Consider the following 57,671-nt stretch of genomic DNA (forward strand, 5'->3'; position numbering starts at 1 on the left):
AAGGAGTACAGGTGGAACGAGTGGTAACCGACCGGCAACAGAATGAATCAACCTGAACCGAAGTTGAGCACACATTGAAGGATCTTACTCACCGATGTCATCGCCAACCTACAAGACCGCTCCCGTCGCTTCGAAAAAAATGCCAACCGGCATCCCTTATATTGTCGGTAACGAAGCCGCTGAACGCTTCAGTTATTACGGAATGCGGGGGATTCTCGTAGTCTTCATGACGCAGTACATGCTGAATTCAGCAGGTATGGACGATCACATGAGCGACCAGCAGGCAGCGACTTATTTCCACCTGTTCGTGGCCGCCTGTTATTTCTTTCCGCTGCTGGGCTCCATTATTTCTGATATCTTCTGGGGGAAATATCGCACGATCCTGGTTCTGTCCGTGGTGTACTGCTTCGGGCACCTGGCTCTGGCCATCGATGAAACGCGCTCGGGACTGCTGATCGGTTTAACATTGATCGCCGTGGGGGCCGGGGGCATCAAACCCTGTGTCTCGGCGCATGTGGGTGACCAGTTTGGCAGCCAGAACCAGAATCTGCTTAGTCGGGTATTCGGCTGGTTTTACCTGTCCATCAACATGGGGGCGTTTATTTCCTCCCTGCTGATTCCGGTCATTCTCGAGAAGTATGGACCGCATTATGCATTCGGCCTGCCTGGAGTGTTGATGCTGATCGCCACGATCCTGTTCTGGCTGGGACGCAATGAATTCGTACACATTCCTGCCTCCGGCTGGGAAAAATTCCGCACTGAAACATTCAGCAGAGAAGGCTTACAGGCACTGCTCAATCTCTGTGTTCTATTTTACGTCTTTCTGCCCGTCTTCTGGTCACTCTTCGATCAGACCGGTTCCTCCTGGGTGCTGCAGGGGCAAAAGATGAATCTGAAGCTCGGAAATTATGAACTGAGCCCGGCACAAATACAGGCACTCAATCCCCTGTTTATTCTGTTGCTGGTGCCGACGTTTACCTACGTGGTTTACCCTTTGATCGACAAGGTCTTCCCGCTGACACCCCTGCGTAAAATCTCGATTGGCTTCTTTGTGGCGTCCGCTTCATTTGCGATCAGTGCCCTGCTCGAGTCGTGGATTATTCGTGCTCCGGGGAACCCACCGCACATTCTCTGGCAGGCCGTTCCTTACCTGGTTTTAACGGCTGCGGAAGTCATGGTCTCTATCACCTGTCTGGAGTTCTCGTACACACAGGCACCGAAATCAATGAAATCCTTCATCATGTCTTTATTCTGGCTGGCAGTGACAGTCGGGAACCTGCTGACCGCGGGAGTAAATAAGGTCATTATGATTGATGAGAATCACTCGTATCTGGAAGGGGCGAATTATTTCTGGTTTTTCTCCGGCCTGATGCTGGTTGCAGCGGTGGTCTTTGTCTTTGTTGCTCAAGGGTATAAAGGCAAAACTTATATTCAGGATGATGCGGTAGATGAAGCCCAGGCAGGCGAAGAAGGGATCCAGGTTCAATAATCTCTGATCGAAATTTCATTGGTTTACTTTTTTTTAGTGATGATTCTGCATATGATTTGCATATGTAATTAAAACGGTGGTTTCAAGTCGCTGTCAACAATCTTTGTTTCATACAATTCGGAAGGATTAAAAATGCGTACTAATCAATTATTAGCTGTTGTCTGTTGCAGCGGAGCCCTGGCTCTCTTCACAGGCTGCGCCGGGCAGGAAGAAACCCGCACATTCGATGAGAAAGACTCGCACGCCTCTGCGGAAGCCGAGCATGCTCATGGGCACGATCACGGTCATGAACATGGACCCAATGGGGGGCATCTGCTTGAAGTCGGTGAAGAGCAGTATCATGTGGAAGTCGTGTTTGATAACGACAAGCGAATGCTGACAGCGTTCATTCTGGGACCTGACGCAAAGACGGCCTACCCGATTGCCGGCGATTCCATCGACTTCGACATGGAAATCGGCGACAAAGAACATGAAATCCCGCTGGCAGCCAAACCGCTGGAAGGGGAAAAGGATGGTAAATCATCACGCTTTGTGGCTGAGGGGAAAGCCATCCCCGAATCAGTTAAAGCCGAGTCTGATCTGAATGGTCATTTTCATCTCGATATTGGTGATAATCACTTTCATGTCGATCTAAGTCATGGCGATCACGCAGGACACGATCATTCAGAACACGACCATGATCATGAAAAGGCAGAATCCAAAAAGCCGGAAGCTGATAAAGCTGCTCCTGCAAAGGAAGAAGCCAAACCTAAAGCAGATGAAAAATAATTCCGCTGTGAAAAACTATTAAAAAAACTCCCCTGTTTCGAAAAGCAGGGGAGTTTTTTATTTCATTTGAGTCGATCGGTCGATTTTATTTAAAACCAGAAGTAACGACGACAGGTTTCGACCACGTCTCCAAACAGGACATAGAACAGACTGCGTTCGCCACAATCGATCTTGGCACTCACTTCCGCACCAATTCGCAGCAGCGGCAATTCTTCTTTATCAAAGGTCGCATAGGTTTCGACGATAGGGCCGCTCTCTTCAGATGGGTTTACCCGCGAGGAAATCTCGGTGACTTCACCTTCGTAGGTCAGTTCATTCGAAGTTGCCAGTATGAATTCAACAGGCAGATTCAGATCTCCCTTTTTCTCAGCGGCACGGAGAATGTGTCCCATCCGTTTTTCTTCCACATCCAGTTCCAACTGCCAGGGACCATTAGGATCCATGATTTCCAGTAGAAGTTCCCCGCGCTGGACAGGTCGATTGATCAGCAGTTGTTCGATCTGGAATGTGGTGACAACGCCATCAATCGGGGCTTTGACATTTAATTTATCCAGACGGTCTTTCAATATCTCCAGATGTTTGATCACGCCGTTAATCTGAGTTTCAGTCTCATTCAACTGGCCACGCAGTTTCGTGTTTTCATCAGCGGGGCGATTATTCGTTTTTCCGGACTGCAGCTGTGCATTCAACGTTAAACGCATCAACCGGAGTTCATTCAGCTTGTTTTCTGCTTCCAGTGCCTGAGCTTTGAGATCTTCGTTTCGAATTTCAACCAGAAGATCTCCCTTTTTCACACGTTGACCACTCTCAACATGGATCTCGACCACTTCACCTTCCCAGTTGGTAAAGACTTCGCGCTGGATCGTAGGCATCAGCCGACCATCACAATTCACGCGATAATCGTAAGGGACCAGTGCCAGTGTGACACCCGCGGCGACGAGTAAAGCAATAATGACCAGTGTTTTCACCAGGGTTTTACCGCGCAAGGCAGCAAAGCAGCGACCAATGAACCTCCAGAGAGGCATCAGGAAGATACTTTCGTAGTTACGCGAGTTCGCAATTCCACTGGCAATATGGCCCGATAGCAGCTCTGCCCGGCTTTCGAGGTGAGGGCGGGGCTGGCTGTCGGTGATCTGCTCTACGATCAGACCCCCGATCAGTTTTCTGGGAGTATCTTTCATACGTCCCAGTGCTTCTTCGTCTGGCCTGATGATCTGGTCCGGCTCGAAGAGAGGCACAATCAGAATCATGCGTGCTCCGCTTTCCTGCAGGTAATCAGCCAGTGGCTCCTCAATCTGAGGGGGAATGGATTCATTCGAACCGCTATACAGGAACGTTTCCCGCATGGCCAGTGTTTTGTTTGCCAGTTTGCAAAGGAGACGAACTGTATTGGCACGTTTGTTGACTTTATCCTGACCATTGATGGCTTCAATGGCGGTTTTCTTCCCGTATTGCATCGCCAGGCTGACTCGATCTGCATTCAAAAGTTGCCGACCATCATTGACAACCGTCGCGCCAACTTCTGTCAGATCCAGGCTGCGATGTATCTGTTGCACAAACTGGTCGACTTCCTCCCAGACTTCCAGCGAGGCGTCTGTCTGACTGGCTTTCTCACGCTCTGCCAGGTAATGCGAAGCGTAACCAGACATTTGCTCAACAAACTGCAGATAGCCAGGATGAGCCTGTTTGGGAGCATTGGATCGTTGAAAGATTTCAATGACACCAACCGGTTTTTTACGGATGGTGAGAGCCGCGACAATAATCAGATTGTCCGTAGGCAGGTGGACGTCGCTTTCCGCATCAGCTGAGAAGATGCGTGCCTCTGCCGTTGATAACACGTCAGATAACAGTCGCTGGTTTTTGAGAATGGCTTCAGGTTCTTCATAGAATCCGGTGTCAGCCAGATTCAATTCACTTTTTACAGCCAGTCGACCGCTTTCGTCAATCAGCCAGGCGGCTCCTGCAGTTGCTCCTAGCCCAGCAACAACACGTCGCAGAAATTCTCGAAAAAAGGTCTCTGCTGCCACATTGGAATGTGCGAACTCTTCGATCTCCCGCGCGATACGAATGACACGTTCACGAGTCTGGCCTGGAGTCGGTGATTGAGTGCTAGTCATGGAGATACATTACCTGTTATGTCGTTCGAGTAATTCCGGTACCGGCTTGCTGGAAGCAGCGTCGCTTCCACAAATTATACGGTATGTTTGTGATATACACTGGTTTTTTTACTGTAAGTCCAATTCAGGTTCATCAGCTGGACAGTCTTACATTTTGATGATTTTATGGGAGCAACAGGGGGATTGCAAAATTCCATTTTGCAGTAAACGTAATTTTTTACTCATGTTGCGTAAAAGAAACGGAAGATTTACCTAACCCATCCAGCAGCAAATAATCCTATAAACGGTCTTCATAGTAACAGACGCTCAAATATTCAAAGTATAACATACGTATCAGGTATACCCGGTTTAATTTGAAATCTGGCAGTAACTTACAGTAAGTGAGTTTTATGGAAAATCACTCTCGAGGATGTCTTAATTGTTAAAATGGGTTGGTCGGGGTGAGTGTGCGGAATTTGCGGCTGTGTTTCCTGAATTCAGCGCATCGTTATGGTCCGTTCTGTCCTGTAAAATAAACGTATGTTGTCATAGAAAGCGCTTGTCAGAGGGGGGAACGAGGCGTTAGATATTAAGCTCAGAAGTGTCTATATTTATATGTCCGGGTATTTGGGCTGTCTCAAGCATTTCAGAATACTATTTTCTCTCAACAAAAACCGCGAATCTGATTTGGAACAAAGTCATGAATTTAACTTTGAAGAATATGTTGATCTCCTCGATGCTGATATTCGCAGTCTGCCTGGTAGTGGGCGAAGACCGTATCAGTGCTGACGAAAAGCCTGAAACCTCTAATTCCGAGTCATCGATCACAGTCAATAACTGCCGCATTAAACTGATCGACCGCGTCATTCTGGGGAGTGATCGACCGGGGGTGCTTGAATACGTTGAGCCCAATGAAGGTGAACTGGTCAAGAAAGGGCAGGTAATCGCCGCTTTAAAGAGTGATGCATTACAGGCAGCAAAAGCTACTGCGAAGAAAAAAGCGACAAATGATATCGAGATTCGTTATTCCCAAAAGGCTCGGGATACTGCTTATGTCGAACTGGAAATGAACCTGGATATCAATAAGCGGGTACCTAATACCATTTCAAAGTTGGATATCAAACGCCTGACACTGAATGCAGAGAAGAGTGATCTACAGATCGAGCAGGCAGAGCTGGAATTCGAAATGAATAAATTACAGCTCGATGAAATTGATGCACAAATTGAAGAAACGAAAATAATTGCTCCCTTTGATGGTATTGTCACTAAAAAATTCCGCTCAACGGGGGAAGTGGTTCGCCACGGAGACGAAGTTCTGGAACTGGTCAGTACGAAACGGGTTAAAGTCGAATCTTATGTTAATATTGAAGATACCTGGAAGTTTCAGGTTGGAACCCCTGTTGAGGTTCAACTGGATATTCCCGGTGTCCGATTGCCGATCGAAGAGAAGAAGTATGCTGGCAAGATTATCTTTCTTGATGTTGAAGTAGAACCAATTCACGGAAAATCAATTCGTGTCTGGGCTGAAGTCGAGAATATGGATAACGATCTGAAGGCCGGTTATATGGCAACCATGAAGATTCTGACAGATAAGTCAGACAGCAAGGTCGCCCAGAAGACGGAAGTCAAATAGCTTCCGTATCAATAAATTCGACAGTTATCTAAAACACATTCCTGATTGAATCCAGAACGGGCTTATGAGTACTTTAAGTGAATCCATGACATCCTCAACGGAACGACCGATTCCGTTGAGTGTGCGCGATGATTTAATCAGTAAGTGGATTCATTATAAAGGACTCGGGTACTGGGTCATCAAAGATCCTGTTTCACTGAAATATACCCGACTGCATCCGGAACAGTATTACATCCTGAATCTCTTGAACGGGGCGCGATGTCCAGAAGAAATTAAGGATGAAGTACATCGTCAGTATCCAACGCTGCTGCTTTCTATTTCGGAAATTCAGCAATTGATTTCCGATTTGTACCGAAAAGGACTTTTGACCAGTGGACGACCCGGTCAGGGAGTTACGCTGATCAAGCAGCGTCGGGAAGAACATAAAAAGAAATTAACGACTACACTTAAGAACGCACTCTATCTCAGGCTTCCGGGCTGGGATCCGGAAACAACTCTGCAGAGATTATATCCCTACGTCAAATGGATGTGGCAGCCCTGGGCGACGCTGATGATTGCTCTGCTGATTGTCTCATCCTGGGTTTTAATCGGAGTACAGTTTGACGCCTTTCGCAGTCGGCTCCCGGAATTTCAACAGTTCTTTGGCTGGCCTAACCTGATTTATATGTGGTTCGTTCTGGGCGCTGCCAAGGTCGTCCACGAATTCGGTCACGGGTTATCGTGTAAGCATTATGGTGGTGAATGTCACGGCATGGGGATCATGTTCCTCGTGTTCAGCCCCTGTCTTTACTGTGACGTTTCTGACTCCTGGATGCTCAGAAATAAATGGCAGCGGATTATTATCGGCGGCGCCGGGATGTATATTGAAGTGATTATGTCTGCCGTCGCAGTCTGGGTCTGGTGGTTTACCAAACCTGGTCTGCTGAACCATCTGGCTTTGAACCTGTTCTTCGTTTCTACGGTGACGACGGTGATCTTCAATGCCAACCCGTTGATGCGGTTCGACGGTTACTACATGATGAGCGATTTGCTGGAAATTCCCAATCTCCGACAGAAAGCTGATAAACATCTGCGTGATACTTTTGCGTGGTATTGTCTGGGCATCGAATCGCAACGCGATCCCTTTATGCCGGAAACAGGAAAATTCTGGTTTATCTTATATGCTGTTTCTGCTGCACTCTATCGCTGGTTCATTATGTTCGGGATTACATTGTTCCTGTATACCGTACTGAAGCCTTATGACCTGCAGAGTATCGGGATCACACTGGCCGTGATATCAATCGCCTCATTTTTGGGCGGAATTGTCTTTAACATTTACAAAATTATTGCTGCTCCGAGGACCGAACCCATGAATTACTTCAAAGTCTCAGCGACGCTGACAGTCACCGCCGCCGTGATTCTTGGAATTCTTCTGATTCCCGTTCCCATGCATTTTGAGGCCCCCTTTATTGTTGAAGGTTATGGCGTGAAGCACGTTTATACCACAGGCAGCGGGCGCCTCGAAAAAGTCTATGTCGAACCGGGTCAGCACGTCGTTAAAGGTCAGAAACTTGCAAATATTGTCAATATCGAAAAACAGGATGAACTGCGTCAGTTAAGCACGGATCGTGATATACAGATAGATGAGATCGCGAAATACCGGGCACTGGATGATCTGGCAGGTCTCAAAGTATCAGAAGAAAAACTATCAAATATTCAGGAACGTATTGAGGAACTCAAGGAACAACTCAAGAATTTGGAAGTCGTGGCACCAATCAGTGGAGTGGTCGTAGCTCCTGCGAGTCAGCCGGAACCAAAGTTGTCGGATTCCAAAAAACAGCTTTCGCGCTGGTTCGGAACACCACTCGATGCCAAAAATGAAAATTGCTACCTGGAAGAGCGGACTCACATGTTGAGTATTGCGCCCGAATCCCGTTATCAGGCGGTGCTGTTTATCGATCAGGAATATCGCAACGACTTTAATGAAGGACAGACGGTCGAGTTGAAGTTGGAACACCTTCCTGACAAGACTTACGGATCAAAAATAGAACGAGTTGCACATGGGCATCTGGATTATGTTCCCCCCACGTTATCTAATAAAATGGGAGGAGAGCTTCCAACCGTCACCGACAAAGATGGTCGAGAAAAACTGACCAGCACGGCATATCAGGCGATTGTTCCGATAGATGAAGACGTATTCCTGTTCCGGTCAAATATGCGAGGGAAGGCACGTTTTCTGGTCAGTGAGCTAACGACAGGACAATGGATCTGGCGCTACTTCCGAAAAACATTTCATTTCCGACTCTGAGATAAAGATAGCAGTGACCTTTGAAAGCATTGAAATCGAAGAGTGGAAATCAATATGAGTAATGTCATCACCGAAGCGGTCAAGTTGTTGCAGGCCAACCAGGCAATCAAGGCTGAGGCTCTGATGAGGCCTTACTATCCAGCCAACGTCAATAATACTCAGTTTCTCCATTTCTATGCTCTGGCGAATGCTCATACTGGCGAACTCTTACTGGGAATCGATCTTTTGAAAAAAGCGATTTCCCTCAATCCGAATATCGCTGAATTTCATCATAATCTTGCTGCCATTTATCGCCAGACTGGCGATTTCAAACTCTCGGAAGAGCATTATTTAACCGCTCTGAGATTAAAGCCCGATTATGCTGAAGCATACTTTAATTATTCAGCGACTCGAAAATTTAATGCAGATGAACCCATATTGGCTGAACTGGAACGGCAGTCAGCCAGGACCGATTTGTCTGATGAGGATCGCTGTTTTCTGGGGTTTGCTGCCGGTAAAATCTTTAATGATGTCAAAGAGTATGACAAGGCATTCTCATTCTATGAGATGGGCAATCGCTTTAAAAATGCAACTTTCGATATCAATCGCTTTCGAAATGATGTTGACCGGCTCATTTCCGTCTTTACAGCCGAACGGATCAGGGAACTGGCTGTTCTGGGACATCAGAGCAGCGTACCGGTATTTATCGTTGGTATGCCCCGTACCGGTACCACTCTGGTCGAACAAATCCTGTCGAGTCATCCCGATATCCATGGGGCTGGTGAACTCCCTGATATTTCCAGTATTTCTGGAACGATGCAGCAACATTCTTCACCAAAGACAGAATACCCGGAATGTATTTCCTGCGTACCTCAAAAGGTCTTTACCGGGTTTGCTGATGCATATTTGCGTCGCCTGCGAACTTTCAATCAGTCGGCTGCCCGTGTCATTGATAAGATGCCGGGAAATTTTATTCACCTTGGACTGCTGGCAATCATGTTTCCGCAGGCGAAAGTAATTCACTGCCGCAGGCATCCGCTTGACACATGTCTCTCCTGTTACTTTCAACGCTTTCGTCGTGGTCACGAGTATTCGTTTGATCTAACTCATCTGGGACTCTACTTTCAGGAGTATGAACGACTGATGCAGCACTGGCTGGAAGTATTACCAGTCACTCCTTTTGATCTTCATTATGCTGATCTGGTGAATGATCAGGAAGATGTCTCACGCAAGCTTGTTGACTGGACAGGCATGCCTTGGGATGACAAGTGCCTGTCGTTTCATGACAATACACGCCCGGTTACAACTGCAAGTAACTGGCAGGTCCGCAGGCCGATGAATAAATCTGGCCTGGATCGCTGGAAAAAATATGATCAGCATCTTAATCCGCTGCGAGAAGCCCTGGCGGGGACAACTCAAAGTCTGAATTGAGTTGACCATCGTTCGCTTACTGAACGACGGGTACCAGTCCTGTCTTATTTTGCGTGGAAGACCACCAGAGTTGCCAGAGTCGTTGATTGTACCCAAAATTCTGTTGAGTGATCTCTTGCAAGGCAGACAGGACAGCCTCGTTTTGATGGCTGTGTTTGACTGAGATTGTCCGCATGGGAACTCTGGTTTGCTGTGAAGGCAGTACAATCACTCCATTGGGATACCGGCCAGCCAGCAGTCCCGCTTCAATATCAGGCGGCAGGACCACGCCTGTGTTTCCAAACGTTCCGTTGGTGCCGAAACTGTATGTCGTTGTTGTATCGGGAACCCTGACCCGATAGGTGTGTGTGGTGATCAGGGCAGCGATCAGTTCCGGAACGACAGATTCATCTCCAATGACTTTCAGTCCCTCTCCCGCCCGCTGAACAATCATGTTTGATCTGTTTTTTAGTGCCTCAATAAAATAGACGATCGCCTGCGAAACATCGCGTCTGGAAAGTGCCTGCAGAGCAGACTCTCGAATTGCCTGTAAAGGGTCGGATAGAGCGAGTTCTGCCAGCGGTCTGAGAGGCTTGTCGCCAGTGATCTGTGATAGTGTGGAGACGAGAAGAGATCGGATGAGATAGTTTTCATGTTTACCCATCTGTCGGGCCAGGGCGGCTACTGCGAACGGATCATTGATAGCCTGAATATTTTTCAAGCCCTCCTGTTGAAGTTGGACATTATTGCTATTCATGAAAGTCAGCCAGAGCTTGATTTTTTTAGCCCATTTTCGTTCTTCGGCCAGCTCCGCTTCATTTTTTTCGAGTAATTCCAACTCCGCCGTGGAGACATATCGTCCTTTATATCTGATGTAGCCATTTTTTCGCATCAATTCATCACGGGTCATCCATTCTCCGTCTCGTTTCGTATATCCCAGCGCGGCACGGGTTTTTGCATGATCCGGTTCCAGTAACAGTACTTTCTCCAGTTCTGCATGTCGTTGAGAGGTAAGATGGTTTTCAGAACACCAGTCTGCCAGTTCCAGATGCGCTTCCACGGTATTAGATAATGATTTGGAGCGGGACTCATATTCTTCGACAGACAAGGGACGGTTCGTAATAAACTCAATCTGTTGAGAGTCGACAGCGATTTTACCGCCAGTCAATGTCTCGATAATTCGAACCTCTCCGGATCCGGAAGCCAGTTTCTGCAGTTTTCCTCTGATTTCACCACCATGCTTCAGCTTGATCAGATCACAATATCCTGGATTCTGCAGACTCAGGATGAGCGTAAAGAGCAAGGGGGCAGAAAGAGCGAGTTTTGAAGCCTGGAAAAAATGCTCTGGAAACATTGTACCTGTTTTCATACTCGTGGAAGTTTTGAGCTACAAGTGTGTGAGAGATGCATTGCGTCGATCGCTTTGCAGTTAGATTTTACCATTTTCAGACATGGTGGGACAGCATCTTTTTTCTAAAGCACTTTGATTATGAAATTCGTATTTGCGGATAACACAAAATAGAGAAATGGATTTGTCGCTATCGCAAATTGCTGGCTGGTACACCTGGAAACCGGTGATTATAGCGGGATGTACAGTTTTTCTAGTGGAAATTCTTCAAATGATATCAGAACAAAGCTGGATTCCCCTTTGGTTGACTGGGTAGAATGGGATGTGTGAGTCAGGGCGAAGCACTTTGAATACTGCTTTGCAAACGCTTTTTAAAGACAGTTTTCGGTCAAAGTCAGTCTGTATTGTAGACTTGAGTAGAGCTACTTTCGTTTGCAGTTAGCGATGCAGGCCGTTTTAGCTGTTCTGAGAATGCCAGTCTTTAAAATCATCTTGAAAAAGTTGGTCCTATGTCTTTGTGTAAAAAAGTGACAGTTAGTTTTTTGATGTTATTAGTAACAATCACCGGAAGTGATTCCCTGATGGCTCAACGTTTGAATGAGTCTTCAGTTGGTATCACGATTCCTACACAACGGCAGTTGGGACAATATGATCTCGAACGAGTCTGGTGGGGGCAGGCTACTGTTGATCCGCATCGGGACCGGATTGTGCATTTATCGATTGACGAAATCAATTTGTATGCATTATCGACGGCCGGCATCATCACCGCGTTTAACAATGAAACCGGCAAAAAACTGTGGGCGACTCAATTAGGGAGAGGCAATAATATCGGTTATGCGCCTGTCTCCAATTCTAAATATGTCTATATCACCGTGGGGACCAAGTTATATGCTATCGACAGGTTGAATGGTGAGATTGACTGGGAGTTAGCCTTACCAGGTTCTGCGTCAACGAGTCCCACAGTCGATGAAGATGCGATCTATGTAGGCACGCTGAGCGGCCGGATGTATGCATGGGATCTTAAAAAACTGAACGAATTAAGTAATGAGTCTAAACTCCCGGCATGGCGTGAAAGTGCAATCCGCTGGACCTTTCAGACAGGAGATACGATCAACACTCCACCACTTGTCACAAACAGGACTTTATTGTTCGCCAGCCAGGATGGTTCGCTCTATTCGGTAACACTTCAGGACCGGCAACTGGCATTTCAGTTTGAAACAGATGCTCCCATTTCTGCCAGTCTTGCTGAAGAAGGGAAGAGTCTTTTCCTCGCTTCCGAGGATCAGAATCTCTATTGTCTGAATATCTTGAATGGAATAGTACGCTGGCGAATTCGAACCTCGTTTCCATTACGCTATCCTGTTTCCGTCCTGGACAACGAAGTTTATCTTTCTTCGAAGAAAAATGGTCTGTTTCAACTCTCAGCTCAAAGCGGACTGGAGCAGTGGTGGCAGCCACTGGGTTCTCGTTTTATTTCGCTGTCACCGACGCGTGTTTATGCGACAGATGAGCTTGGGAATTTACTGGTACTTTCCCGCACGGATGGTGCAGTTCTTTCTGCAGTGCCCCTTCGTAAATATCAGGTCAAGCTGATGAACGAACAGACGGATCGAATTTTCTGTTCTTCAGAATCGGGTATTATTCTATGTCTGAAGCAGAAGGACCTTCCATTTCCGATCCGCTTCAAAAATCAGGATAAGTATCCGATTCTTCCTGAGATTTCGCCAGAACCAGCAGCAAAAGAAGATCAGTCAGAAACTTCAGCTGACGGTGAAAATACCGATAATTAGGTCGGTTTTAGCAGCAGCTTTCTTTCCTCAGGCCTCATTTGTTTTCTGATCACATACTGGCTAAACTGAGTCCGTGTTGTGCATGGAACGGCTGCGATGGTGATCTGCCACTGGAAGTCTGTTTATATCAGGCACAGGGAAATTCTTTCAACGACAGGCGGGCATTGTCCCTTCTGTATTCTCAGGTGATTGTCTAAGAAACAAATGAGTAATTCACATCCACGTCGCGCATTAGTTAGTGTCAGTGATAAAACAGGTCTTGGTGAATTTATAAATGGCCTGGCCGAACTGGGCTTTGAATTTATCTCGACCGGTGGTACTCGTCGCTATCTGGAAGAGCAGGGCGTGAAGGTCATCGATATTTCTGAATATACGGGCTTCCCTGAGATCATGGATGGTCGTGTCAAGACACTGCATCCCAAGGTGCATGGAGCGATTCTGGGACGTCCCGATCTGGCCAGTGATGCTGCTTCGATTGAAGAATTTGGGATCGTTCCATTTGAACTGGTTGTCTGCAACCTATACCCGTTTGAAGCAACGATTGCCAAACCCGATGTAACTCTGGCAGAAGCGATTGAACAAATCGATATAGGTGGCCCCAGTATGGTCAGGTCAGCCGCCAAGAACCATGCTTATGTCGGTATTGTCACCGGCCAGACGCAATATGGTCAGGTGCTGGAAGCACTGAAATCGGGGCCGCTGACTCCAGAGTTTCGTCTGAAACTTTCTGCTGCTGCATTTGAGATGACAGCACGTTACGATCGCGCCGTTGCGAACTACATGGCTTCAGTTCTGCCGTCTGAGGAAAGCACACAGAGTCGATTTTCCGAACAGGTGAGTATCAATCTGGTGAAACGGGATCAACTGCGTTACGGCGAAAATCCGCACCAGGGAGCTGCATTTTATGTGGAGCAGAATCCTCCCGCAGCCAGCGTTGCCCAGGCAGAGCAGTTAAACGGTAAAGAGCTCTCATACAATAACTTTCTGGATCTGGATGCGGCTCTACAGATTGCCAGTGATTTTGACAAACCCGCTGCCGTGGTGATCAAGCATACTAACCCTTGTGGGTGTGCAACAGCAGACACGCTGGTAGAAGCATTCGAGAAAGCGTATGCCGGCGACCCTGTCAGTGCGTTTGGATCCATTTTGAGTTTCAATCAGCCCGTCGATCAGGCAACGGCTGAAAAACTGTGTGAACCGAATCGGTTTATTGAAGCAATTATTGCACCGGATTATGAACCGGCTGCATTCGAATTGCTGACCACAAAGCCAAAGTGGAAAAAGAACGTGCGTCTCATGAAATGTCCCATGATGCAACAACCGGCAGAACCCAGCCTCGACTACCGACGGGTTTCTGGTGGTCTGCTCGTGCAGGAGAAAGATGAACTGCGAGATGACAAGGCTGATTGGAAAGTTGTGACAGAACGTGAACCCACGGCTGAGGAGCTAGACAGTTTGAGTTTCGGCTGGGTGGTCTGCCGTCATGTGAAATCAAACGCCATAGTCCTGGCCAAAGATGAAATGCTCCTGGGGGCTGGAGCCGGACAGATGAGCCGACTGGATTCATCTTACATCGCTGCCTACAAAGCAGGTGACCGCAGCCAGGGATCCATTGTAGCTTCAGATGCGTTCTTCCCATTCCGCGATGGTGTTGATGAAGCGGCCAAAGCGGGGGTGACTGCTATTATTCAGCCAGGTGGTTCGGTCCGTGATGAAGAAGTGATTGCCGCCTGCAATGAGCACAACATTGCTATGATCTTCACCGGACGTCGCCACTTCAAACATTAAATTTGACTGAACAGCAATGCGAAAGCTGTTTGGAAAGAAAATCTCACGCTGTGTGGATGATAATCGATCGTTCACACAGCGTTTTTATTTTGCATTGACTCGCTTGTCCCAGGCTTCAAAACGCTGTGCCAGATTCTTGACCTGCTCAGGGTGCTGATCAGCTACATCTGTTGTTTCTGTTCCATCCGTCTCCAGGTTGTATAACTGCCAGGTTGCCGGCTTTTTGCGTGGGCGAATGGCTTTCCAGTTGCCACACAGGATGACCTGATGGCGGGGAAGGTCCCAGCAAAGTTCCGCATGTGCAGTTCGCTGTTTACCCAGGAAGACTGGAAGCAGACTCTTGCCTTCGACTGGTCGAGGATGACGCCCTTTGAATTCACGGGGATAATCTGCCTGTGCGACATCCAGGAACGTGGCCATGAAATCGATCACGTGCCCCGGTTGCCCGGTGATCACACCTCCCTGTTGAATGACTTTTGGCCAGCGAACCACGAGTGGGGTACGAATACCACCTTCATACCCTTCCAGCTTGGTTCCACGGAACGGTGTGTTACTGGTCGTCGCCCAGGCCAGGCCATACGCCGCGAAGGTTTCTGGTGGTCCGGGCATGTGATCGGGACCGCTTCCCGGTTTGATCATCACGCCATCCCGTCTCCAATTGCGGTTGGGAGTCTTCTCACTGAAACCAAAGCCGCTTTTACTGGGAGAAAGTCCCCCGTCCGGCGCTGCACCATTATCGGAGAGAAAGATTACCAGCGTATTGTCATCCGCATTGGCTGCTTTAAGCGTCTGCAGTAACTGCCCCAGCCCCAGATCAATCGCCTTGACCTGGGCGGCGTAGACGGCCATCCGCTCCGCCTGCCAGCGCTGATACTGCTCCTGCTTCCAGTTGTGAATGCTGGCGACTCGCGGCGCCAGTTGCCATTCGTCCGGGATCAATCCTGTCTGTCGCTGCTTTCGGAAACGCTCTGCGCGAATCTGATCCCAGCCCTGTTCCAGATATTGTTTACGGTAGCGGTCGATTTCCTGTTCCCGGGCATGCAGCGGCCAGTGAGGAGCGATATGGGCTACGTACAGCAGGAACGGTTGCTGGCTTGTAAGGCTTTCCTTAAGAAACTGGACTGCATGCTCATTGAACGCATCTGTGAGATAGAAGTCCACGGGGAGTTCGATTCTCTTTCGATCCAGAAAAAAAGGATTCTGGACGACCTCATGATAATAGCTGATTTTTGCCTGGCACATGGGACCGTAGAATCGGTCAAAACCACGGTCAAGGGCCGAGTCTCGTCCCTGCCACTTCCCCACCATCATCGTGCGATAGCCGGCCTGTTGCAGTGCTTCACCGAACGTCATACAGACATCAAAGTTTTTAGGCTCGTTCCAGCGGTCTCCCCGATGCCCGGTCTGCTGACAGTACAGGCCCGTCAGTAATGAGGCTCGTGTCGGGCCACAGATCGCATTGTTATAGAACTGGGAAAAACGCATCCCATCACGGGAGAGTGAATCGATATGCGGTGTATCAATTTCACCTCCGTAACAGCCAATATCCGACCAACCCAGATCATCGGCCATGACCAGGATAATGTTGGGACGTTGGACGGGAGCATCTCCCCACAGTAGCGGGCATGAGCAAAAGACAAGCAGGAACAGCAGGCAGGGACGTAAAATCAGATGATGCATTATGTACTTTCTTTTTTCCTAAATACGAAGAAAGTCGATTAATTTCGGGGACTGGTCATGAAATGATCTTACCATTTCGGAAATGTGAGAGTCAATTTTTTCAGGCAGCAGGTCAAGAATCTAATGTCCGAACTTGAGACCAGCGCAAAAAATAAGAGAGCCTTCCTGAATCAGAAAGGCTCTCTTGGAGGTATCAGAATCATTCAACTTATGGAATGATATATTATGTGAGAGTAATCACAAATCTTAGAAGACGAGGATTACGTCAGTACCAACAGTGAACTGGCTGTCTTTGGTGCCACCACTCTTGGTTGTCCAGGGATCAGCTCCGTCAGCCCAGTCCCAGCGAACTTCAGGACGAACCTGGATGCAGGAATTGATCTTGTGGTTCAAACCTGCAGTGATTTCGTAGTAGTTTGTACCAGCTGGAGGTACTGGGAAAGAAGCGTTGTGGTTACGCCAGTATTCAACTCGCAGACCAGCGCGAGTCGAATCGCAGAGGTCGTAGAACAGGTACTGGTTGATGCCGTAGGCTTCACCATCGACGCCAGCAGCGTTGGCATCACCGTTCTGTAAGAACATGTGGTCATGCTGGAAGACGTAAGACAGTTTATCAGTCAGTTTCTGCTGAGCAACGATACTATACATGGTCATGTTTGAAGTACCATTGAAAGCATCGTTTTCACCACCAGAAGTAAGAGCAAAAGTCACAGCAGTGTCTTCGCTATCGCTGGTCCAGCCGATAGAACCCAGGAAGCTCCACTCATTGTTCTGATTTTCGAAATCATCCCAACCTGTGGTGATACCACCGGTCAGTGAGATATTGTCGCTCAGATCAGTACTGGCCAGAACACCTGTGTGGGTGAAGGGCTCATCGTACTGCATTGTGTAAGAGTGTGAGTAGAAGAAGTTTCCGGTAGCAGGAACAACTTCATATCCAATCAGTGTATAGAAGTGACCAGCATTGACTGTCACACCGTTACCGATGGGAGCGTAGAAAGATGCATACAACTGGGGCATTGCCAGACCAATCTGGTTGGCAGTGGCATTGTTGTTGTCTGACCAGGTACCATCAAAGTTGGGAGTATTGTTGGGACCACCGAATACAGCTGTATCAGCAGCATCGGAACCAACAAGCAGGTCAACACGCCCCCCCCAGCCGAAGCAATCTTCATTGGCAGCAGCGTCTTTTTCCAGAACGAAGTACAGCTGGTTCAACATGAACTGGCTGTCAGCCTGGTTGAATCCCACACCGGGAGTGTTCAAGTCGTTGGCAGGACGGTTACCATTGAAGGTAATACCGAATTCCAGCCAGCCACTCAATTTCCAACCGTTGTCTTCGAGGAAGTTACCACAGCCATCGCAGTCGTCAAACAGACGAGTCAGGCGGCCGCTGCAGCAGTCTCCATCATCACTTGACTCTTCGCCGCAGCAGGTATCAGGATTGGTGCAGGTAGGAGCACAAGTCTTAGGTGCACAGCATTCTGCTGTTAACCTTTCGAGTTCTGCAGCTAACTTTGTACCAGCTTCCTCATACACTTTCGTGCAGCAGGCATTGGGTTGATCTGGTGTGCATGAAGGAGCACATCCAGCATCACCACCAAATGCAGGTGATACAGCCATGAGACCCAGCCCACTTAATAGGAGCCCAGTCAGTCTGGCTTTTCTTTTCAGTTCATTCAGTTTTCGCATATTTTAACTCCTGAGTACACGCTAAAGGTGCTTGGTCTCCATACCGTCAGAAGGGAGGCGTATATGCTTTCCAAAACATTGAATTGGTAGAAGCCATACTGACGGTCTAATCAAAATCCCATCGTTACAATCAGATGACCTGCAAGGTCCGACAAATTGAGCGCTAACATAACGATGGCTCTAACACGGAATATCGGAATTCTCCGTAGTAGCTTTGACCAAAAGAGATACGTCAAGAATATCCTGACTGATCAGGAAGGTCTGGCTTGTTCAGCCAGACTTCGGAAGCGTCAAAGTTTAACAAATCATAAATTATGTTAAGCTTGCGCGAAGAATAGGCAGCTCGGTATGCGAAATGTGACTCAATCCAGAAAATAGACTTAAGAATAAGACTTTATCGGGAGAGTAATTATGAGGCACTTGCAAAGAGGGCGTCCACGAAACCTTGTGAGTTAAAGAGCTCAAGATCATCGATTTGCTCGCCGACACCCACGTATTTCACAGGGATTCCCATCTTCTGACGGATGGCAACAGTGACTCCACCACGTGCTGTTCCATCTAATTTTGCCAAAATTAGTCCAGAACATTCAATCGATTTCGAAAAATGTTCTGCCTGACTGATTCCATTTTGTCCAGTGGTTGCGTCCAGGACCAGTAGACTTTCGTGAGGGGCATTCGGGATTTTTTTGCTCACAACACGTTTGATTTTTTCCAGTTCTTCCATCAGGTTTGTGTGAGTCTGTAAGCGGCCCGCGGTGTCGATAATCAGGTAATCAACGCCGGTTTCCAGCGCCCGTTCGCAACCTGAATAGGCTACGCTGGCAGGATCTGTACCATCGGGTCTTGTAACGATTTCACATCCCAGTCTTTCTGACCACATTGTGAGCTGTTCGACTGCTGCGGCTCGGAAGGTATCTCCCGCTGCTAATAATACTGTCTTGTTCTGTTTCAGAATCAGATTTGCGAGTTTCGCGATTGAAGTCGTTTTTCCGACTCCATTTACGCCTGCCACGAGAATGACAGTTACCCCTTCAGGATTATTGTTCAAAGGTGATAACGGGTCTGAAATATCCCATTTTGTATCTCCTTCACCTTCCAGAAGCGTGCGGATTTTCTCTTTGACTGTCTCTTCGATTTCATCAAGAATGACAGTACGCCCGCCATGTTTTTTGCGGATTTCATCACAAATAGCAGAAGAGGCAACAACTCCCATGTCCGTTTTGATTAAACGGGCTTCAAACTGTTCAATTTTCTGGTCATCCAGGATTTCGCCCGCTTTAAATAAATCGCGAACATCTGTCCTTAATACTTCTTTAGTTTTCTCTAGCCCACGTTTTAAGCGGTCAAACAGACCCATTTTTCTTCTCTCTTACTGGATGCAGCTGAATGATGTTTGTTCTGGATCGCAAGGATGCCAGTCGGGGATAATATAGTGTCTGGAGTCTGACGGCAAGTATCTGAATTCTTAGATGAATCTATGATTCTACTTTATTATTAGTGAGCAGACTGTCAAATTGTTGAATTGCCTGTTCCCAAACGGTTTTTTCCTGAGGTTCATAACGTTTGGTTTCTACGGAATTCAGTACAATCTCTCGTATTTCAGAGAGTGAACTGACCGCCCCGACAGCTCTTGCCTGGACTAATACATTTCCGAGCCCTGTGGCTTCGACCGGACCGGTGATGACAGGTATCTGGCAGGCATTCGCCGTGAATTGGTTCAGCAGCTCATTTTTGGTCCCTCCTCCAACAATATGAATCACTTCGATGGGGGTTCCTGTTAATTCTTCGAGCCAGCCCGAAACCTTACGGTATTTCAATGCCAGGCTTTCCAGTGCGCAACGAATGTACTGCCCGGCGGTTTCCGGGACTGGTTGATCGGATTCTCTACAGTATTGTGAGATGGCCTCAAGCATATCCGTGGGGCTTAAAAATCGTGGATCATCGGGATCTACGAGGGAGCGAAACGGTTCAGCGGAGGCAGCAGCTTCAGCCAGTTCCGAATATTCCATGGTTTGACCCTGGCGTTCGTACGAACGTTTGCATTCCTGCACCAGCCAGAGGCCCATGATATTTTTCAGTAATCGGTAGGTGCCATCGATGCCTCCTTCGTTTGTGAAATTCAACTCAAACGCCCGTTTGCCTAAAACGGCAGAATTGACTTCGACGCCCATCAGAGACCAGGTCCCGGAACTGATGTACGCCCAGTTCGGATTTCCTGTCTGAGAGGTTGGAATTGCGGCAACGGCAGACGCGGTATCGTGAGTGGCAGGAGTAATGACATCGATTTTACTGAGCCCTGTCTGCTGCATGACTTCTTCACGTAAGGTTCCCAGTTTCGTTCCAGGTGAAACCAGTTTGGGAAGCATGGAAGTCGGGATCTCGAGTTTGCGCAATAAGTCATAGGCCCAGTCTCCCGTCAGGGGATTCAGGCATTGTGTTGTTGTTGCATTGGTGAATTCTACAACCTGACTGCCTGAGAGCAACCAGTGAAAGAAGTCAGGCATCATTAGAAATGTTCTGGCCTGCTTCAGTAATTCAGGATCAGTCTGCTGCATGGCTAATAACTGGTATAGGGTATTGATCTCCATGAACTGGAGACCGGTTGCATCAAATATTTCCTGCTGCGGGACGCGCGAAGTCGCAAGGTTCAGCATGCCATCGGTGCGCGGATCTCGATAATGATAAGGCTGTCCCAGCATTTCCTGTTTTTCGGAAAGCAGTACATAGTCAACTCCCCATGTATCCACACCGACCGAAATAATCTGATCGCCATATTTTTGTGCGGCGAGAGACAGACCTTTTAATATGGAAGACCAGAGACCAGTTACATTCCAGCGTCGTGTTCCGGCGAGAGGCACTGGTCCATTACTGAAACGATAGATTTCTTCCAGCTGAATTCTATTTTCTTCCAGGATGCCTGCAAGAACACGTCCGCTTTCTGCCCCCAGATCTACTCCTAAAAAACACTGCGCCGGCATTGATGATCCTTTTTGATTCGCGAAAGACTTCTGGCTGATATGAAGTTAAAAATGTTAATCACAGCCCCGTATCATACATAAACTTCTTTTAAATTTCATTGGATACCGGTTGTCGCTCAGTAAAGATTTACAGATCATGGAATCTTATTACCGATTGATTGTAGTTTTTGAAAACAGACTCTATCCTGAAGAAAACAGAATGTCATTAATTACACTAAGTTAAGCAATTGAACGAGATCAAGTTCCCATGAAACCGATGCTGTCAGGGCTGATTGTCTTATTGTGCTTCTCGATTATTCAAGCAGGATCCTTTGCCGCAGAGCCTGTGAAATTGATTTTCGATACAGATATGGGAAATGATATCGATGATGCGCTGGCACTGGCGGTTATACATGCCTTACAGAGCAGGGGGGAATGTGAACTGCTGGCGGTCACCAGCAGTAAGGATAACCCCTGGTCTATTCTGTATTGTGATGTCGTGAATTCATTTTATGGTCGCCCGGAAATTCCTCTGGGAAGAGTTCATCAGGGAGCGACGAACCCTGATGGATCATATACACGTAAGGTCGTGGAAACGTCTGCAGATGGAAAACCCGTGTTTGCGAGACGCTTTCAAAGTGCGGAGGACATTCCTGAAGCAGTTTCCGTTTTACGTTCTACACTGGCTGCTCAGCCCGATCATTCGGTCGTGCTTGTTGTCGTCGGGTTTTCAACGAATATCGCCAGACTACTCCAGTCGACGGGAGATCAGATCAGTCCTCTGACAGGGCGGGAACTTGTATCCAGGAAAGTGAAACTTCTTTCTCAAATGATTGGTCGTTTTGATCGCGACAAGCCAGCCGAATTTCATGAATACAATGTCAGACTGGATATTCCTGCGGCAAAAACAGTGTATGAATTGTGGCCGGCAGAAATTCCCGTTGTCGTCAGTGGCTGGGAGGTGGGACGTGCGATTAAGAATCGTGCCAGCAGTATTCAAAACGATTATGATTATGTGAGCTATCATCCCATCAAGCTGGGGTACGAATATTGGCATAAAATGCCTTATGATCGGCCTACTTATGATTTAACCAGCGTTCTTTATGCAGTCAGACCCGGGCGTCATTATTTCGGTTTGTCAAAATCGGGGCAATTTAAGATCAACGAACATGAAAAACTGGAACACACCGAAACAACAGCTGGAAATCAGCAGTTTCTGACTCTAATTCCCGAGCAGATCATCAGAGTGCAGGAAGTTCTTGAAAGTTTATCCAGTCAGCCACCCGCTATGTCGAACTGAATCAGTCAGTTCATTTTTTCCTGGAGCACGATTCTTGTGAATCAGAAATCAGAAGAGCATGTAGAACCATCCTTCGGTAAGCGTTTTCAAACCGCCTTGAAGAATCTGGGCATCGGGATCATTTTCCTGATGGCGGGTTTGTTTTTACTCTGGCATAACGAGTCAAAAATCCTTGAGCGGGAAATCAGTATCTCTCAGGCAGAATCAGTAATCTCAGAAAATCAGGAAGAGAGTTCTGAGCAGCAGGATCAGGCGAATAAAGAGAGTCGCAATTTACAGTCAACGACCATGTTCAACTGGGGACTTCGGTTTGCCGGCTGGATTATTGTTTTTCTGGGATTAGCAACGCTCTTTAAACCTCTGGTTGTACTCGTTGAGAAAATCCCATTCCTCTGGAATTTTGTGGGGCGTGGTATCACAGTATTTGCCCTGCTGAGTTCGATCAGTCTGACCTTGATTCTGCTGTCAGCGGTCTGGATGGTAACGCGACCAGTATTTGGAGCGATCTTGCTTCTGTCGGGAGTCGTTCCGTTATATATCCTCTATCGTTCTGGAAGACGGGCGCGTCTGAAGCAAGCGTTACGGAACGCCTGATTCCATCTGCACAGAAATGAGTGGTTGTAAAAATTGCATGGCGAGTTGTTCTCTCCCTGTCTCGCTAGACTGCCTGGATTGTTGTTTGTTGCCTCTCTGGTTCCCAACTTTCTGCCTGAGATCTCAGGATTCCTACAAGTCGAATAACCCATATAACCGATACCTTTGATATATCTAATACCCTTCACGCGGATTTTCCTGCGCCGCAGGGTGGTTATTTGCTGGGTCTGTCTGAGTTTGAAGGCAGTTTTGTAGAGCCTCCGGCTTGTAGACTTCTTTTAACATGAGATTGAAGTAGAACATGGTAAATCCGGCCTACCGTTTATTGCTTGGAATGGTTGTTCTCCTGTCTGGAGTAGAATCATTGTCCGCGCAGGCTCCTTATGCATCTGCCGCTGGACAAACTGGGAATGGCTACATGCAGGCCTCATACCGGCCTGGGGCACCACATAAAATGCAATATGCTCCCGTGCAGGAGTATTATGAACCGGAGCCTGAATATTATGAGAACGTAGACCAGTACCAGTCTGAATATTCTGGAGAGTCAGGGATGATCACCCGGGTACTGCCAGTCGATCGGGGTTGGGGGTATGACCACCCCTGGGACGGACTATTTAAGGATTTGGCAAATAACAGCTGGATGAGAATCGAGTACCTTCTCTGGAAAGCACCTCCAGGAAACCAGTTGATCGGTACAGAGACGGATACCGGAAATGATCCACGCAATCCATTTACGGTCCCCGATTTTAATGGGTTTGGAACACTTTCCTCAAAAGTGGCAGATCTCAGTACGATTGGTCATGAGGGAGCAAATGGGATTCGGGGAACATTTGGTATTGATTTTAAGAGCGGTACCATTGAGGCGATTTTCTTTGGTACAGCAAAAGAGAGCAGTAACCTCTCCTATGGAGCAGGCGATTTTCTCGGGCCGAATAATGGAGATACGGATTTAATTTCGATTACTACGCTCAGTGATGGTCAGATCGCATTTGCAGGTGTGAATTTCAACAAGTCGTTTTCGGTCAGTTATGAGACGCAAGCCTGGGGAGCAGAAAGTAATTATGTGTTTAATACCGAGCGTCTCTTTTTCAGGACCTATTATGGAGCCGGTGGCTTACAGATTCGTCCCCTGGTCGGTTTCCGATATTTAAACATTGAAGAAGGAATGAAAATTCGGGGGGGCTTTGAAGAGCTGAACGTTACCCCGCCAATTACTTATATTGATCGTCAAGTCAATTCAACAACCGGTAATAAACTGTATGTACCTCAGGCTGGTATTCGTATGGAGTTTGTACATCCCTGGTTTACGATTTCTGCAGAGCCTAAAGTTGGTTTTGGTGTGAATAATTATAATGGTAGTGTGCTAACCGATCAGTTTCTGGGATCGTCGGACCCGGCACATTATACTGAGATTTCAAAAACCCGGTTTTCACCTACTTTTGAATTTGGTGTAAATGCCCGTTTCCATCTGTCTCAATATTTCACATTTAATGTAGGGTATAACTTTTTGTGGGCAAACCAGATTGCTCGGCCTGACTCGATTATATTTTATAATATCGATTCCAGCACGACTAATGGTGTCTCACTGCAGGCACAAAACAGTCTGGACAGTTATAAGCTGCATGGTCTGGTGATCGGTGGTGAGTTCAGCTGGCCATAATCGTTACTCGTTCAGTTGGCTGCACTCAGGCAATCAGTTTTTCGACCACTTTTCCACCGACATTCGTCAGGCGGATATCCAGGCCACCAAAATTCTGTGCCAGTTTCAGATGATTGAGACCAAACAGATGTAACAGGGTGGCATGAAAATCGTTGATGTGGACGGGATCTTCTTCCACTGACCAGCCCAACTCTGTCGTTTTGCCGATCACCTGGCCCCCTTTGACTCCTCCTCCTGCCATCCATAGACTGAAGGCACCTGGATGATGGTCACGGCCAGTAACAGCTTTCGAACCCGTTCGGTTTTCTCCCAGAGGGGTCCGTCCAAACTCGCCGGCCATTACGACCAGGGTTGAATCGAGAAGTCCTCGCTGCTTGAGGTCTTTCAACAGAGCAGCGACAGGCTGGTCTACAATGCCTGCGTTACGTTTGATCCCGGCATCCAGACCACTGTGGTGGTCCCAGGAAGCATGGTAGAGATTCACAAAACGAACTCCCCGTTCTACCAGACGACGAGCCAGCAGGCAGTTTCGTGCAAATGCACCTTCCGCATCGGATCCCCCGCCTCGCTTACCGGTTTTAGAGTCTCCCTTACGATTGACGCCATAAGCTTCCTGAGTCTCTTTTGTTTCACTGGACAATTCAATCAGTTCCGGAGCGGAGGACTGCATCTGAAAAGCGAGTTCGTAACTGGCAATCCGGCTGGCGATTTCATCATCGCCTGTTTCGGTCAGTTGTTCATTATTCAGTTTTTTAATGGCTTCTAAGCCGGATCGCTGCATGGCAGAACTGATTCCGGGAGGATTGTTCAGATTTAAAACCGGCTCACCCTGGTTCCGGAATAATACCCCAGCATAAGTCGAAGGTAATGAACCACTCGACCAGAGCGAGGCTCCCCCACTGGCACCACGGCCAGCTGTCAGTACTACATAACCTGGCAGGTTATTGGATTGACTTCCCAGTCCATATGTCAGCCAGGAGCCAACACTGGGCCTTCCGAAACGTCCGACACCCGTATTCATCATTAACTGGGCAGGGTGGTGGTTAAACTGTTCGGTATACATCGAGCGGATTAAGGCGATGTCATCTGCACAGGTTGCGATATGTGGAAGCACATCTGAAAACTCAGTGCCGCATTCACCGGATTTGGTGAACTTCCTGGGGCTGCCGCTCAGTGTGGCGGTCTCTTTATTGATAAAAGCGAATCGAACTTTTTCGGTCAGTTCTTTGGGGAGAGGCTGCCCGTTTAATTCCTGTAACTTCGGTTTGGGGTCATACAGGTCAATCTGGCTGGGGCCTCCTGCCAGAAATATGAAAATGCAGTTCTTGGCAGTACCGGGGAAATGCGCGTCCTTGGGGGCCAATGGATTTGTAAGACTGTTTTCTGAGGCAATTAACCCCTCTTTCTCCAGCATAGATGCCAGCGCAAAACTGGCGACACTGCAAGACGAGTTCATCAGGAAACGACGTCGTGCCAGATTCAAATTGAATGGTTCAGCGTTCATGATTCATTAGTTCCGTTATGGATGATGGCACTCAGGTTACAGGAGAAGTTAAGCAATTCTGATTATCCGCGGGTGACAAACTCATCGAGATTCATTAAGACGCGTCCAATCATAATCCAGGCGGCCACTTCCCGGGGAGTACTTCCTTCAGGGATCGAGAGCTGGTTAGTCAACTCACTGACCGCCGCCTGATCTGCCTGCAGGAGCTTTGTCTGTTCCTGATAGAGTTGGCGGATAATTTGAATTTCCTGCTCCTCTGGCTGTCGTGACAGGCAGAGTTCAAAGGCATGGTTGATACGATTCTCCAGAGAGGGATTCTTTTTCTGTGTCGATTCGACAATGCGTGCTCCCAGTTTTTGTGAACATTCAAAAAAGACCGGGTCATTCCAGATCGTTAATGCCTGTAATGGGGTGTTGGATCGCTCTCTGCGGGTACAGCTCAGGTTAGAATCGGGGGAGTCGAAAGTCATCAACATGGGATAGGGGACGGTTCGTTGAAAGAATGTGTAGAGTCCACGGCGGTAACGATCATCGCCTTTGCTGGCTGTCCATTTCACCGAGTTCGCATAGCCCAGATTAGCGATCCCTTCGGGTTGGGGAGGATTCACGCTGGGGCCACCTACTTTGTGTTTCATCAATCCGCTGACTTCCAAAGCCTGATCGCGAATGATTTCTGCTTCGACTCGCAGGCGGTTCTGGTGAGACAACCAGGTGTTATAAGGGTCACGTTCTGCGAGTTCCGGTCGATTCGTAGAAGACTGGCGATACGTGGCAGAAGTAACAATCAGTTTGTGGAGTTGTTTCAGGCTCCAGTCATTCTTGCGAAATTGAGTAGCCAGCCAGTCGAGCAATTCCGGGTGAGAGGGGGGCTCTCCCTGTGTGCCAAAATCATTGACCGTAAATACGATGCCCCGACCAAAATAACGACTCCAGATGCGATTGACAGTCACCCGGGCAGTTAATGGTTGACGGGGATCGAACAGCCAGCGTGCCAGGTCAAGACGATTGGGGCTGCTCGTTCCGATGGGGGGCAGAACAGCCGGTGTATTTGCTTTGACTTCATCTGCAGGATTCAGAAAGTCGCCTCGTACCAGCAGGTATGTCTTACGGGGGGACTTGAGGTGATCGACAACTTGTGCTTTTGTCGTTTCTGCCGGGTCTCGAGGTGCTTTTTTACGATGTGCCAGTTCCTGTGCTTTCAGTTTCTTTAACTGAGGATCGATGGTGCGATAATACTCCAGCAGTTCCTGACGTTGTTCAACCGTTCGCTGTTCAGGTGGAGTATTCAGGGTCTCCACAATCAGATCCGTCATCCCGGTGAGAGGCAAGGGAGCGTCTGAAGTCGACAGTGAAATGCGGAAGCGTCCCAGGTTATGATAGGTTTTACGCGTCGTGGATTGCTGCAGGGAAATGGTGACCAGCGTCCCTTTTTCGAAACCGAATGGTTTTTTGGTTTCGAATGTGGCAGTCTGGTTTTTTCCCTCCTGTGGAGCAATAGACCAGCCCGTATGCGGACTGTTGTTGATGACACGATCTACTTTATAACCTTCCATTTCAAAGCTGGCTTGCGCATTCTGTAACGTGACTTCACTGATTGAATCAGGTGATTCCAGCGGAGCCGTTTTGATGGTAAGCATCGTCAATTCAAAATCACCGGTGGCACTTCGTCCCGGTCCCTGTTTAGGCAGGCTGGGGTCTGTGAGTGCTTCGAGTCGAATTCCTTTGATGTTCTGTAGATCTGTTTTAAATGTGATCGTGTAAATTTCTGCGCGGCCCGGGTTTTCACCCTCAGCCAGGACACTGCGATCAGGCAGGATTTTCAATGTCGTTTTCTGTTTGGCTTGTACGGTTTCCGGTTTCAGGACGGTCCAGACAGGTTTTTTCTCCGGATTCTGGTTCTCCCAGTGTTTGAGTGCCGCTGTCAACTCGTTCTCTTCATAATCCTGTAATGCCTGTACCAGGGGCTGATGCGCTTTCTGATAGACCTGATATGCTTTCTCGTAATTTGTCTGCTCGGCGGGCAGGGGAGCGCCGATATCGGGTTCTGTGAGTGAATTAAAAAAAGAATACAGGCGATAATATTCGCGCTGCGTGATAGGGTCATATTTATGAGTATGACATTGGGCGCATTCGACAGTGATTCCGAGCCAGATTGATCCCAGAGTATTCGTGCGGTCGACAGTCCGTTTGACACGGTCTTCTTCCGGGTCTGTTCCACCTTCCGTGTTGATCAGCGTGTTGCGATGGAATCCTGTAGCGACCAGTTCGGACAGAGAAGGCTCTGGCAGGAGGTCACCAGCGATCTGCTGCTCTGAAAACTGATCGAAGGGGAGGTCCTGGTTCAATGCATTGATGACCCAGGTTCGCCAGCGCCAGGCATGAGGCCTTTTACGGTCTTTTTCATAACCGTCGCTATCAGCGTAGCGTGCCAGATCGAGCCAGTGTCGAGCCCAGCGTTCGCCATAGTGCGGAGAAGCCAGGAGGTGGTCGACCAGCTTTTCATACCAGTCAGGGCTGGTATCGGAGCTCCATTTCTGCCAGTCTTCAACAGAGGGGGGGAGGCCGGTCAGATCCAGGTAGACACGCCTGATGAGTGTGCTGCGGTCGGCTTCTTCAGAGGGACTGACTTTTTCCTGCTCCAGTTTTTGCAGGATAAATCGGTCAATCCCATTTTTGACCCAGTCTGTCTGCTGCACTTCTGGTAAGGGAGTTTCTTTAATAGTTTGAAAGGACCAGTGATCCGAGTCAGCCAGACCTGTTTTGGATTCTGGTAAATCAGGCCAGTTGACTCCCTGTTCGATCCAGCGTTTGACTAAAGTCAGTTCCTCTTGATTCAGAGGTGTTCCTTCCCCTTCGGGGGGCATCTGGTCGCCCTCTCCGGTGCCGGAGATGCGATGAAAGAGTTCGCTTTTATGACTGTCACCGGGGATGATGGCCTTGCCACTGTCTCCCCCTTCCAATGCGCGACCTTTCACATCCAGACGAAAGCCGCCTTCCTGAACTTCCCGACCGTGGCAGGAATAGCATTTGGCTTGAAACAGTGGTTTGATCTGTTTCAGGAAATCGATCTTGTCTTTCTCTGCAACGGTTTCTGCTGCAGAGAGAAATGCAGGGCTCAGGAACAGAGGACTCAGGCTCAATAGCCAGAGAATAGAAGCATAGATGAGTCGGTTCATTTACTTGCCCTCATTTTTATCAGGCAATTCAACGATCTGGGTGCGTCTCTGGTAGGCCAAAGCTGCTCCATTGCAGCTTGGGAGAACAGGTAGGTCCCCGGACTGATCGCTATTTCTATATAATACTAACTTATAGAGACGGATGTCAAATAATGGTTTGTGTCCACTTCGTAATCAGCAGAACGCAGTTTCCCTCCTGAACTGAGCAGGAATCAGTGTGAGAGGGAAACTACGTAACCAGTTGCTTGCAAAATGGTTGAACCAGCTGTTTTCTACTGATCAGTCACCGGGATTGAAGCCTGGATGGGAAACAGTTTCAGCAGCGTCTTTTTGTTTGGTCTTGATCCATATTCGCAGAGCTCGAACGATTCCGCAAATTTGATCTGCTTACCGACTTCTTCTCCGTAGAGGTTGATCAGTTCCGTACGGTATTTGTTCGCTTCTGAGGACTGACGACGAGACCAGGCAGGACGAAGAAATTCGACGCGCAGTTCTGGTGGATCAGCAGGTGGAACTTTAGCGGCACGCTCCGGACTGCCGCCAGCGCCTCCTTCCAGAGACTGCGATACCAGTTGTGCAACTGCTTTCAGTTTCTTTTCGAATACATTATCAACGGCAACAACCACATCCGGACGAAAGGGGTAGGGTTTCTGAAAGCCGTCGCTTGAGTACATAAAGACCGGGTTTTTCTCAAGTCGCGGGATATCCGGACAGAAATAAGGGACGGTTACCATAAATGCGGCATCCTGAACCAGTACTCCGACGTACCGATGGTCTGGATGATAATCCCAGGGACGATGCGAAATGACAAGGTCTGCTTTCCATTCGCGAATGAGTTTCACGATTTTCTTACGGTTCTCCAGAGTCGGGAGTAGTTCTCCATCATGGATATCCAACACTTCCGATTCGACTCCCAGAATTTTTGCTGCAGCTTTGACTTCAGCGGCCCTGCGTTGTGCTAAAGTACCCCCCGCCATTTCGAAATGACCAATGTCTCCATTCGTCACTGAGACCAGTTTCACTTTATGCCCCTGTTGCGCCCAGAGTGCAGCCGTTCCACCATTTTTATATTCCGCATCATCAGGGTGAGCACCAAAGCAGATGATGCGTAACGGGGTAGCCTCATCTGCGTGGAGTAATGAAATGTGACTCAGCAGAGTGAGAGTCAGCATAAGCGTCGAGCAGGTTATAGTTCTCAGGTTCAGCATCATGGATTTCAACTCCGGTTATATCAGAACGAATCAACAGACATTTATTTAAAATTCCTGAGAAGCTGAATTGATGAAAGCGTGCCACAAAAAAAAGGCTCGCAATTGCGAGCCTTGATTGAGCAGTCATTTCGGACTGGATCCGTTTCATCATGAATTATTTTTCAAAACTGCGACCAGATTCGGTTCGTGCTTTGGTTGTTGAGGCGGTCTCAGTGCTTTCGTCTCTGTTACGAGCACGTTCTGCAGCCATACCTACCAGCTGAGAAGCAAACTGCAGTTCTGCCGGTTTGAAGTAAGGAGTTGGTCGAGCACCACCCAGGTGCTGAACTGATTTTGAAGCCAGTTCCTGCCAGCTCATTTTGTCTGCCAGATGCCAGGCTGCTGCCTGTCCTGCCTGTTGATTCACTCGGCCCGTTGCAACGAAGCGGAGCAGTTCCTGCAGTGTGGGATCTGTCACCATCTCTTCGGTTTTGACCATGCGGTATTCCATACGAGGTGCTGGTTCAACTTTACCATGTTCAAGGCAAACAGATGTGTAATTGATCGCAACTGTTTTTTCTGGAGGGATAGAGAAGAATCCACCACCGGCACCACCAGCGCCACCTGCTCCCATACCACCAAGTCCGCCACCCAGGCCACCGCCGGCACCGCCACCGGTTGTCTGAGCCTGACCACCCTGGCCGCCACCACCCAGACCACCGCCGAGTCCGCCACCGCCAAGTCCACCACCCAGAGCACCCTGTTTCAGGACCTGAACTGCGAGGAAGGTTTCCGGCAGTTTCACATTAAGTGGTTTCTCATTATTGTTGGTGATCAGAACTTTGCCGCCTTTTGAGTTTTTGGCGATAATTTTGACGTCGACCAGACCAGCTTCCATTGCTTCATAAATATCGTCAGCTTTTTCTGCTGCAGGATCATATTTCTGAGGTGGAATTGGTTTATTCCCTGCTTCCAGTGACGTACTCAGAATGAGTGCCAGACAGGTCGCAGAAAAAAACATGAAGAAACGAGAAGCTGATTTTGTGGACAACATAGAAAATAATCCTGTGGTTCACTGGAAGGATACCACTTTGACGTGGTGTGAGATTAGTAATCACTCATCAAGCTGAAATAGCTATTTACTACAACTATCCCAATATTATCATCTTACAGCATACAAAACGGGTCTGGCAATAAAAAGTTGTCCTGAATACAACATTTTCACAACTCAGATTACCGGCTATTAATGTAGGACCGGTCAGGTAAAGGCTGTGTCCCATCAGATTATACCGATGACAACGGTTAATACAGTGGCATAACCTGAAAGGCAGCGTCATAATTTTCAATGTGAGGCTGGAAGCAGAGAGTTCCCTGATGTCTGTTCGATACAGCTGGTGGATCTTGACTCCTGCTTCTGAAAAGCTATTGCGCCAATAACTTATGGGAAATCATCATGATCCGGGAGATCACGGCAGAAAATGCCATTGTTTACCTGAAGGAAACACAGCAATTACCCCCCGAGGAAGACGCATCTGCTGAAGCGCTTGCCTGGGGAGTTTCGAATATAGTCATTCGTATAGGTCGCGAGGCTGGCGATGATTATGTCATCAAGCAATCAAGAAAGCAACTGCGAACTCAGGCTGAGTGGTTCAGTCAGCTGGAACGGATCTGGCGCGAATTGGAAGTGATGCAGGAATTGCAGAATCTGCTGCCGGCGGGAGTTGTTCCCCGCGTTCTGTTTGAGGATCGCGATAATTATCTGTTCGCGATGGAAGCAATCGATAAAGATCACAAAGTCTGGAAAGCAGAATTACTGGATGGAAAATTTGATCTCTCCATCGCTGCCAGATTGGGGAAGTATCTGGGGGCCATTCACAGGCTGAGTTTTCTCAATCCGTTGTTTGAGGAACGCTGGGGTGACTGGAAGATCTTTGATCAGCTTCGCATTGACCCCTTTTATCGATTTATTGTGAGAGCCCATCCGGAAATTAAAGACTGGATAAATGATCTGATTGGTGAAATGGAGGAGAATCGTATCTGTCTGGTTCTGGCTGATTTCAGTCCTAAAAATATTCTGATTGCGGGAGATCAGATTCACCTCGTCGATTTTGAGACAGCCCACTACGGCGATCCGGCATTCGATCTGGGGTTCTTTCTGAGTCATCTGATGTTGAAAGCCGTTTTCTTTCGTGAACAGGGCGCTCATTGTCTGCAACTGGTGGAATGCTTCTGGGATCAGTATCTGACTGAAATATCTTCTCTGTCTGACGCCTTCGAAAAAGAAACAGTAAAGATGTCACAGCAGGAACTGGAACGTCGTACGATCCGTCATCTGGCAGCCTGTATGCTGGCCCGCGTTGATGGCAAGAGTACGGTTGATTATCTCAGCGAAGCAGATCTGCAGGATCAGGTCCATTCGTTTGCACTCTCACTGATTCTCGATCCACCTTCTACGATACATCAGGCAACATTAAGATTAAGTGAGATGCAGAATTCCTGAAGGGACTATGGGTGAAGATTATGTTTGGTTCTGATATCCTGAGAGATTGAATCAGGATATTCCTGTTAATGAATAATGAATCTGATAATCACGGTTGGGAGTGTGATCTGAAATGACACAAATTGAGTACGTCCACGCACGCGAAATTTATGACAGCCGCGGTAATCCGACAGTGGAAGTTGAGGTCTGTTGTGCCGGTTCCCGTTGCGGTCGTGCGATTGTTCCCAGTGGAGCCAGTACCGGAAAATTTGAAGCCGTTGAGTTACGTGATCAGGATGAAAACCGATTCGATGGTTTAGGGGTCACACAGGCAGTTGAAAATGTCAGGCGGGAAATCGCTGCTGCATTGATTGGACAGGATGCTTCGAACCAGAGTGGTATCGACGCAATACTCTGCGAACTCGATGGAACCGAGAATAAGTCCCGTCTGGGAGCGAATGCGATTCTGGGGACATCACTGGCGACCGCTTATGCTGCTGCGGAATCACAGGGGCAGACTCCGGTTGAGCGTTTTGCTGAAATCTGGTCAGATTATATCAGTTCCGGGTTTGCTGAAGAAACTGAGCAGACACAACGCACGAGTCTACTGTCCCGAACCATGTCTCTGCCTCTGCCGATGGTCAATATGATATCCGGGGGATTGCACGCTGGTCGTAATCTGGATTTTCAGGACTTTCTGATTCTGCCTGTCGGTGCCACTTCGTATCGTCAGGCTTTTGAATGGATCGTGACGATTTACCGTCGTCTGGGGCAGATTCTCAATAAAACCGGCCATGAAGGAACCCTCATCGGCGACGAAGGCGGTTATGGTCCGAAATTAAGCTGCAATAGTGAAGCCGTCAAATATGTCGTTGCCGCTATTGAAACTGCAGGACTGACCCCCGGTGAAGATGTGGCGATTGGACTGGATGTGGCCAGTACACACTTCTATGACGCAGAGACCGGCACTTACCATCTGAATGCAACGGGAGACGAAGCTCTCTCATCCGATGATGTAATCGATATGCTGGAACGCTGGGTCGACACTTATCCCATTATCAGTATCGAAGACGGGTTGGCCGAAGATGACTGGTCTGGCTGGAAGAAACTGACAGAACGCCTCGGGCACCGCGTTCAGTTAATTGGTGATGATCTGTTTGTGACTAATCCCAAACGTCTGCAACAGGGAATCGACAGCCAGACTGCCAACAGTGTTCTGATTAAGCTGAATCAGATTGGAACGCTGACCGAAACTCTGGAAACTTTAAAGCTGGCTATCGATCATGGTTACTGGCCTGTGGTTTCTGCCAGAAGTGGTGAAACGGAAGATACAACCATTGCCGATCTGGTGGTTGCCACCGGGGCCGGGCAGCTTAAGGTTGGCTCGGTCGGGCGCAGTGAACGGCTGGCAAAATATAATCAGCTGCTGCGACTGGAAGAAATACTGGCCGACAAGGCGCTGTATCATGGTGGCGGGATCTTTTCCAGTTTGAAATCTAAATAAGATGACAATGGTTTCAATGTGAAAAAAGCGTTTTTGAACAGTTCAAAGACGTTTTTTATTTAATTTCAGAGTGAAAATCGCTCAGTTGGAAGCGACCGGATTCGTTACATCTTCAGTTGCAGGTAACAGGTTGATGTCCAGCGTTGCCAGTAACTGGCCTTTACTGTTCATGACATGCATTTTGGCTTCTGTTGCTTTGGCCAGTCCGATCTGAGGAGTCTGGAAAGCCAGTATGTTGTCTTCCCATTTTTCAATTTTCGCTGGCAGTCCCATTTCATTGATTTCCAGAACAACCATACCCTGGTCATCTCCCAGTCCTTCAGCTGAGAGCTGAAACAGTTTCCCGGATACCAGTTCCAGTCGTTCCTGTTCAACCGGTTCTGTGGTGGTTTCGGATTCGGCGACTTCTTCAGTGACAGTTTCTGTGGTAGTGACAGCTACTGTTTCACCAGCTTCATTATAGTAGATGGGGGCACATGCTGTGATTACACAGGGAGTCAAAATCGGGTCGGCACACGCAACGGGATACCAGGGGCGACAGACAGGGGGGCACCAGGGACGAGTATTGATATGAATCCAGGGGCGATTCCAGTGGTGATGTCCATGATGTACGTTGTTGTGTCCGTTGTGATGACGGCCTTGAAACTTGTTGTATTTGACCGGGTTCTGTTTGGTATTGTAAGGATGCTGGATTACTTTGTGCTGTGTGAAATTCTGTTTTTTATGATCTACTTGATTGACGTTGAATGAACGATTCTGTTTGGGGGCAGATTTGAACTGATCATTGTTTGTCTTTGAGTTGAAGGACGTTTTGAAGTGATTTTGATTTGAAGCAGGTTTCTTGTTTTGAAAGTGATGCTGATTCGATGATTTATTTTTGAACTGTGAGTAATTAGAACGATTGCTGAACTGGTTTCCTCGGAAATGACTGTTTCGGTTTCCGTGTTGTTTAAAAGAGTGGCTGGACGAGCCTTTACTTGATTTACCTGAAAAGCGATTGTTTCCAGCTGATGCATTTCCGGAAGCCAAAATCATAGATACTGTAAAACATGTGAACAGAGTGGCTGAAGTTTTCATCAATTCGTCCCTTATTGTTTTGGTTTAGTGTTGTGTTGTGTGTCTCACACTACACCAAGCGGGAACGGTTAAAATCTGTTACAGAGATTTTGAATAAAATATTGGAAACGAAGAAACTGCACGTCACCAGTCATTGTTAGTGGCTGAAATGAAAGGAGTTATGAGGATGATGTGTCGAGGGGGAATTATCGGGGAGAAGTGTGGACTCGCCGCGAGAGTTCTTCAAGTGCATCCAGATCAGCCTGCAGGGTCTGAAAAATACGGAAGATGCTGACTGCTCCCAGAGTCCCGGCAACCGTGAGAATGCCGATGGCAATTTTGTCATTCAGGTTGATCATCGCCAGCGAAGCGATACTCAGAGTTGGTACCAGGAAGGCCATGATCAGATAGACCCAGCTCAAGCGTTTGAGTTGCTGATAGGAGTCGGGTGCCAGTTGTGTGAAATCCGAATTCTGGATCAATCGCGGGTAGATAGTATGCAGACTGAAATAAGTGACACCAAAGAAAGGATAACTGGCAGCGATCAGGCCACACAGGAGCAGAGAGCTCAGGAAATGAATATATGCGGTAGCTGGCAGTGAACCAATCGCATAATGCATGCTGACCGGATATGCGATTCCGGCAATGATCCACTCCGCCGTACAGATCAGCGCAGCATAGTGCCCCAGACGGAGACAGCGTTTTTGCATGACCACACTTTTTTGCAGGTCTGGCTTTGCCCCTGTTTCACTATTAGCAGCAAACCGCAAAAGCATCCATGTTAACCAGCCGGCCAGACCGAGTCCTGTTGGATAAGCGATCAGGTTGATCGCAGATTGAATCTTCCAGAAGGCGTCCTGTGAATTTTTTAAGTTTTCAATAATGTGTTTCTGATTGTGAAAGAAATTAAACAGACCTGCCAGAATATTGGGAATGGCCACGATCAGGATGACGAGTGTTACTTCCCAGCCTTTGAGTTTTGAAAACCAGTTTTTCGATGAAGGAAACAGGATCTGCTGTGCCCGCGGATTCAGGCAGAGTTCGAGTTGACTGGCAAGTTCAGCGCCTGATCTCCAGCGGCGGGCAGGATCGGGATCCAGGCACTTCTGCAGGACGGAGACCAGGTGTTCCGGACAGTCAGAAGGTAAATGTTGCAGACTGGCGGCCAGGGTGATTCCCGTTTTACGCTGTTGGATCATCTGTTTCAGCAGATCGGACCAGCCCGACTGGAGTTCTGGATTTTGAAAGGGACGAATTCCCGTTAAGAGTTCCGCCAGCATGAGCCCCAGTGAGTACAGGTCACTTCGTTCGTCGAGGCTTTCCGCTTGCCTGGGATTAGTGGGATCGTAGGCTTCGAGTTGCTCAGGCGACATATACGCCAGGCTGCCTCCAAAATAAGCGGCCGGAGTTGTACCCGTGACCTGGGAACTGAAGCTGATATTGAAGTCTGCCAGTTTCGGGATACCTTCTGCAGTCAGCAGAACATTGGCGGGTTTAATATCCCGGTGCAACACTCCTTTTTGATGGGCATAGTTCAATGCCTGAGCGAGTCGGATTCCCAGCCAGCAGATTGTTTCTGACCAGTTTAAAGATTGAAACTTCTGAAAAGTAATCGATTCCGCAGCCCTTGATTCGCCTCTGAGATCCAGAGACTGATCGAGCGCGTTTATCAGAATTCTTCCGGAGCGTTCATCGGGGGCCGTTTTGCGAACAATTTCGACAACCGGCTGTAACGTACCTCCAGGCAGGTACTGCATGTAGAGTAATCTGATTTTCTGATCTGTCAACAATCGCTGATCGAACACGCGCACGATGTTGTCATGATCCAGTTGAGCAAGCGTTTGTGGTTCATCGCTGGAGTCTTCCGATATTTTCAATGCCACTATGCGTTGCATAGAATTTTGTCGTGCCTGAAATACTTTGGCAAATGCACCTTTCCCCAGGAGTGTTAACAGTTCGAAGTCATCTACCGTATCCCCCGGCTTAAACTGTGAACATGCCTGCTGCCGGGAGTGGTCGAGTATTCTTGTCGTGCTGTAAGCATGGTCCAGGTCGAAGAGTTGTCTGATTTGAGCATTTGATGTGGGGATCAGGCCGATGTATTCTTCCGGGTCAACTTCGAAACCATTTTGACGCTTCAGGTGATATTCTTCATACAGTAGATCAACCGGAACTTCCGGCTTTTCCAGTATGGGGAATTCATCGAGATATTCGAGAATACGTCGGGGAAAATTAAATTGTTGCCAGCGATATTCCAGATCAATTTTTATTAACTCAATCAGCAGGAAGCGGTTGTTGGAATCTGCAGTTGGTATGTAGTCCTTCAAATTGGGGGGAGACTCGCGGGATTCCCACTCACTGACAAACCGCTCCATCACTTCGGTAAGTGCATCTATCTCGATTTGACTTTCTGAAGCGTCCTGGTTTGGCTCTGAAGCAGACAACATTGAGCTCCCAAATTTCTGGATGAAGATCCGACATTGTGTCTTATCAGATCTGGATTGGCACTTTGGCTGAAATGGTCTACATACTCATTGGCGGGTTCGCCTGACATCGATCACCTGCCTATACACGACTGATGGACGATTTGTTTATCCTGAAAGTTTCAGTGGATGGCCGGGTGTATTGATGGTATAACGATGTCAGAAATGCGACTCGAACAGGCATGATAACCGATCAGGAACGGGTAGGAAAGCAGAACACGCCACAGAATCGACTGACTTGATTTAGCAGGGAATTGAGTGACTTATGACGACTGATATCAAGATTCTGATTGAAGAGATCAAACAGGGGAGTGAGCCGGCCTTGCTGACTTTTCTGGAATTGCATCGTGCTCCTCTGCTGGCATTTATCAATAAAAATATGAGTGATGCGCTGAAGTCCAAAGTGGATGCCTCGGACATCCTCCAGGAAGTCTCTTTAAATGCAGTAGAGACTCTTCAGAGTATGGATTTCGAACAGAAGCCGCCGTTCAACTGGTTATGCAACCTCGCAGAACGCCGAATCATTGATAACCATCGGAAGTATTTTCAGGTTCAGAAACGGGCTGCCGGACGCGAAGTCAGACAACCGGTCTCCGCGGAAGGGGCAGGGCAGGGTTTTATGGATCTGCTGGTGGCCAGTATCACCAGTCCCAGCCAGGCATTTTCCCGTGGGGCTAAGGAGATGAAGCTGTTGATGGCGCTGGAGAGTCTGCCCGAAGAGAATCGAGAGGCGATTCGTCTGAAATATGTGGAAGGCCTGTCTGCAAAAGAGATTGCAGATCAGCTCGATAAATCGGATGTTGCCGTCCGCGTGATGATCAGCCGTTCGATGGTCAAATTACAGGAGCTGTTGAAACACGAAGATGAGTTCAAAAGCCTGCTCGGATAAGTCGATCCCTTATTCCTGCTGAAACGTTATTCTTCCTCTTCAGCTTCTTCTGAACTTTGTGGCCCCAGTTCCGTGTTGATGCGATCAATCAACTGCCGCAGTCGACCGAGATTTTTACGATTGAACATGAGTGAAATACGAGGCAGATCCGACAGGTGGTCGTCATCTTTTTCCAGTTCGTGTGCACTGACCTTTGTGATGATCCCGGAATCGAGAATATCTTTGAATTCATCATTCAGTTTTTCAATGAATTCATTGCTGGGTTCGACATGCAGACGGAGGACGAGCCGTCCTTTTACATATCGCATACTGTTATAGACGCTGTAAAAATCGATTACTTCATCGACGGCTTCTTCGATATCATCGGTAACACGAAACAGGGACAGGTCTTCTTCTGAGATCAATTCCTGTTTTAACAGATTGTTTTTGAGAAATTCTTCCCAGTCTTTCCAGTAAGATCCGCCAGGGGCATCCAGGAGTACGATCGGCATGGGATCGCGTTTTCCCGTCTGTACGAGAGTCAGCGTTTCAAATGCTTCGTCCAGAGTTCCAAATCCACCAGCACAGCAGACAATGGCATGGACTTCTTTGACGAACAGGAGTTTGCGAGTGAAGAAGTAATTTAAATTGACGAGCTTTTCGTCTTTATGGATCACATAATTGGGTTCCTGCTCGAAAGGGAGCATGATATTGACACCCATAGACATGTCAGTGCCGGCACCGACATGAGCAGCTTCCATAATCCCGGGACCTGCTCCCGTTACGATCATCCATTTTTCTTCCGCCATTCTCCGTCCGAACTGCAGAGCCTGCTGATAGGAAGGATCGTCGGGGTTCGTGCGGGCAGAACCAAAGACGGTGACTTTGCGCTGCTTTCGATAGGGGGTGAAAACCTTGAAAGCGTACCTTAATTCTTTTAAGGCGCGATCCAGAATTTTGAGATCGCCGCGGGTTGCCTGATCCTGTTTGAGTTTATCAGCCGTCTCTTTGATACTGGCGACGATAGACTCATGCGGATAGAGTTCCGAACTGTGTTCTGTTGGTAATACGTCAGACTCTGAGACGCCGGGGCGTGTTTTTCGATACTTCCTCGACATGATCCATTAATCCTTTAACATAGCGGGTCGAGACGAATGTGAGACCAGATTCCCCGGTCAGCCCATCAGGGCATCCAGCGCTTCATCTCTGGTCTCATAAATAGCCCAGAGCGTGTCCAGAGCAGTGATACGTAAGAGTTCGTTGGCCATCTTACTGGCGCCACACAAAACCAACTCTCCTCCTCGGCTGCGGACATGCTTATGGCAGCGCAACAGCAGCGCCAGGAACACGGAGCCGAAATAGCTGACATCGCTCAGGTCGAAAACGACCATCGGAATCTCGACTTCCTGCAATGGTGCCATGACAATATCAGCGGCCTGTTCAATCAGATCCCAGCTCATTGACTCTACATTGCTCGCAGGGATGATTACGACCGTATTTCCATGCCATTCCAGTTGAAAGTCGTCGTGGTAGTTAGCCATGTAGTAGTTCCGCAGTGATGAAAACATTCTTTGGAGAGAATTTTAATGATTTAGCATCCATGATACTGATATCCCGGAGAGGAGAACAACCATCACGTACATCAAAAACAAGAATTCATACTTAACGCCCTGTAAACAGGCGGGAACCTTGTCCAGAGTGTTGTGATTGCCACCAGTTCATCCAGATTTTAGCCCGATCTGACTGGTCCAGCTGAGGATTCAGACTGGCGGGCCGCTCCGATTCCGGCACCAGTTTGTCAAGACTGCTCAGGATCTCTTTGAGTGTTGTGTTGTTTCGCTCGGTCCAGGCCATCTGGATCAGAGGTTCTACAAAACGTGTCTGTCCCGAGTTTCCCATTTCCCTGACGGCCTCTTTTCTCGTGGAAATATGAGTGTCGTTTGAAAGTCGCAGCAGTTCCTGCATACCGGCAAAATCGCCAAGCCGACTGAGTGCCACGACTGTTTCGAAGCGTACTCGTCGATTTGAATGGGTCATCAGAGAACGCAGAGAAGTTGCCGAATTCTGACTTTCACCTGGCTTCTGAGTACCTGAAATGGCGATGGGGTTATGGCATTGGCCGATGGCCTGGATGGCAGCCAGCTGAACGGAGTGGTTCTTGTCATCCAGCAGCGGGAGCAGCCAGATCGCATACTGTGGTAAGCCATGCGAACCAAAATATTCGCAGCCCAGGATTCTAATATCAGGCCAGTTATGATTGATTGCCAGCAGTGCCAGCTGGGCAGCCTCCTCATAGTTGTCCTTTTCAACAGAGGACATCACAATCCGCCAGACCAGACGGTCCTGTTCGTGTGCCATCAACTTACGCAGACGGGCGACTACTACCGGATTGAGTGAGATATTTTGCGAACTGACAAACAACTGTTGTGCGGCTTCACGTCGGTCGTTGATATGGGGGCTGGTCAATTGATTCAACGCTGCATATTCCGGACTCAGGTCGGCCAGTAGATCAGTATAGATTTCGCCGGGGATTTCGATCGAAGTTTCTCGGATCAGTTTTTCCAGCACTTTGACTTCAGCGGGACTGATGTTTGCGAGTTCCTGGTAGGCTTGCTGATATTCAGCAGATTCCCGTGGTTGATTGATCAGGGTTTGAAAGTAGGACTGCAGTTCAGCAGTGCGCCCCTGGTTGACTTCCTGGTTTGTTTTCAGACCCTGTTGCATGAGTTGCCCCCAGAAACTTCCCGGGAGCCGGCCACTCTGGACCAGATCATTGACCGCAGCGACTCGTTCCTGATGTGAGGCTTCAATTGATATAGAGCCTCCCAGGCCGGTCCGGTCGACCAGTTGCAGAATACTTTGACGACGTGTTTTATAAATTCCTTCCTGGATCCCATCCAGGAGTAAAGGCACGGCGAGATCATCGGGCCAGTCAGAAATGGCTTGAATGACAGTAGACTGTACCTGGGAGCTGCGATCATTAATCAGGGAACGGAGATGTAAGGCAGATTCAGCTGTTGGAGTTTTTCCCAGTCCCCAGGCGACTTCCAGTCTGACAGCGGAGGAAGTGTCGTTTTTCAGGGGAATCAGGTGCATCGGCCCCCAGGAACTAAGACCCTTTGCTGCCGCTACACGGAGATTTTCAGCCGGACGTGCTGCATACTCTTTCAGGACCTGCAGGGCTGTTTCTGATCTCATCATTCCCAGGTGTTCGATGGCTTTGATCTGAACCGTTCGATCTGCATCTCTGAGTTGGGATATGAGAATTGTTTCGGCGTCAGAGTGGTGAATTAAAGCAGCCCAGTAACCGAAGTTCCAACGCATCTCCGCATCGGTGTCCCAACGAACCTGCATGATGTTCGCTGGCCATTCTTCGGGGTTAAAGGTCTGAATTCCTTCAGGATGATCAGGCTGGCCCTGTTCAGAATGAAACCAGTGACCATGAAGAATGCAGGCTTGTAAAGCGGCACGTCTCAACTGTTTGGGAGCGATTGTACTCTGCTCACTGATTTCCAGTGAGCGATCCAGTGAGGGGATGCTGGCAGGTGACATGAAGCGGGCCAGCGTGAGATAGAGTTCGCTTCTTTGTTCAACTGAAAGATCGGGACGCTGCAGTCGCTGTGACAATTTGGTTCGTGTTTCGAGTGGAATCGCATCGGCCTGAGAAAGAACCAGTGAGATCGCATTCAAGGCAGCATGTTGCATTGCCTCTGAGACAGCTCTCTGATCGGGTTTCCCGGGATCATTACCTGATTTATTAGGTGACGCATTCGTCTGATCCAGAGCCACTTTCTCGAGAACAGGGAGAGCCTCAATCGCCGTCGCAGGGGATATTGTCGCCCAGAGGATCGCTGCGTTCCAGCCAGCCAGGTTATCCCATGTCGACAGTTCCTGAAGTGCGACTAATTTGTCTGATCGCTGATTCTCTGATAATTTGGAACGATGCTTTTTCTGATCAGAGAAAAAATCCTGAAACGCGTTAAATGACCAACTCTCGGGTTTTTGCTGTTTGTCCGAAGCTTTCGAATCTGATTTGGCTGTCTGCTCGGGAACGGGCTGCTCTGATGTGGACTCAGATTCTGCGGCTGTCTGTTCGGGATTGGTTTCTGGTTGCTGACCGCCGATTTCGCTTAACAGAGTTTTCTGGTCAACGGATCCAAAGACCCAGCGTTGTACCTCAAGCGGCGCGAGTTGAGACTCTGTTTTATTTTTCTGAAACGTATTCCATTCCTGTTCCGGAGACCAATTATGATTACGCACCCACAGATCATGAGAGAGATAAACCTGCAAGCCTTCCAGATCTTTGGGAACTTTACGAGTGACTTTCTCTTTCAGAGATGCTGCCAGCGGAGTTTCTCGGACATTTTGCAGCATGCTTTTCTGGCATCCGAAAAGTGAGGCGCAGCATAACACGATTCCCACCCAGAACGGTTTCCAGGAAACTCGTTTGGAATCAGAATGAAATTGTGAAACCAGATTTCCGCAAGAAGTCGCAGAATTCATGTGTGAGAGGGGAGTTGGGTTTAAATGATAGGAAGGGAGAGAAATTGAGAGTTGAGGCCGGACTTTATCAAAAAATCGGTTTTGATAGAAGACCATTCTGGACTTAGGGCATGTGAAGTGAGGGGAAAGCAGTCGTGCAGCACGGGTTCTTCATACTGTTTATATCTCCTGCTTTTACAGATTTTGATCGGCAAGGATCAATGCAGACGAATTTTGAGAACCCTTTATGCTTGAAGTCTTTAGGGCTCTCTGTCATGCTCATTTCCTGAATTGCTTATTTTATCAGAGATGACATTTTAGTCGGGAGAAAAAACCAGATGTTAAATCGAATTATATCCGTCTGTTTCCTGTTTACTGCGTGTGTGATGCCTGTTTGCGGTCAAGCAGCAGAGAAGCAGGAAACCGGAAATCAGTCTGCCGCCGAGCTGAATACTACGATTCCGGTGAAGATGAAATATCTGCTCTATCTTCCTGAGAACTATGATGAAAAAGAGAAATGGCCTCTGGTCCTGTTTCTTCATGGAGCAGGAGAGCGGGGAGACGATCTGGACCTGGTGACAGTTCATGGCCCGCCAAAGCTGATCAAAAACGGCAAGCAGTTTCCGTTTATCGTTGTTTCTCCACAGTGCCCTAAAGAGCAGCTCTGGCAGCCCGTCGAATTGACTGCACTGTTGAATGACATCGAAAAGAAATACAAAGTCGATAAAGACCGCATCTATGTGACAGGATTAAGTATGGGAGGCTTTGGCACCTGGTCACTGGCGGCTTACACTCCCTATCGGTTTGCTGCGCTGGTGCCCATTTGCGGAGGCGGTGAGAAGTTCTGGGTTAAGAAAATCAAACACGTTCCGATCTGGGTGTTTCATGGAGGTAAAGATACTGCAGTGCCTATTGAGCGATCTCAGACACTGGTGGATGTTCTGAAGAAAGAGAAAGCCGACGTCAAGTTCACCATTTATCCGGAAGCTGGCCACGATTCCTGGACAGAAACCTATAATAATCCGGAAGTCTATGAATGGTTATTACAGCAGGTGCGCAAGCCGAAAGCTGAAGTGAGAGCGGCTGAAGAAAAAGAGGAAGCGGCCCGTAAAGCCAAACGGGCTGCTGCCAAAAAGAAGAAGTAAATCGCCTGCCAGGATTACTGGACCAGTCCTTTCGTCAGTTCCATGAATGCCGTTTCGAGGTTGATTTCCTCTTCGCGGAACAGGCTGAGTTTGAACCCCTCGCTGATCAGCAGCGAGGGGATAAAGGTGTAGTCTTTCACATCATTTTTTAACGTCACCAGCATGACGTTTTTCTTGACTTCGAGTTTGGAAACCAGCTCGTGCGCCTGCAGCAGAGCTGCCGCTTTATCAGTATTCTCGCCAACACCAACGTGCAGGATAATTTGTTGTCGCGCCTTTTTCATCACTTCATCGACATTGTCGTCTACAATCAGATTTCCTTTTTCGATCATTCCGACGCGCGTACAGACGTCCGCGAGTTCGGGAAGAATATGACTGGATACGATGACGGTTTTTTTGAGTTCCCCCAGTCGTTTCAGCAGATTTCGAATTTCAATTCGTGCGCGGGGGTCCAGGCCACTGGCTGGTTCGTCGAGCAGGAGTACCTGGGGCTCATGCAACAGCACACGTGCCAGGCCGATGCGTTGTGTCTGGCCTCGGGAGAGCTGGTTGACCATTGCATCCCGTTTGAATGTCATGTCGACCAGTTCCAGCTTTTCCTCACAGATTTTTCGACGTTGAGGCCCTTTAATCCGATAAGCAGAGGCAAAGAATTCGAGATATTCAATCACCGTCATATCATCATAGACACCGAAAAAGTCAGGCATGAAGCCGACCAGGCGTCGGATTTCTTCCGGGTGGGTATAGATCGACTTTCCACATACATACGCTTCACCATAATCGGGGCTGAGTAATGTGGCGATCATCCGCATGGTTGTTGTTTTACCTGAGCCATTCGGGCCGATAAAACCAAAAACATCACCTTCACCCAGGTTCAGGTTAATGTTGTTTACAGCGATCAAGTTGCCGTAGCGTTTTGTTAAATTCCGTGTTTCAATCACTCGTTATCGCTCCCGGACGGTGTGTCCTGCTGATCTTTTTTCTCTTCGTCTTTTTTGTCTAATGACGGCAGTTCATATTGTATATCGATGGAAATACTTACGGGGATCACGACTCGGATATAGGTCGCCTGTTGTTCCTGGTCGAGTTGGTTCTCATCCAGTTCTGCAACACTGAGTGGTGAGTCCAGACGTGCGAACAGGACCGCTCTTCCCAAACGAAGTTGTTCTGTCAGATCCAGTTGTTCGCCTGAGATATTGGAAAGTCCGGTATAGCCAAAGCCGCCTGACATATCGTGAAACGTCAGGATTTTGAGGATTTCATAAGCATTTTTGGCAAACGGATTGTAATCAGTCTGAACCGTTACAATGGTGGCATTGTTCTGCCCTTTCTGTTCAATCCGACGTGAGACAGACCGGGTCAGATACCCTTTGATATTCCTCGATTCGATACGGGGACCATTGATCGACCAGGCTTCATTAGCCGGGATGTAAGACTGCTCAAGCTGCTCCGGATTCGTAACCGGCAGATAGACTCGATTTCCATAAGCCAACACCCAGTCCTTCAGGGGACCGGAAAACTGATGACTTAGGGTTCCCGAAAGTTGCCCCAGGTTGTTTCCTGTCAGTTTGGATGTCACCAGATCTGATTTCTGTTGATTCCACTCCGCCAGCAGGCTCTTGGTTCCCCACTTCAAAACCGGCAGGTTTTCGATGCCCTTTGATTGTTCTGAAAACTGGTATTCGGGACCGGTGATCGTTCCTTCCGCGGATCGATACATGCCTGCAAACGTTGATTCTGGTAGCCCGTTCCAGCTGAGATGAGTCGGAAAGAAAGGCTGGTCTTTCGATTCTGCAGGAACGGAAGATTTGACGCTGACCTGATAACGGCGTGTTTCCGGGCTGTATAAATTCAGATAAAATCGTCCCCGCATCTGTCCCTCAGATACGTCGTAGTCAACGACGTTTAACTGGGTCGAGTGTAAGACGCTACCGTTATCCTGAAAGGCAGTGAAGCCACCCCAGGCGATGGCAATGAGAACCATCGCAGGAAAAGTAATCCAGGTGATATGTGGTTTTTTCAAAATCCTGTGTACCAGGAAATAATCGAGCGGTCCGATTACCAGCAGGTAAATCAGAATCAAGGCCATAACCCACCAGTGGGAAGGGCGATTGATTCCCGGGAAATTCTGCTGTGAATGAAAGAGCTGTGTTTCCAGTTCTGAGATGCCGGTCTGGGAAATTCGCTTCCCCAGAACCGCGTTCTGTTGACTGGAAGCAATTGGTTGTTTGGCTCGGGTTGCCAGTTTGCGACTCAGATTATTTAACCCGTCCCAGTTCATCAGCGGACTGGTGTCGAGATCGAGCGCCAGGAAGGTGACGATTCCCAATCCATACGGCACTCGTACCAGCAGTGGGCCATCAAGGCCCGTTGCCAGAACTTCCCCAGTCGAGATTTCAATCCGGCTGGCAGTGGCGACCCCGCGAATACGGGAGCGGACAGCAGCGTATAGTTCCAGACTGCTTAAATCACGGACATTTGTCGTGCCGAGTGTTTTTACGGGGACCCAACTGGCATATTGGCTCTGCTGGTACGCTTCAATATCTGCTCCCACACATAACACCAGATGGCCTCCGTTGGCAACCCACTCGCGAATGGCGTCATTTTTATGGGGAGCCGAGGAAAAATCGGAATCGACAATCAATGTGTCGAGAGTATCGTAACCATAAGGAGATTCGGGCAGGGATGACTGATCTTCGATTAAAGCCGCATACTGATCGAGATTCTGGTCAAGGTTCGCCAGCGAATCAGGTGAGACGGGCTCCAGCCCGGCAACAGAACCGATTGTCGCCCAGAGTTCGACGGATTGTTTCAAACCAATTCCGGTGAACTGGTTTTGCTTTGACTGGGGAGCGTATGAGACCTCTTTCAGGATGGATTGAGTCTCTGCGTCTCGCAGGCGAATTTTTAGTGGACTGTCCAGCAGGCCCGTTTTGAACTCTGAATACAGGTGATGAGTTCCTGGTGTCTTAAGCGAATATACCTGAGATGGCACCTCAGTCGGATTACCATCTGGAGACCGCGCCACCACACATAATTGCACATCAAGGGGGCTGTCTGTTTTAACTTCCAGGTAGACGGGAACCCAGCGTCCGACTTTATACAGACCATCAAAGCCAATCTGAATACTGGAAATTTCCAGGCTGCCCGTTTTCTGATCTGCTGCAAATGACAATGAGCCATTGAGCAGAGGACTTAACAGCAGGACCAGCAGAGTCGAGAATCGAAAAAACAGAGATGATTTCATGTGTTTCTATTCTGGTATCGACAAAGCGATATTTCGCCTGGAGACCAGTTTCGGTAATGACGGTGTACGAATATATCGAAGAACGTTCAAGTTGCGATAGGGGCTGTATTCAGGAATCAGTTGATATTATGGCTTGGACTTGTATCAGTCTCAATGCATTGCCTTTACAAATAAGGGGTTTCCGCAGATTAACCTGTTCTTCTTTTAAAGACTGCCCGTCAGATCACTAAGCAGGTTACGAAATTTCTCAATTGCCACATCGGGAATAGTGTGGGGACCGACAAATTCTGAAAAGTCGACGGTAAAATCATGCTGTTCCAGCATCTCTTTGAGCCAGATGGCACCAGCGTAAGGGAGAATCGGGTCCTGGGTTCCGTGACTCTGCTGGACAGGGAATCGGGGGGACTGGTCAGCCAGACTTCCCCAGCGTTGTTCACAAAGGAGTGTGCCTGACCAGATTACCAGCGCTGCCGGAGCTTGTGGCAATTGAAAGGCGACTTCGGTCGAGACCATTGATCCTTGCGAAAAACCGGCCAGAACGATTTGAGAAAATGGTAATTCGGACTCCTGCTGAACCGCTAAGACGAATTCCTGAAGTTGCTGTCCCGCCTCAATCAAGCCATCAGGTGTTTTATCCCGTTGATCCCGGATTGTTCCGGAAGCAATAGCGGCATTCAGTTCTGCGACATCCAGCATCCACCACGCACGACCGCCGGGCATTCCCATCTCCAGCAAGGAGAGTGGGGCAGCGGGGAAGATAAATCGAACGCGTTCTGAAAGCTGTGGTTGATTTCTCAGGATCTCGGGTCCCAAGGGGACAAGATCATCCCCTGGTGCACCAAATCCATGACTGACGATGGCAATGACATCGGGTGACTGATCGGCGGGTAGATTATCATAGATCTGACAACTGAGTGGACCAAACTGACGCGTCGTGAGGGGCATGGTATATGAATCTTCCGAAGTATTTGAATAGATTGAGTTTAAGCTGAATTAATTATTATATGCTGAATGGGACATGGGTGAAAAGGGCAGGCAATCAGGTTTCGTCTGCTTTGAGATCAAATTGAATCAGCTGTCATCGAAACTACTTCAGAAATGGAGGAATCCTGCAGGTGCTTAAAGAGACTGGATGAATTTATCAGCCGTTAAGTATCGGAGTTTCAAGACTTTAGGCACAACGAAGTAATCGCGTTGATTTTAAGGAACATGTTTTGCCTCTTTTTATTCCCGTTGCTGTGGTAGCCAGGCAGGCAACAGCAATGATCTGACAGCAATGTCCGGGTAATTATAGAGGAAAGCAAGATGTTTCGTACCATGATGATTCCATTCAATATCGCACTCGTTTTACTTTGCACGATGTCTGCGAATTTCGCGCAGGTACAACAGACGGATGTTGCATCACTGGGGGGGAGACTCAATCAGGACTCATTTACGGTGTGCAGAGAGATTCGCACGCACTTTCGCGGAATCAGGGGGCAACGTCTGTTATTCGACAAGGCATATGAGATACATGAGCTGGCGGATAATATTCATCGCATGATGATCCTACAGGCACCGGTCCAGGGCATGCAGCAGGCATTATCAGATCTGGATCGCCTGGTAGATGATCTGGATCATACTCTGTCTGTCATGCAGTTACCCGTTCTCAGAGAGCCCGTTATTCAACCCACGGGGCCAAACGGTTATGTTTTCCAGGGGGGGAATGGCTACCCTCAACCACGGTTTCAGTACCATGGATATCCGTATCGAATGATTCCAGAGCGTGAAGTCAAGTGCGTAAATCAGACGCTGGACAGGATGCAGCAGACCATTAGACAGCTGCAGGCTGTTTATAATCCTCAACCAGTTCGACCATCGGTTCGGGAAACGTTTCCGGTTCCTGTTCCAGGTCAGGAATTTGAAAAGAACAGGACTCAGCCACAGACGAAGCCCGTCGGACCCGTGTTACCTGGACAGGACAATGGATGGCAACCTTCTCGAGAAACGGTCCCGCGTTTTCCCTCGGTACAGCCACCCAGGTCAAATGCTCCTGACAGTGGCGGTCCTGAATTCTTACCACCACTTCCGACTGCAGACTGAAGCAGGAACTGACGGTTCACTCGATTCTGCAACACTTGTGTTTTCCTCAATGATAGATCACCATTGCTTCAGAGGAAGTTTCTGAATGTATTGTGTAACTGTCTGGAAGGAGCGGTGATGGAATTCGATGTTGAGGAAGTGACTGCTTACTTACATCAGCACATTCCGGTGACGCGGGCAATGCAGTTCAATGTATTACCTGTCTCTGACGGTTCACTGAAACTGAGTGCAAAACTGGCTCCTAATCTGAATCACCAGGAAACTGCTTTTGGAGGCAGTATTGCGAGTCTGGGAATCCTGGCTGGCTGGACCTTGATTCATCTCAAGCTCAGAGTCGATCAGCAGAATTATAAAATCGTTATTCAGAAAAGTGAAATCGAATTTCTACGTCCGATTGAAGCCGATTTCACAGCAGAGTGTCCTCTGCCTGATGAAAGTGTATGGTCCTCATTTCACGACAGTCTTCAACGCAAGCGGCGCGGACGGATTGCGTTAGAATCGACCGTGAAAGTAAACGGTCAGACTGCAGCAGTCATCAACGGTACCTTTGTTGCAAAACTGTTGTGAGTGTTGACAGAGTCCCCGTTACTTTTCTTCAGCCTGGATCTGGGAGCCTGGTTCTGCCGTCTCCGGATTTGGCGGAGGTACCAGACTTGCCTGGTTTTCATAATACAAGTGGATATCCCGTTGAGGAAAGGCGATTTCAATACCTGCTTTCGCGTATTGTTCATGAATCGCTGTATGAATTTGATGAATGACTACCAGACGTTTTTCCAGGTCCGGCAGATAGGCCCGCAGGATCAGGTTCAACGTGCTGTCACCAAAGGATTCGAAAGTAATGCTCGGTGCCGGGTCTTCCAGGATCAGGGGGTGATCGGTGAGAATTTTCATGGCGATTTCAGAGGCATGATTCGTGTCAGTGCCATAGGCCACACCAACGGTGATGGTGATACGATTGACCGAGTCGGTTAACGTCCAGTTGAGTAGTTTGCCCGTTATGAAATCGCGGTTCGGGACGATATATTCCTTGCGGTCCCAGTTGGTAATCGTGGTGGCACGCATACGGATTCGGGAGACAATCCCGGTGATGTCGTCGACGGTAATGATGTCACCCACTCGGATCGGGCGTTCGATCAGCAGAATCAGACCAGAAACAAAATTAGCAAAGATTTCCTGGAGTCCGAAACCGAGACCAAAGGTTAATGCGGTTGCCAGCCATTGCAGTTTCGTCCAGCCAATCCCCATTGTCGAGAAGACGACAAAGATTCCAATCAATGCAACAAAGTAGCGCGCCAGGGTAGAAATCGCATATTTGATTGAAGCGTCAAGAGGCACTCGTTGCAGGACCAGAAACTCCAGGAGTCCGGGAGCGTTATTCGTGGCCACAACAGCAAAGACAGCGAGGATGATAGCAATGCCAAAATCGAGATAAGTAACGGGTTCCAGTCGTTCGGAAATCTTGCCGTCTTCTCCCACGACCTCAACGGAGGTCGTCCAGACTTTGTAGTCGACACTATCCAGGCGATTAAAGGCTGGCAGAGTGTCACCCCAGATCCAGAATGCCCCCACCAGCAGAATTACAGTCATACTGGCATTGACCAGCTTTTTGATTTGCGCGGATATCTTGGTAAGGTCAGCCGGATTCTCTTCTTCCGTGGTGATTCCCGCGATATTTGTTTCTGAACTGGATTCGAGCGATTCCTTACGGATCGCATCCAGGCGTTCCTGGTTCTGCTGATAACTGAGTTTCCGGTGATGAATCAGAATCCAGCGTAATAAGATCGCTCTAAACAGAATCACGACCAGAAACAGCCAGAGAGTCAGGAAAATCAGATGGAACAGGCTCATGGCTGTGAAATAGAAACCAATCAGAGCCAGGAAGATCAGTAAACAGGGAATAAACAGAGCCAGGAAATAGACCACATATTTCAGGCGGTCATACCAGACTTCATGGTTGTAATTCATGATGGACTGAAAGAGCCCGGACCGCGGGTGAAAGACTCTTCGTGCAAAAATGGTGTATACAACCAGCAGGGCTATGAAGAACAGGCGTTCCAGCAGATCCTGGGTACGGTCGACTTCTTTCCCATGTAATAACAGAGTGATAAACAACAGGGGAATGGAGAACGGGATGACCCAGCGAATGTTTTTGCGAACATACAGCACGGTCTGTTTGTACCAGCCAAAATGAGATTCACCCAGACCAAGGGGGCGGCAGATCTGCCTGATCAGTTCCCAGAAAAACAGCAGCCAGCCTACCTGTCGCAAACTGTAATCCACGGCTTTAACAAACGGGGGCGCACCAGGATGACTGCCTACACGCCACGCGATAAACCAGATGAAACCAGGCCAGACGATGGCAATAAACAGAGTGAGGAATGCGACCCGTGCTGTAATCCCGAACTTGCGGAAGCTGCTGCGGATGATTTCTTTATTGATAATACGCAACTGCTGACGCACATTGTAAGCCAGGTACAGCAGGCTGAGGAAACAGAAAAAGGCCGTGAAATAGATGATTGGGTTGTTCGCGACGTCATCCTTGATGGAGACGTATAACTGTTTCCAATGAGTGGGAGAAAAGAGCCATTTGAGGGTATTGGAAGTGTCTTTGATTTCCGAGAGTGAGATCGGAGGCGAACTTTTGATCCAGAAAATCCGTTCCTGGATATAGTCGGCATACGCTTCTGTTTCTTTGACGAGTTGCTTTTCAGTCGTGTAAATGTCGAGCAGTTTGGTGAAGTAGCTTTTATTGCTGCGAATGAGTGTGTCTAAGTACTCTTTTTGTTTCGTGAGCGTTTCCTCAATGACATTTTTGAGATTGAGTTCTTCTTCTTCCGTCAGTTCGCGCGGACTGCTGTCACGAATTTTATCAAACTGTTCGTCAACCGAAGGAAAATCGGCCCAGGCTTCATCCAGTTCGAACTGCTTTAAATTGACCAGATCAATTGTTTTGCTGTATTTTTCGATATCCTGTTTACTTTTTTCAATGTCAGGTAGATTGGCCTGCTGACTGCGGAGCATTAAGCCAATCGGTCCGGTGAGACCAATCAATTCTTCTTTCGCTTTGGTCTGGTCAAACTGCTTTTTGAGTTCTTCGAGAGTCTTTGTGGTCTGGGTGATTTTCCTGTCTGTGGACTCAATTTTTTTATTGAGATCAACAATCTCTTCTGCATATTTCTGATTCTTTTCCGCGAGGGGCTGCAACAGAGGATTGGTTTCGAAAACCTGTTGTTTGGCTTCCTTGACCCGCATGGCAGCTTCACGATCGCGCAGCTTCTTGATCTGCGCTTTCAAAGCGTCCACCAGCTCAGTCTGTTTTTTGACTTCGAGTTTTAAATAATCCTGATTAGTGCGGGGGAACCCGATCGTTTCTTCTGCTTCATAAGCTGTCAGTTCACTCTTGAGAGCAGGCTTTTCTGCTTTTCGCATGTTTAAGCGGGTGGAGAGTTCCATCCGTCTGGCGTCGGTGACGGCTGCAGGTTCGTCTGCGGGAATAGGCAGTTTCAGCTGTTTTTCCAGCTCACTGATTTTATCGTCCAGTTCTGTGGCCCGCGTCAGGGCCTCTTTCTGGCGATTTGATCTGCGTGCGATTTCTTCGTCCCAACTGGAAGCAGCAGTTTTGTCCTGTTCCAGCTTTGCTTCTTCCTGAACCAGGAGCTGCTCCAACTGGGAGAGCGTCTGGTTTTCCGTGAATGTGGGGACCGGTTTCTTATTCAGGTTCTCAATTTCAGTCTTTTTTTCTTCCAGACGCTGCATCGCGTTCTGGGCCAGCGTTGAATACGTGTTGGCGTCAGACTGAAAGTCGGCTGTTTTTTTGAGGTTGCTCAGAGACTGATTATAAAAATCGAGTGCTTTCTTCTGATTTTCCTCAGAGAGGTCTTTCACTTCCTTGAGCTGCTCAATCCGTTTTTGAACAGTGTCGGTGGTAACCGTTGGCGCTTGCGCTGTTGTCGGAGGAGTTGCCGTTGCCGGTGCAGGCGTTGTTTGAGGGGGAGTCGGTGTGTTTGTCTGTGTCTGCCCTTCCACTTCAATACTTGAAAACAGCAGCAGGAACAGGCAGAGAACAGCAGTAGTAAGTGATTTAAGAGAATCAGTATAAGCAGGCATACGGTATATAATTTCACAAATAGATTTAGCGAAGTTGGTCGTTTAGGAGTTTTTACTTTAAAAAATAGCGCAGCCCAGTTTAGTAGTTTCCAATGGAATAGGGCAAGGTGGGTTCGGAGGTCTGGTGTATTTAACTTGTTCCAGCCGCAGATTTTTCTTTGTTAAAGAGTTCTCTACAAAGAATGACAACTGATGATCTGTTCCGTGCAGTCGAGATTCTGTCTCATCAGTCTGTCGAGACAGAATCTCTTGTCGAGGAAGTTTTGATCGACTGTAGAGAAAATACTTGACATATTTCTCTACTTGTACGAATAATGTAGTATCTGCTGCTGCGGCTCAGTTTTCCTGCCTGATCTCTTCCTGTTTGATTTCCTTTACTGGTTTTGTTCCCGTGCATCTCAATTCCATTTTAAACTACGAAATGCAGCTACACTGGATGACGCGTTGTCTGATTCGCGCCTGTCTACTGCTGTCGTTATGGAATTTGCCGTTTCCGTTCGTGCATAACCACGATCTGGCTCTGGGTGCAGAACAGGGGAATTGGCTGCCTTCTCATCTGAAAGAGTATCACGCTGTTCCCAAAGCAGACGAGCATGGCTGGCATCTGCACTTTGTTTATTTCGGAATGGATGATTGTAATAACCCCCTGGAAAAGAAGTTTCCCCTGCAACACCATTTTATCGTTGGTGAAACTGCCAGTTCGCTGCCTGCTTGTGAACACCTTTCTATAGACGAGTTCCGGTCTATGGAAGCAGAGGCCATCCCAAGCCTGTCCAGTATCCAGGAAAGTCGAGTTCTCCCTCGTGACAGGGATCGAACAACGGGACTCCATTTCATGCAGGCTTTTCAACAGCGATCTCTTCGCGATTTAATCAGCATTTCTCTCTGCTGATTCTGTTTCTTTCTGAGTAAACGACGTCTCGTTTAAACAGCACGGGATTATGCGCAGAATCGCATTCCAGATCTTCTGAGCTCAGCATAATTCCTCTCTCATTTCCGTCGATTCGGGAGAAGAAACATGAAAATCAAAAATCAATTAATCCTGGCGATCGTCATTCTGGTCGCCGGTACTGGAATTATCTGGAAGGTATGGCCACAGCCGGAAGGACAATCGAGATCCAAGTCTGAAGTTGCAACGGAAGATAGTGCTGATCAGGAAATACAACCTGCAGAGGTTTCTCTTTCCGATGAAAAAATGAAGGCAATTCATTTAACCGTATCTCCTGTGAAACGGCAAAAATTAAATCAGAAACGGGTCGTGCCCGGTCGACTGCAATACGATGATCGGAAGCATGTTGCCATTAAAGCGCCTGCGGAGGGGGTCCTGGTTGAAGTCCGCGTCAAACCGGGTGACATCGTTGAGGAAGGGCAGATTCTGGCGGTTCTGAACAGCAGAGAAGTCGGAACAGCACGAGCAGACCTGTTGCAGAGAATGGCGGATTTTCAAATCGTACAGAAACAGTATGACTGGAAATTGCTGATCCAGAATAATGTTCAGAAACTGGTCGATGCTCTGTTGAGTCATCAGAAAATGGAGGACGTCGAGTCTCAATTTAATGACACCAGACTGGGGAACTATCGAGCCCAGTTGTTTCCGGCCTATACACGTTATTTACTGGCCGAAATGATCAATAAAAAAACAGCGCCCCTGGCAAAATCCGGCGCAATTTCACAGCAGACGATTCAGATGCGCGAAGCGGATGTGCAGGAAACCAGGGCTGCGTTAAAAGCGTTGTGTGAGCAGTCAATCTATGATGTCAAGCTGGAGCGGGAACAGGCGTTCGCCGATCTGAATGACGCTGAACATCGTCTGACGATCAGTCGTCAGCATCTCGAATCACTATTGGGGTGTGAAGTCGATCTCAACAGTGCCGACTTGAAAGCCGCGGAAAAATTATCCCGACTGGAAATCATCGCTCCGTTTTCCGGCACGATTGAAGAGCGAACCTTCAGTCAGTCCGAGCGGGTGAATCGAGCAGATTCCCTGTTTTCTCTGGCACAGACTGATACCCTCTGGGTAGCGGCGGACATCAGAGAGTCAGACTGGAATGCGATTGAGTTAAGCAAAGGTCAAAACCTGATTGTCACTGTGAATGCCGTTCCTGGTAAAACGTTTCCCGCCCGGTTGCACTATCTGGGGCGACAGGTGTCAACGGTTACCAATTCTGTCCCCTTAATCGCAGAAATCAAAAACCCGGATGGAATACTCAGGCCGGGGATGTTTGCGCAGGTCAGAATTCCCGGTAAGCAGCAGGCAGATGTAATCGCTGTGCCTGCAAAAGCAGTGCTGGACGATGCCGCTCAGGAGTTTGTCTTCATCAAAGAGTCAGACAGGTCATTCCGTCGCGTTGATATTCAGTCAGGCCTCAAAACGGAGGATTGGATTGAAGTTCAGAAAGGATTGAAAGGGGGAGAGCAGGTCGTTGAAGATGGTGCTTTTACCTTGAAGTCCGAACTGCTGCTGGAAAGAGAAGAGTAGTTTTCCAGAAATCCATTTCTTTCCGTATTTCCGAATTCTGATGGAGTGAAGCTGATGCTCTCGCGTTTGATTGAATTTTCACTGGCCAATCGGTTTATTATTCTGGTTTTGACTTTCCTGATGGCAGCAGGTGGGTTCTATTCTGCGATCCATCTTCCCATTGATGCAGTGCCTGATATGACCAACGTCCAGGTGCAGGTCGTCACCGATGCTGGTTTTCTGTCACCGGTTGAGGTGGAACGCTACGTGACCTATCCCGTAGAAACGGTCATGGGAGGGCTGCCTGCCGTAGAAGAGGTTCGCAGTGTTTCCAAGTTCGGTATTTCCGTCGTGACGATTGTCTTCGAAGAAGGGACCGATATTTACTGGGCCAGGCAACTGGTGACCGAACGCATCACTATGGTTTCTGCAGACATACCGCCGGGGTATGGAACTCCTCAACTGGGACCTCTGGCGACTGCGCTGGGAGAGATTCTGCAATTCGAAGTCCGCGGCAAAGATTACACACCCATGCAATTGCGTACGATGCTCGAATGGGAGATTGCACCCCGGTTACGTGAAGTGCAGGGGGTCACCGAAATTAATACGCATGGCGGTTTTTATAAAACGTTCGAAGTTCAGCCCAATCCCGATCGTCTTAACAGCTATGGAATTTCACTGGGAGAACTGTTTCAGCGGATTCAGGAGAACAATTCAATCGCCGGGGGAGGCTACGTTGTTCACAATCAGGAGCAGCGGTTTATTCGTGGTCAGGCATTATTAAAAGATCAGCATGACATCGAAAATATTTTTGTACGCAATGATAAAAACAGTACGCCGATTCTGGTTCGAGATGTCGCTGAAGTCAAAATCGCACCAATGACCAGGCAGGGGGCAGTGACCCGCGATGGGCGTGGCGAAGCCGTCACCGGTCTGGTGATGATGTTGATTGGCGAGAATTCACGTGAGGTGGTCGCTGATGCCAAGAAGCGACTGGAAGAAATTGAAAAAACACTTCCCGAGGGAGTGACACTGGAAATTACCTATGACCGTTCTTCTTTGATCAGTCGTACTCTGCGAACTGTATTGACCAACTTGGTTGAGGGGGGAGTCCTGGTCATCATTGTTCTGCTGGTGATGCTGGGCAGTTTTCGTGCTGGTCTGATTGTGGCGCTGGCCATTCCGCTTTCGATGCTGTTTGCCACAAATCTGATGGCAGCGACTGGAATCACGGCCAGTCTGATGAGCCTGGGAGCGATTGACTTCGGACTCATTGTAGACAGTTCGGTGATCATGGTCGAAAACTGCATACGCCGTCTGTCCATGAATCAGTCGGGGAAACCATTCCTGACAGTGATTCGCGATGCCGCAATTGAAGTGCGAAAGCCAACCATGTTTGGCGAACTGATTATTTCTGTC

At 48.3% G+C, this 57,671-nt stretch carries 39 protein-coding genes (2 of these 39 only partly in view); 20 read left to right on the forward strand and 19 right to left on the reverse strand.

Annotation, left to right across the window (positions count from 1 at the left end; all coding sequences use genetic code 11):
* The 3 genes from ACN0YN_RS00890 to ACN0YN_RS00900 all read left to right on the forward strand — a co-directional run.
* Positions 1 to 56, forward strand: partial view of a DNA repair protein gene (locus ACN0YN_RS00890; RefSeq protein ID WP_417383086.1) — the 3' portion only. It extends 646 nt beyond the left edge of the window; 56 of the gene's 702 nt are visible here — the last part of the coding sequence; its start codon lies beyond the left edge, outside the window; it ends in the stop codon at positions 54 to 56.
* Positions 57 to 94: 38 nt separating this feature from the next.
* Positions 95 to 1,489 carry a POT family MFS transporter gene (locus ACN0YN_RS00895; protein ID WP_417383087.1) on the forward strand — a complete coding sequence of 465 codons (1,395 nt, stop codon included), beginning with the start codon at positions 95 to 97 and terminating at the stop codon, positions 1,487 to 1,489.
* 132 nt (positions 1,490 to 1,621) lie between these two features.
* Complete coding sequence (locus tag ACN0YN_RS00900; protein WP_417383088.1) at positions 1,622 to 2,257, forward strand: hypothetical protein; 636 nt, start codon at positions 1,622 to 1,624, stop codon at positions 2,255 to 2,257.
* 89 nt (positions 2,258 to 2,346) lie between these two features.
* Here ACN0YN_RS00900 and ACN0YN_RS00905 read toward each other — a convergent pair whose 3' ends face one another.
* Positions 2,347 to 4,374: an efflux RND transporter periplasmic adaptor subunit gene (locus ACN0YN_RS00905; protein WP_417383089.1), complete on the reverse strand. Its 2,028-nt coding sequence runs from the start codon at positions 4,372 to 4,374 to the stop codon at positions 2,347 to 2,349.
* 679 nt (positions 4,375 to 5,053) lie between these two features.
* Here ACN0YN_RS00905 and ACN0YN_RS00910 point away from each other — a divergent pair.
* The 3 genes from ACN0YN_RS00910 (at position 5,054) to ACN0YN_RS00920 (ending at position 9,683) form a co-directional block, all read left to right on the forward strand.
* Positions 5,054 to 5,986: an efflux RND transporter periplasmic adaptor subunit gene (locus ACN0YN_RS00910; RefSeq protein WP_417383090.1), complete on the forward strand. Its 933-nt coding sequence runs from the start codon at positions 5,054 to 5,056 to the stop codon at positions 5,984 to 5,986.
* Positions 5,987 to 6,050: 64 nt separating this feature from the next.
* Positions 6,051 to 8,273 carry an HlyD family efflux transporter periplasmic adaptor subunit gene (locus ACN0YN_RS00915; RefSeq protein ID WP_417383091.1) on the forward strand — a complete coding sequence of 741 codons (2,223 nt, stop codon included), beginning with the start codon at positions 6,051 to 6,053 and terminating at the stop codon, positions 8,271 to 8,273.
* A 54-nt stretch (positions 8,274 to 8,327) separates the two neighbouring features.
* Positions 8,328 to 9,683 carry a tetratricopeptide repeat-containing sulfotransferase family protein gene (locus ACN0YN_RS00920; protein ID WP_417383092.1) on the forward strand — a complete coding sequence of 452 codons (1,356 nt, stop codon included), beginning with the start codon at positions 8,328 to 8,330 and terminating at the stop codon, positions 9,681 to 9,683.
* A gap of 16 nt (positions 9,684 to 9,699) precedes the next feature.
* Here the strand turns inward: ACN0YN_RS00920 and ACN0YN_RS00925 are convergent, their stop codons facing one another.
* Positions 9,700 to 11,016 (reverse strand): HEAT repeat domain-containing protein, encoded by a 1,317-nt coding sequence (locus ACN0YN_RS00925; RefSeq protein ID WP_417383093.1) that lies wholly within the window; start codon positions 11,014 to 11,016, stop codon positions 9,700 to 9,702.
* Between the two features lie 575 nt (positions 11,017 to 11,591).
* On the opposite strand from ACN0YN_RS00925, the gene ACN0YN_RS00930 reads away from it, so the two are divergent.
* Positions 11,592 to 12,800 (forward strand): PQQ-binding-like beta-propeller repeat protein, encoded by a 1,209-nt coding sequence (locus tag ACN0YN_RS00930; RefSeq protein ID WP_417383094.1) that lies wholly within the window; start codon positions 11,592 to 11,594, stop codon positions 12,798 to 12,800.
* A 204-nt stretch (positions 12,801 to 13,004) separates the two neighbouring features.
* Complete coding sequence (gene purH, locus ACN0YN_RS00935; RefSeq protein ID WP_417383095.1) at positions 13,005 to 14,588, forward strand: bifunctional phosphoribosylaminoimidazolecarboxamide formyltransferase/IMP cyclohydrolase; 1,584 nt, start codon at positions 13,005 to 13,007, stop codon at positions 14,586 to 14,588.
* Between the two features lie 84 nt (positions 14,589 to 14,672).
* On the opposite strand, the gene ACN0YN_RS00940 is transcribed toward purH, so the two are convergent.
* The 4 genes from ACN0YN_RS00940 to rhaB form a co-directional block, all read right to left on the reverse strand.
* Entirely contained in the window at positions 14,673 to 16,268 is a 1,596-nt protein-coding gene (locus tag ACN0YN_RS00940; protein WP_417383096.1) for an arylsulfatase, read from the reverse strand.
* 246 nt (positions 16,269 to 16,514) lie between these two features.
* Positions 16,515 to 17,960: a porin gene (locus tag ACN0YN_RS00945; RefSeq protein ID WP_417383097.1), complete on the reverse strand. Its 1,446-nt coding sequence runs from the start codon at positions 17,958 to 17,960 to the stop codon at positions 16,515 to 16,517.
* Positions 17,961 to 18,369: 409 nt separating this feature from the next.
* A complete protein-coding gene (gene ftsY, locus ACN0YN_RS00950; protein ID WP_417383098.1) occupies positions 18,370 to 19,317 on the reverse strand; it encodes a signal recognition particle-docking protein FtsY in 948 nt (315 codons plus the stop codon).
* A 118-nt stretch (positions 19,318 to 19,435) separates the two neighbouring features.
* Positions 19,436 to 20,938: a rhamnulokinase gene (gene rhaB, locus ACN0YN_RS00955; protein WP_417383099.1), complete on the reverse strand. Its 1,503-nt coding sequence runs from the start codon at positions 20,936 to 20,938 to the stop codon at positions 19,436 to 19,438.
* A gap of 247 nt (positions 20,939 to 21,185) precedes the next feature.
* Here rhaB and ACN0YN_RS00960 point away from each other — a divergent pair, with 247 nt between their 5' ends.
* The 3 genes from ACN0YN_RS00960 to ACN0YN_RS00970 all read left to right on the forward strand — a co-directional run bounded on the left by ACN0YN_RS00960 (position 21,186) and on the right by ACN0YN_RS00970 (position 24,471).
* Positions 21,186 to 22,217 (forward strand): nucleoside hydrolase, encoded by a 1,032-nt coding sequence (locus ACN0YN_RS00960; protein WP_417383100.1) that lies wholly within the window; start codon positions 21,186 to 21,188, stop codon positions 22,215 to 22,217.
* A gap of 36 nt (positions 22,218 to 22,253) precedes the next feature.
* On the forward strand, positions 22,254 to 22,811 hold the full coding sequence (locus ACN0YN_RS00965; protein WP_417383101.1) for a TMEM43 family protein: 558 nt from the start codon (positions 22,254 to 22,256) through the stop codon (positions 22,809 to 22,811).
* A 454-nt stretch (positions 22,812 to 23,265) separates the two neighbouring features.
* A complete protein-coding gene (locus tag ACN0YN_RS00970) occupies positions 23,266 to 24,471 on the forward strand; it encodes a BBP7 family outer membrane beta-barrel protein (RefSeq protein WP_417383102.1) in 1,206 nt (401 codons plus the stop codon).
* A 25-nt stretch (positions 24,472 to 24,496) separates the two neighbouring features.
* Here ACN0YN_RS00970 and ACN0YN_RS00975 read toward each other — a convergent pair whose 3' ends face one another.
* The 4 genes from ACN0YN_RS00975 to ACN0YN_RS00990 all read right to left on the reverse strand — a co-directional run bounded on the left by ACN0YN_RS00975 (position 24,497) and on the right by ACN0YN_RS00990 (position 31,395).
* A complete protein-coding gene (locus tag ACN0YN_RS00975; RefSeq protein WP_417383103.1) occupies positions 24,497 to 25,975 on the reverse strand; it encodes a DUF1501 domain-containing protein in 1,479 nt (492 codons plus the stop codon).
* A 62-nt stretch (positions 25,976 to 26,037) separates the two neighbouring features.
* A complete protein-coding gene (locus tag ACN0YN_RS00980) occupies positions 26,038 to 29,151 on the reverse strand; it encodes a PSD1 and planctomycete cytochrome C domain-containing protein (protein ID WP_417383104.1) in 3,114 nt (1,037 codons plus the stop codon).
* Between the two features lie 272 nt (positions 29,152 to 29,423).
* The gene (locus tag ACN0YN_RS00985; RefSeq protein WP_417383105.1) at positions 29,424 to 30,362 is read right to left on the reverse strand and encodes a PIG-L deacetylase family protein; all 939 of its coding nucleotides are present in this window, start codon (positions 30,360 to 30,362) and stop codon (positions 29,424 to 29,426) included.
* A gap of 154 nt (positions 30,363 to 30,516) precedes the next feature.
* Complete coding sequence (locus ACN0YN_RS00990; protein WP_417383106.1) at positions 30,517 to 31,395, reverse strand: hypothetical protein; 879 nt, start codon at positions 31,393 to 31,395, stop codon at positions 30,517 to 30,519.
* Positions 31,396 to 31,794: 399 nt separating this feature from the next.
* Between ACN0YN_RS00990 and ACN0YN_RS00995 the strand changes: the two genes are divergently transcribed.
* Both ACN0YN_RS00995 and eno read left to right on the forward strand, forming a co-directional pair.
* Positions 31,795 to 32,841 (forward strand): phosphotransferase family protein, encoded by a 1,047-nt coding sequence (locus ACN0YN_RS00995; protein WP_417383107.1) that lies wholly within the window; start codon positions 31,795 to 31,797, stop codon positions 32,839 to 32,841.
* 112 nt (positions 32,842 to 32,953) lie between these two features.
* Positions 32,954 to 34,324, forward strand: coding sequence for a phosphopyruvate hydratase (gene eno / locus ACN0YN_RS01000; protein WP_417383108.1), 1,371 nt, complete (start codon positions 32,954 to 32,956; stop codon positions 34,322 to 34,324).
* 81 nt (positions 34,325 to 34,405) lie between these two features.
* Here the strand turns inward: eno and ACN0YN_RS01005 are convergent, their stop codons facing one another.
* Together ACN0YN_RS01005 and ACN0YN_RS01010 are read right to left on the reverse strand one after the other, a co-directional pair.
* Entirely contained in the window at positions 34,406 to 35,401 is a 996-nt protein-coding gene (locus ACN0YN_RS01005; protein WP_417383109.1) for a hypothetical protein, read from the reverse strand.
* Between the two features lie 185 nt (positions 35,402 to 35,586).
* Complete coding sequence (locus tag ACN0YN_RS01010) at positions 35,587 to 37,827, reverse strand: serine/threonine-protein kinase (RefSeq protein WP_417383110.1); 2,241 nt, start codon at positions 37,825 to 37,827, stop codon at positions 35,587 to 35,589.
* Positions 37,828 to 38,128: 301 nt separating this feature from the next.
* Here ACN0YN_RS01010 and ACN0YN_RS01015 point away from each other — a divergent pair, with 301 nt between their 5' ends.
* Entirely contained in the window at positions 38,129 to 38,752 is a 624-nt protein-coding gene (locus ACN0YN_RS01015) for an RNA polymerase sigma factor (RefSeq protein WP_417383111.1), read from the forward strand.
* 26 nt (positions 38,753 to 38,778) lie between these two features.
* On the opposite strand, the gene ACN0YN_RS01020 is transcribed toward ACN0YN_RS01015, so the two are convergent.
* The 3 genes from ACN0YN_RS01020 to ACN0YN_RS01030 form a co-directional block, all read right to left on the reverse strand.
* Positions 38,779 to 39,849: a TIGR00730 family Rossman fold protein gene (locus ACN0YN_RS01020; protein WP_417383112.1), complete on the reverse strand. Its 1,071-nt coding sequence runs from the start codon at positions 39,847 to 39,849 to the stop codon at positions 38,779 to 38,781.
* A 57-nt stretch (positions 39,850 to 39,906) separates the two neighbouring features.
* A complete protein-coding gene (locus ACN0YN_RS01025) occupies positions 39,907 to 40,272 on the reverse strand; it encodes an STAS domain-containing protein (RefSeq protein ID WP_002645248.1) in 366 nt (121 codons plus the stop codon).
* A 121-nt stretch (positions 40,273 to 40,393) separates the two neighbouring features.
* Positions 40,394 to 43,105 (reverse strand): HEAT repeat domain-containing protein, encoded by a 2,712-nt coding sequence (locus ACN0YN_RS01030; protein WP_417383113.1) that lies wholly within the window; start codon positions 43,103 to 43,105, stop codon positions 40,394 to 40,396.
* A gap of 446 nt (positions 43,106 to 43,551) precedes the next feature.
* Between ACN0YN_RS01030 and ACN0YN_RS01035 the strand changes: the two genes are divergently transcribed.
* Positions 43,552 to 44,358: a dienelactone hydrolase family protein gene (locus tag ACN0YN_RS01035; RefSeq protein ID WP_417383114.1), complete on the forward strand. Its 807-nt coding sequence runs from the start codon at positions 43,552 to 43,554 to the stop codon at positions 44,356 to 44,358.
* A gap of 14 nt (positions 44,359 to 44,372) precedes the next feature.
* Here the strand turns inward: ACN0YN_RS01035 and ACN0YN_RS01040 are convergent, their stop codons facing one another.
* The 3 genes from ACN0YN_RS01040 to ACN0YN_RS01050 form a co-directional block, all read right to left on the reverse strand.
* Positions 44,373 to 45,299 (reverse strand): ABC transporter ATP-binding protein, encoded by a 927-nt coding sequence (locus tag ACN0YN_RS01040; RefSeq protein ID WP_417383115.1) that lies wholly within the window; start codon positions 45,297 to 45,299, stop codon positions 44,373 to 44,375.
* A complete protein-coding gene (locus ACN0YN_RS01045; protein ID WP_417383116.1) occupies positions 45,296 to 47,605 on the reverse strand; it encodes a hypothetical protein in 2,310 nt (769 codons plus the stop codon). The genes ACN0YN_RS01040 and ACN0YN_RS01045 overlap by 4 nt, the downstream gene beginning before the upstream one ends.
* 204 nt (positions 47,606 to 47,809) lie before the next feature.
* Entirely contained in the window at positions 47,810 to 48,550 is a 741-nt protein-coding gene (locus ACN0YN_RS01050; RefSeq protein ID WP_417383117.1) for an alpha/beta hydrolase, read from the reverse strand.
* 360 nt (positions 48,551 to 48,910) lie between these two features.
* On the opposite strand from ACN0YN_RS01050, the gene ACN0YN_RS01055 reads away from it, so the two are divergent.
* Positions 48,911 to 49,687, forward strand: coding sequence for a hypothetical protein (locus ACN0YN_RS01055; protein ID WP_417383118.1), 777 nt, complete (start codon positions 48,911 to 48,913; stop codon positions 49,685 to 49,687).
* Positions 49,688 to 49,804: 117 nt separating this feature from the next.
* Positions 49,805 to 50,254 carry a YiiD C-terminal domain-containing protein gene (locus ACN0YN_RS01060; protein ID WP_417383119.1) on the forward strand — a complete coding sequence of 150 codons (450 nt, stop codon included), beginning with the start codon at positions 49,805 to 49,807 and terminating at the stop codon, positions 50,252 to 50,254.
* 18 nt (positions 50,255 to 50,272) lie between these two features.
* Here ACN0YN_RS01060 and ACN0YN_RS01065 read toward each other — a convergent pair whose 3' ends face one another.
* Positions 50,273 to 53,794, reverse strand: a complete 3,522-nt coding sequence (locus tag ACN0YN_RS01065; protein ID WP_417383120.1) for a mechanosensitive ion channel domain-containing protein — start codon at positions 53,792 to 53,794, stop codon at positions 50,273 to 50,275.
* A 286-nt stretch (positions 53,795 to 54,080) separates the two neighbouring features.
* On the opposite strand from ACN0YN_RS01065, the gene ACN0YN_RS01070 reads away from it, so the two are divergent.
* The 3 genes from ACN0YN_RS01070 to ACN0YN_RS01080 form a co-directional block, all read left to right on the forward strand.
* Positions 54,081 to 54,686, forward strand: coding sequence for a hypothetical protein (locus tag ACN0YN_RS01070; RefSeq protein ID WP_417383121.1), 606 nt, complete (start codon positions 54,081 to 54,083; stop codon positions 54,684 to 54,686).
* A gap of 126 nt (positions 54,687 to 54,812) precedes the next feature.
* A complete protein-coding gene (locus tag ACN0YN_RS01075; RefSeq protein WP_417383122.1) occupies positions 54,813 to 56,273 on the forward strand; it encodes an efflux RND transporter periplasmic adaptor subunit in 1,461 nt (486 codons plus the stop codon).
* Between the two features lie 54 nt (positions 56,274 to 56,327).
* On the forward strand, positions 56,328 to 57,671 hold the beginning of the coding sequence (locus ACN0YN_RS01080) for an efflux RND transporter permease subunit (RefSeq protein ID WP_417383123.1). The gene runs 1,758 nt beyond the window's last position; 1,344 of the gene's 3,102 nt are visible here — the first part of the coding sequence; the start codon lies at positions 56,328 to 56,330; the stop codon falls past the right edge of the window.

The sequence above is a fragment of the Gimesia sp. genome (genome assembly GCF_048260065.1).
Lineage (GTDB): Bacteria > Planctomycetota > Planctomycetia > Planctomycetales > Planctomycetaceae > Gimesia.

Bases quoted from the DNA above. Each gene is read 5' to 3' on its own strand.
- ACN0YN_RS00895 (WP_417383087.1), top strand. From the start codon at position 95: ATGTCATCGCCAACCTACAAGACCGCTCCCGTCGCTTCGAAAAAAATG.
- ACN0YN_RS00900 (WP_417383088.1), top strand. From the start codon at position 1,622: ATGCGTACTAATCAATTATTAGCTGTTGTCTGTTGCAGCGGAGCCCTG.
- ACN0YN_RS00905 (WP_417383089.1), bottom strand. From the start codon at position 4,374: ATGACTAGCACTCAATCACCGACTCCAGGCCAGACTCGTGAACGTGTC.
- ACN0YN_RS00910 (WP_417383090.1), top strand. From the start codon at position 5,054: ATGAATTTAACTTTGAAGAATATGTTGATCTCCTCGATGCTGATATTC.
- ACN0YN_RS00915 (WP_417383091.1), top strand. From the start codon at position 6,051: ATGAGTACTTTAAGTGAATCCATGACATCCTCAACGGAACGACCGATT.
- ACN0YN_RS00920 (WP_417383092.1), top strand. From the start codon at position 8,328: ATGAGTAATGTCATCACCGAAGCGGTCAAGTTGTTGCAGGCCAACCAG.
- ACN0YN_RS00925 (WP_417383093.1), bottom strand. From the start codon at position 11,016: ATGTTTCCAGAGCATTTTTTCCAGGCTTCAAAACTCGCTCTTTCTGCC.
- ACN0YN_RS00930 (WP_417383094.1), top strand. From the start codon at position 11,592: ATGGCTCAACGTTTGAATGAGTCTTCAGTTGGTATCACGATTCCTACA.
- purH (WP_417383095.1), top strand. From the start codon at position 13,005: ATGAGTAATTCACATCCACGTCGCGCATTAGTTAGTGTCAGTGATAAA.
- ACN0YN_RS00940 (WP_417383096.1), bottom strand. From the start codon at position 16,268: ATGCATCATCTGATTTTACGTCCCTGCCTGCTGTTCCTGCTTGTCTTT.
- ACN0YN_RS00945 (WP_417383097.1), bottom strand. From the start codon at position 17,960: ATGCGAAAACTGAATGAACTGAAAAGAAAAGCCAGACTGACTGGGCTC.
- ftsY (WP_417383098.1), bottom strand. From the start codon at position 19,317: ATGGGTCTGTTTGACCGCTTAAAACGTGGGCTAGAGAAAACTAAAGAA.
- rhaB (WP_417383099.1), bottom strand. From the start codon at position 20,938: ATGCCGGCGCAGTGTTTTTTAGGAGTAGATCTGGGGGCAGAAAGCGGA.
- ACN0YN_RS00960 (WP_417383100.1), top strand. From the start codon at position 21,186: ATGAAACCGATGCTGTCAGGGCTGATTGTCTTATTGTGCTTCTCGATT.
- ACN0YN_RS00970 (WP_417383102.1), top strand. From the start codon at position 23,266: ATGCAATATGCTCCCGTGCAGGAGTATTATGAACCGGAGCCTGAATAT.
- ACN0YN_RS00975 (WP_417383103.1), bottom strand. From the start codon at position 25,975: ATGAACGCTGAACCATTCAATTTGAATCTGGCACGACGTCGTTTCCTG.
- ACN0YN_RS00980 (WP_417383104.1), bottom strand. From the start codon at position 29,151: ATGAACCGACTCATCTATGCTTCTATTCTCTGGCTATTGAGCCTGAGT.
- ACN0YN_RS00985 (WP_417383105.1), bottom strand. From the start codon at position 30,362: ATGATGCTGAACCTGAGAACTATAACCTGCTCGACGCTTATGCTGACT.
- ACN0YN_RS00990 (WP_417383106.1), bottom strand. From the start codon at position 31,395: ATGTTGTCCACAAAATCAGCTTCTCGTTTCTTCATGTTTTTTTCTGCG.
- ACN0YN_RS00995 (WP_417383107.1), top strand. From the start codon at position 31,795: ATGATCCGGGAGATCACGGCAGAAAATGCCATTGTTTACCTGAAGGAA.
- eno (WP_417383108.1), top strand. From the start codon at position 32,954: ATGACACAAATTGAGTACGTCCACGCACGCGAAATTTATGACAGCCGC.
- ACN0YN_RS01005 (WP_417383109.1), bottom strand. From the start codon at position 35,401: ATGAAAACTTCAGCCACTCTGTTCACATGTTTTACAGTATCTATGATT.
- ACN0YN_RS01010 (WP_417383110.1), bottom strand. From the start codon at position 37,827: ATGTTGTCTGCTTCAGAGCCAAACCAGGACGCTTCAGAAAGTCAAATC.
- ACN0YN_RS01015 (WP_417383111.1), top strand. From the start codon at position 38,129: ATGACGACTGATATCAAGATTCTGATTGAAGAGATCAAACAGGGGAGT.
- ACN0YN_RS01020 (WP_417383112.1), bottom strand. From the start codon at position 39,849: ATGTCGAGGAAGTATCGAAAAACACGCCCCGGCGTCTCAGAGTCTGAC.
- ACN0YN_RS01025 (WP_002645248.1), bottom strand. From the start codon at position 40,272: ATGGCTAACTACCACGACGACTTTCAACTGGAATGGCATGGAAATACG.
- ACN0YN_RS01030 (WP_417383113.1), bottom strand. From the start codon at position 43,105: ATGCTGCAAAATGTCCGAGAAACTCCGCTGGCAGCATCTCTGAAAGAG.
- ACN0YN_RS01035 (WP_417383114.1), top strand. From the start codon at position 43,552: ATGTTAAATCGAATTATATCCGTCTGTTTCCTGTTTACTGCGTGTGTG.
- ACN0YN_RS01045 (WP_417383116.1), bottom strand. From the start codon at position 47,605: ATGAAATCATCTCTGTTTTTTCGATTCTCGACTCTGCTGGTCCTGCTG.
- ACN0YN_RS01050 (WP_417383117.1), bottom strand. From the start codon at position 48,550: ATGCCCCTCACGACGCGTCAGTTTGGTCCACTCAGTTGTCAGATCTAT.
- ACN0YN_RS01055 (WP_417383118.1), top strand. From the start codon at position 48,911: ATGTTTCGTACCATGATGATTCCATTCAATATCGCACTCGTTTTACTT.
- ACN0YN_RS01060 (WP_417383119.1), top strand. From the start codon at position 49,805: ATGGAATTCGATGTTGAGGAAGTGACTGCTTACTTACATCAGCACATT.
- ACN0YN_RS01065 (WP_417383120.1), bottom strand. From the start codon at position 53,794: ATGCCTGCTTATACTGATTCTCTTAAATCACTTACTACTGCTGTTCTC.
- ACN0YN_RS01075 (WP_417383122.1), top strand. From the start codon at position 54,813: ATGAAAATCAAAAATCAATTAATCCTGGCGATCGTCATTCTGGTCGCC.